The sequence below is a fragment of the Paenalkalicoccus suaedae genome (assembly GCF_006965545.2).
GTDB lineage: Bacteria > Bacillota > Bacilli > Bacillales > Salisediminibacteriaceae > Paenalkalicoccus > Paenalkalicoccus suaedae.
This window is the reverse complement of sequence record NZ_CP041372.2, coordinates 3,619,400-3,677,070: the sequence shown is the minus strand read 5'-3', so window position 1 is coordinate 3,677,070 and position 57,671 is coordinate 3,619,400. Positions and strand designations below refer to the sequence as shown.

The 57,671-nt window shown below is 45.0% G+C and carries 50 protein-coding genes and 2 pseudogenes (1 of these 52 cut by a window edge); 39 read left to right on the top strand and 13 right to left on the bottom strand.

Annotated elements, in window-relative coordinates; genetic code table 11:
• Positions 1-129: 129 nt before the first annotated feature.
• Together FLK61_RS18645 and FLK61_RS18640 are read right to left on the bottom strand one after the other, a co-directional pair.
• Positions 130-1,479 carry a YjiH family protein gene (locus FLK61_RS18645; protein ID WP_176010845.1) on the bottom strand — a complete coding sequence of 450 codons (1,350 nt, stop codon included), beginning with the start codon at positions 1,477-1,479 and terminating at the stop codon, positions 130-132.
• A gap of 317 nt (positions 1,480-1,796) precedes the next feature.
• Positions 1,797-3,140 (bottom strand): alanine/glycine:cation symporter family protein, encoded by a 1,344-nt coding sequence (locus tag FLK61_RS18640; RefSeq protein WP_176011307.1) that lies wholly within the window; start codon positions 3,138-3,140, stop codon positions 1,797-1,799.
• Between the two features lie 181 nt (positions 3,141-3,321).
• Between FLK61_RS18640 and map the strand changes: the two genes are divergently transcribed.
• Positions 3,322-4,065, top strand: coding sequence for a type I methionyl aminopeptidase (map, locus tag FLK61_RS18635; RefSeq protein ID WP_176010844.1), 744 nt, complete (start codon positions 3,322-3,324; stop codon positions 4,063-4,065).
• 466 nt (positions 4,066-4,531) lie between these two features.
• Here the strand turns inward: map and FLK61_RS18630 are convergent, their stop codons facing one another.
• Positions 4,532-5,755, bottom strand: a complete 1,224-nt coding sequence (locus tag FLK61_RS18630) for an aminopeptidase (protein ID WP_176010843.1) — start codon at positions 5,753-5,755, stop codon at positions 4,532-4,534.
• Between the two features lie 244 nt (positions 5,756-5,999).
• Between FLK61_RS18630 and FLK61_RS18625 the strand changes: the two genes are divergently transcribed.
• From FLK61_RS18625 to FLK61_RS18610, 4 genes are all read left to right on the top strand, one after another.
• Positions 6,000-7,862 (top strand): LTA synthase family protein, encoded by a 1,863-nt coding sequence (locus FLK61_RS18625; RefSeq protein ID WP_176010842.1) that lies wholly within the window; start codon positions 6,000-6,002, stop codon positions 7,860-7,862.
• Positions 7,863-8,104: 242 nt separating this feature from the next.
• On the top strand, positions 8,105-9,445 hold the full coding sequence (locus tag FLK61_RS18620; RefSeq protein WP_176010841.1) for a copper amine oxidase: 1,341 nt from the start codon (positions 8,105-8,107) through the stop codon (positions 9,443-9,445).
• A gap of 72 nt (positions 9,446-9,517) precedes the next feature.
• On the top strand, positions 9,518-10,531 hold the full coding sequence (locus FLK61_RS18615; protein WP_176010840.1) for a class F sortase: 1,014 nt from the start codon (positions 9,518-9,520) through the stop codon (positions 10,529-10,531).
• 223 nt (positions 10,532-10,754) lie between these two features.
• Positions 10,755-11,243, top strand: a complete 489-nt coding sequence (locus FLK61_RS18610) for a hypothetical protein (RefSeq protein ID WP_176010839.1) — start codon at positions 10,755-10,757, stop codon at positions 11,241-11,243.
• Between the two features lie 141 nt (positions 11,244-11,384).
• Here the strand turns inward: FLK61_RS18610 and bshB2 are convergent, their stop codons facing one another.
• The 3 genes from bshB2 to FLK61_RS18595 are packed head-to-tail and all read right to left on the bottom strand — an operon-like array spanning position 11,385 to position 13,375.
• Positions 11,385-12,056 (bottom strand): bacillithiol biosynthesis deacetylase BshB2, encoded by a 672-nt coding sequence (gene bshB2, locus FLK61_RS18605; protein WP_176010838.1) that lies wholly within the window; start codon positions 12,054-12,056, stop codon positions 11,385-11,387.
• A gap of 17 nt (positions 12,057-12,073) precedes the next feature.
• Positions 12,074-12,424: a YojF family protein gene (locus FLK61_RS18600; protein ID WP_176010837.1), complete on the bottom strand. Its 351-nt coding sequence runs from the start codon at positions 12,422-12,424 to the stop codon at positions 12,074-12,076.
• Positions 12,425-12,433: 9 nt separating this feature from the next.
• Positions 12,434-13,375 (bottom strand): ATP-grasp domain-containing protein, encoded by a 942-nt coding sequence (locus tag FLK61_RS18595; protein WP_176010836.1) that lies wholly within the window; start codon positions 13,373-13,375, stop codon positions 12,434-12,436.
• A gap of 183 nt (positions 13,376-13,558) precedes the next feature.
• On the opposite strand from FLK61_RS18595, the gene FLK61_RS18590 reads away from it, so the two are divergent.
• The 4 genes from FLK61_RS18590 (at position 13,559) to FLK61_RS20280 (ending at position 18,449) form a co-directional block, all read left to right on the top strand.
• Positions 13,559-15,544 carry a methyl-accepting chemotaxis protein gene (locus FLK61_RS18590; protein WP_176010835.1) on the top strand — a complete coding sequence of 662 codons (1,986 nt, stop codon included), beginning with the start codon at positions 13,559-13,561 and terminating at the stop codon, positions 15,542-15,544.
• A gap of 301 nt (positions 15,545-15,845) precedes the next feature.
• On the top strand, positions 15,846-16,814 hold the full coding sequence (locus tag FLK61_RS18585; RefSeq protein ID WP_176011306.1) for a carbohydrate kinase family protein: 969 nt from the start codon (positions 15,846-15,848) through the stop codon (positions 16,812-16,814).
• A 2-nt stretch (positions 16,815-16,816) separates the two neighbouring features.
• Positions 16,817-18,256 carry a glycoside hydrolase family 32 protein gene (locus FLK61_RS18580; RefSeq protein ID WP_176011305.1) on the top strand — a complete coding sequence of 480 codons (1,440 nt, stop codon included), beginning with the start codon at positions 16,817-16,819 and terminating at the stop codon, positions 18,254-18,256.
• A 67-nt stretch (positions 18,257-18,323) separates the two neighbouring features.
• Positions 18,324-18,449: a hypothetical protein gene (locus tag FLK61_RS20280; RefSeq protein WP_283811867.1), complete on the top strand. Its 126-nt coding sequence runs from the start codon at positions 18,324-18,326 to the stop codon at positions 18,447-18,449.
• Between the two features lie 20 nt (positions 18,450-18,469).
• Here the strand turns inward: FLK61_RS20280 and FLK61_RS18575 are convergent, their stop codons facing one another.
• Positions 18,470-18,832: a response regulator gene (locus tag FLK61_RS18575; RefSeq protein WP_176010834.1), complete on the bottom strand. Its 363-nt coding sequence runs from the start codon at positions 18,830-18,832 to the stop codon at positions 18,470-18,472.
• Between the two features lie 413 nt (positions 18,833-19,245).
• Here FLK61_RS18575 and FLK61_RS18570 point away from each other — a divergent pair, with 413 nt between their 5' ends.
• The 9 genes and pseudogenes from FLK61_RS18570 (at position 19,246) to FLK61_RS18535 (ending at position 28,540) form a co-directional block, all read left to right on the top strand.
• Positions 19,246-19,947, top strand: coding sequence for a uracil-DNA glycosylase (locus tag FLK61_RS18570; protein ID WP_176010833.1), 702 nt, complete (start codon positions 19,246-19,248; stop codon positions 19,945-19,947).
• A complete protein-coding gene (locus tag FLK61_RS18565; RefSeq protein ID WP_176010832.1) occupies positions 19,944-20,759 on the top strand; it encodes an aldo/keto reductase in 816 nt (271 codons plus the stop codon). The genes FLK61_RS18570 and FLK61_RS18565 overlap by 4 nt, the downstream gene beginning before the upstream one ends.
• Positions 20,760-20,771: 12 nt before the next feature.
• Positions 20,772-21,638: an NAD(P)-dependent oxidoreductase gene (locus FLK61_RS18560; protein WP_176010831.1), complete on the top strand. Its 867-nt coding sequence runs from the start codon at positions 20,772-20,774 to the stop codon at positions 21,636-21,638.
• 142 nt (positions 21,639-21,780) lie between these two features.
• Positions 21,781-23,901, top strand: coding sequence for an ATP-binding protein (locus FLK61_RS18555; RefSeq protein ID WP_176010830.1), 2,121 nt, complete (start codon positions 21,781-21,783; stop codon positions 23,899-23,901).
• Between the two features lie 234 nt (positions 23,902-24,135).
• A pseudogene (locus FLK61_RS20130) lies at positions 24,136-24,570 on the top strand (NAD(P)H-binding protein); the annotation flags it as partial.
• A gap of 294 nt (positions 24,571-24,864) precedes the next feature.
• Entirely contained in the window at positions 24,865-26,637 is a 1,773-nt protein-coding gene (locus tag FLK61_RS18550) for a M3 family oligoendopeptidase (RefSeq protein ID WP_249777751.1), read from the top strand.
• Between the two features lie 164 nt (positions 26,638-26,801).
• Positions 26,802-27,035 (top strand): hypothetical protein, encoded by a 234-nt coding sequence (locus tag FLK61_RS18545; protein ID WP_176010828.1) that lies wholly within the window; start codon positions 26,802-26,804, stop codon positions 27,033-27,035.
• A gap of 281 nt (positions 27,036-27,316) precedes the next feature.
• Positions 27,317-27,634: a YwdI family protein gene (locus FLK61_RS18540; RefSeq protein WP_176010827.1), complete on the top strand. Its 318-nt coding sequence runs from the start codon at positions 27,317-27,319 to the stop codon at positions 27,632-27,634.
• Between the two features lie 579 nt (positions 27,635-28,213).
• A complete protein-coding gene (locus FLK61_RS18535; RefSeq protein WP_176010826.1) occupies positions 28,214-28,540 on the top strand; it encodes a peptide ABC transporter permease in 327 nt (108 codons plus the stop codon).
• Positions 28,541-28,601: 61 nt separating this feature from the next.
• Here the strand turns inward: FLK61_RS18535 and FLK61_RS18530 are convergent, their stop codons facing one another.
• Complete coding sequence (locus tag FLK61_RS18530; protein ID WP_176010825.1) at positions 28,602-29,225, bottom strand: GNAT family N-acetyltransferase; 624 nt, start codon at positions 29,223-29,225, stop codon at positions 28,602-28,604.
• Between the two features lie 155 nt (positions 29,226-29,380).
• Here FLK61_RS18530 and FLK61_RS18525 point away from each other — a divergent pair, with 155 nt between their 5' ends.
• Positions 29,381-29,752, top strand: coding sequence for a DUF423 domain-containing protein (locus tag FLK61_RS18525; protein ID WP_176010824.1), 372 nt, complete (start codon positions 29,381-29,383; stop codon positions 29,750-29,752).
• A gap of 749 nt (positions 29,753-30,501) precedes the next feature.
• Here FLK61_RS18525 and gerQ read toward each other — a convergent pair.
• Both gerQ and FLK61_RS18515 read right to left on the bottom strand, forming a co-directional pair.
• Positions 30,502-31,113 (bottom strand): spore coat protein GerQ, encoded by a 612-nt coding sequence (gerQ, locus tag FLK61_RS18520; RefSeq protein WP_430708824.1) that lies wholly within the window; start codon positions 31,111-31,113, stop codon positions 30,502-30,504.
• A gap of 20 nt (positions 31,114-31,133) precedes the next feature.
• Positions 31,134-31,565, bottom strand: a complete 432-nt coding sequence (locus FLK61_RS18515; protein ID WP_176010822.1) for a cell wall hydrolase — start codon at positions 31,563-31,565, stop codon at positions 31,134-31,136.
• Positions 31,566-31,777: 212 nt separating this feature from the next.
• On the opposite strand from FLK61_RS18515, the gene FLK61_RS18510 reads away from it, so the two are divergent.
• The 12 genes from FLK61_RS18510 to FLK61_RS18455 all read left to right on the top strand — a co-directional run bounded on the left by FLK61_RS18510 (position 31,778) and on the right by FLK61_RS18455 (position 45,737).
• Positions 31,778-33,442, top strand: coding sequence for an alpha amylase family protein (locus FLK61_RS18510; RefSeq protein WP_176010821.1), 1,665 nt, complete (start codon positions 31,778-31,780; stop codon positions 33,440-33,442).
• Between the two features lie 926 nt (positions 33,443-34,368).
• A complete protein-coding gene (locus FLK61_RS18505) occupies positions 34,369-35,061 on the top strand; it encodes an alpha/beta hydrolase-fold protein (RefSeq protein ID WP_176010820.1) in 693 nt (230 codons plus the stop codon).
• Positions 35,058-35,942, top strand: a complete 885-nt coding sequence (locus tag FLK61_RS18500; RefSeq protein ID WP_176010819.1) for an ROK family protein — start codon at positions 35,058-35,060, stop codon at positions 35,940-35,942. Before FLK61_RS18505 ends, FLK61_RS18500 begins: the two co-directional genes overlap by 4 nt.
• On the top strand, positions 35,939-37,102 hold the full coding sequence (locus FLK61_RS18495) for an alpha amylase family protein (protein ID WP_176010818.1): 1,164 nt from the start codon (positions 35,939-35,941) through the stop codon (positions 37,100-37,102). Before FLK61_RS18500 ends, FLK61_RS18495 begins: the two co-directional genes overlap by 4 nt.
• A complete protein-coding gene (locus FLK61_RS18490; RefSeq protein WP_176010817.1) occupies positions 37,099-38,622 on the top strand; it encodes a DUF4127 family protein in 1,524 nt (507 codons plus the stop codon). The genes FLK61_RS18495 and FLK61_RS18490 overlap by 4 nt, the downstream gene beginning before the upstream one ends.
• Positions 38,612-40,156 (top strand): FAD-dependent oxidoreductase, encoded by a 1,545-nt coding sequence (locus FLK61_RS18485; protein ID WP_176010816.1) that lies wholly within the window; start codon positions 38,612-38,614, stop codon positions 40,154-40,156. The genes FLK61_RS18490 and FLK61_RS18485 overlap by 11 nt, the downstream gene beginning before the upstream one ends.
• Before the next feature lie 126 nt (positions 40,157-40,282).
• Positions 40,283-41,641, top strand: a complete 1,359-nt coding sequence (locus tag FLK61_RS18480; protein WP_176010815.1) for an ABC transporter substrate-binding protein — start codon at positions 40,283-40,285, stop codon at positions 41,639-41,641.
• An 83-nt stretch (positions 41,642-41,724) separates the two neighbouring features.
• Complete coding sequence (locus FLK61_RS18475; RefSeq protein ID WP_176010814.1) at positions 41,725-42,582, top strand: carbohydrate ABC transporter permease; 858 nt, start codon at positions 41,725-41,727, stop codon at positions 42,580-42,582.
• A 12-nt stretch (positions 42,583-42,594) separates the two neighbouring features.
• Positions 42,595-43,515 (top strand): carbohydrate ABC transporter permease, encoded by a 921-nt coding sequence (locus tag FLK61_RS18470; RefSeq protein ID WP_176010813.1) that lies wholly within the window; start codon positions 42,595-42,597, stop codon positions 43,513-43,515.
• A 15-nt stretch (positions 43,516-43,530) separates the two neighbouring features.
• Positions 43,531-44,163: a YesL family protein gene (locus tag FLK61_RS18465; protein WP_176010812.1), complete on the top strand. Its 633-nt coding sequence runs from the start codon at positions 43,531-43,533 to the stop codon at positions 44,161-44,163.
• Positions 44,164-44,205: 42 nt separating this feature from the next.
• The gene (locus FLK61_RS18460; RefSeq protein ID WP_249777637.1) at positions 44,206-44,931 is read left to right on the top strand and encodes an N-acetylmannosamine-6-phosphate 2-epimerase; all 726 of its coding nucleotides are present in this window, start codon (positions 44,206-44,208) and stop codon (positions 44,929-44,931) included.
• Entirely contained in the window at positions 44,901-45,737 is an 837-nt protein-coding gene (locus FLK61_RS18455; RefSeq protein WP_249777636.1) for a MurR/RpiR family transcriptional regulator, read from the top strand. The genes FLK61_RS18460 and FLK61_RS18455 overlap by 31 nt, the downstream gene beginning before the upstream one ends.
• An 865-nt stretch (positions 45,738-46,602) precedes the next feature.
• Here the strand turns inward: FLK61_RS18455 and hemQ are convergent.
• The 3 genes from hemQ to FLK61_RS18440 all read right to left on the bottom strand — a co-directional run bounded on the left by hemQ (position 46,603) and on the right by FLK61_RS18440 (position 50,087).
• Positions 46,603-47,349, bottom strand: coding sequence for a hydrogen peroxide-dependent heme synthase (hemQ, locus tag FLK61_RS18450; RefSeq protein WP_176010811.1), 747 nt, complete (start codon positions 47,347-47,349; stop codon positions 46,603-46,605).
• A 68-nt stretch (positions 47,350-47,417) separates the two neighbouring features.
• Entirely contained in the window at positions 47,418-48,152 is a 735-nt protein-coding gene (locus FLK61_RS18445) for an enoyl-CoA hydratase/isomerase family protein (protein ID WP_176010810.1), read from the bottom strand.
• Between the two features lie 15 nt (positions 48,153-48,167).
• Positions 48,168-50,087, bottom strand: coding sequence for an oxidoreductase (locus FLK61_RS18440; protein WP_176010809.1), 1,920 nt, complete (start codon positions 50,085-50,087; stop codon positions 48,168-48,170).
• 198 nt (positions 50,088-50,285) lie between these two features.
• Between FLK61_RS18440 and pta the strand changes: the two genes are divergently transcribed.
• The 8 genes and pseudogenes from pta to FLK61_RS18395 all read left to right on the top strand — a co-directional run.
• A complete protein-coding gene (gene pta / locus FLK61_RS18435; protein ID WP_430708823.1) occupies positions 50,286-51,254 on the top strand; it encodes a phosphate acetyltransferase in 969 nt (322 codons plus the stop codon).
• Between the two features lie 369 nt (positions 51,255-51,623).
• A complete protein-coding gene (locus FLK61_RS18430) occupies positions 51,624-52,271 on the top strand; it encodes a hypothetical protein (RefSeq protein WP_176010807.1) in 648 nt (215 codons plus the stop codon).
• A 148-nt stretch (positions 52,272-52,419) separates the two neighbouring features.
• Positions 52,420-52,971, top strand: a complete 552-nt coding sequence (locus FLK61_RS18425) for a hypothetical protein (RefSeq protein WP_176010806.1) — start codon at positions 52,420-52,422, stop codon at positions 52,969-52,971.
• A 132-nt stretch (positions 52,972-53,103) separates the two neighbouring features.
• A pseudogene (locus tag FLK61_RS20125) lies at positions 53,104-53,790 on the top strand (PIN-like domain-containing protein).
• Between the two features lie 54 nt (positions 53,791-53,844).
• Positions 53,845-53,943, top strand: coding sequence for a tail fiber protein (locus FLK61_RS20275; RefSeq protein WP_217706324.1), 99 nt, complete (start codon positions 53,845-53,847; stop codon positions 53,941-53,943).
• 90 nt (positions 53,944-54,033) lie between these two features.
• On the top strand, positions 54,034-54,537 hold the full coding sequence (locus FLK61_RS20115; RefSeq protein ID WP_249777635.1) for a hypothetical protein: 504 nt from the start codon (positions 54,034-54,036) through the stop codon (positions 54,535-54,537).
• Positions 54,538-54,559: 22 nt separating this feature from the next.
• Positions 54,560-56,485 (top strand): S-layer homology domain-containing protein, encoded by a 1,926-nt coding sequence (locus FLK61_RS18400; protein ID WP_176010803.1) that lies wholly within the window; start codon positions 54,560-54,562, stop codon positions 56,483-56,485.
• A gap of 885 nt (positions 56,486-57,370) precedes the next feature.
• Positions 57,371-57,671 carry the start of an ABC transporter substrate-binding protein gene (locus FLK61_RS18395; protein ID WP_176010802.1) on the top strand. The gene runs 1,061 nt beyond the window's last position, so only the first 301 of its 1,362 coding nucleotides appear in the window; the start codon lies at positions 57,371-57,373; its stop codon lies off the right edge, out of view.

The window sequence follows — 57,671 nt, the reverse complement described above, 5'->3', positions numbered from 1 at the left end:
GGTAGCAAGAAGTGCAAACGCAGTCCGAGGACGTGCAAAGGGAAGGAGGAAGTGCAAACAGCAACCCAAAAGCCGCAAATAAAATACCCTCTAACTGACCGAGTAGTCAATTAGAGGGTATCCATTTACTTAAAAAATCAAATGTGCAATTAATACGATGATTGGTAACGAAATAATCGTACGTTCTAAGAAGATAATCACTAAGTCAATAAAACGAACAGGAATTTTAGAGCCGAGTAGTACCCCACCGACCTCTGATAGGAAGATAAGCTGAGAAACAGAGAGACAGGCGATAATGAACCTTGTCATCTCACTTTCAATCCCTGACCCTAAAATAGCCGGTAAGAACATATCGGTAAATCCGATTAAAATAGTCGGTGCGGCCTCCGCCGCTTCCGGTACTTGCATGAACTCCAGGATAGGAACGAATGGTGCCCCGATCCAGTTAAAGACTGGCGTAAATTCAGCGACGATAACCCCAATTGTACCGAATGCCATAACAACTGGTGCAACCGCGAGCCACATATCGAGAACGTTTTTACCTCCGTCTTTAAAGAAGCTTGAGACACTTGTATTTTTATCTGCGCGAATTTTTGCTTGGTCAAATCCGTAGCGAACAGTTGCGAATGATTGCCCCTTATATTCTTCAGGAACAGATTCATCTAATTGACCAGTTTGTCCATTCATGTATTCATCCGACTTTAATGATAAAGGTGGAATACGTGGCATGATAAGCGCACAGACAACACCTGCTAAAATGACTGTTCCATAGAACGGAAGAAAATATTCGTTAAGACCCAATTCACTAATAATAACTAAAGAAAATGTAATAGAGACAACAGAGAAAGTTGTACCAATTACAGCAGCTTCACGCTTTGTGTAATAGCCTTGCTCATACTGCTGATTTGTTAAAATAACCCCGACTGTTCCGTCACCTAACCACGAAGTCAATGTATCAACAGAAGATCGACCTGGTAAAGTGAAAAGAGGACGCATGACCTTTGTTAATAGTCCACCGAAAAATTCGAGTAATCCAAAGTTTAATAGTAACGGTAGGAAGAGCGCTGCAAAGAAGAATATAACAAACAGAGTTGGTAATAAACCTTCTAATAGTAGTCCGCCTGTATCCCCGGACCATACAGCTTCTGGACCGATTTGAAATAGTGTCATGACTGCTAATATAACGGCTACTAAACGAACGATAAACCAGAATACATTAACGTCAAATAGTCGTGTGTAGAGCTCGTTATTCATCCAATCGGGACGGAATCCCTTATAGATAAGCGTACCTAGAAAACTAATAATAATGACGATAACTAAAATAGTTGGAAGTGCTCCTGCGATTGCATCCTGAACAAGACCGGCGATAAATGCGATCGGAATCGTGATATCGTCACCAGCCGTAATTGGCATCATGAATAGCCCGATACCTAGTAAGGAGAATAAAAGGAACTTCCAAGCACTGCCTTGATTTTTCATGCTTGTCACCTCTTTGAATTGTATAGTAGTACAATGATTATAATTATTCACGTTTGTTTATCTTAATGTATTTCTATGCATAAATCAACTATTAATATGGATTTTTATTATATTTATATAGAAAGGTATGTAAGGTCATATGCAGTAAAAGTGTTAGCGATTACATTATTCGATGTACAGCTCATAATTACCTTCTTAATTGAAGGATTCGGTCAAATTAATTTGCATAATAGGTGTGCATACTTGCATAAAATGATTTTTGAATACACAGAAGAAAGTAGCCCCTACTCCAAAAGGACAGGGGCTACTAATCATGATTAAGTAAGCTTACGTGCTTTTTCTTCCCGTGCTACTTTTAAGAATCGATTTGTCTCAGACACAACGACACCGGTTAATCCGATGAGTCCAATTAAGTTAGGAATTGCCATCAGACCGTTAAAGACATCGGCAATAGCCCATACAAGGTTTAGCTCGGCAACTGTTCCGAAGAAGACAGCGATAATAAAGGCTGCACGATAAAAAGGAATGGTTGCATCGCTAAATAAGTAGCTAAAACACTTTTCTCCATAATAAGACCAACCTAAGATTGTAGAGAAAGCGAAGAAGGTAATACCAATTGCGACGATGATGCTACCCCAGCCGCCTAAGAAGAACTCAAACGTTTGTGAGGTCAGCGCCGACCCGGTTTCACCACCGATGTAAAGATCACCCATGACGATAACGATACCTGTGATCGAACAGACGATAATCGTGTCGATAAACACCTGCGTCATAGAGATGAGAGCCTGGCGTCCAGGATAATCGGTTTTTGCGGCAGCCGCAGCAATAGGGGCCGACCCGAGACCTGCTTCGTTGGAGAAGACTCCTCGCGCAACACCCCAGCGAATAACAGCACCAATGGCACCACCGGCAACAGCTTGACCAGTGAATGCGTCAGAAAAAATAAGTCCAACAGCTGCTGGTACAAGGTCAAAGTTTAAGAATATAATAATAAGTCCTGCTAATACATAGAATAAAGCCATGAACGGAACGAAGAAGGCTGTTACGCGACCGATCGATTTAATTCCGCCAAAGATAACGAGTCCCGCTAAGACGGTTAATACAAGTCCGGTTACGAAGCCAGGCACGTTAAACGTTTCATCCAAAGCGAGCGCAACGGAGTTGGACTGCACCATGTTACCAATACCGAATGCGGCAAAAGCTCCGAAAAAGGCAAAGAGAACAGCGAGCCACTTCAATTTAAGTCCTCGTTCAATGTAGTACATCGGACCACCAGAGTATTCGCCCTTACTATTTTGAATACGGTATTTAACCGCTAAAATAGCCTCGGCATATTTCGTCGCCATCCCAAGAAGTGCGGTAATCCACATCCAAAAGACAGCACCAGGTCCCCCGAGTACAACGGCAGTTGCAACACCGGCTATGTTACCGGTACCTATCGTGGCCGCTAGTGCGGTGGTCAAAGCTTGGTAGTGAGAGATGTCACCTTTGGATTTCCCATCATCTGGTGTGGGAGTGAAAACAAGCTTTAGCGAGTAAAAGAGTGTTCGGAATTGTAAAAATCCGAGCCGAACCGTTAAGTAAAGTCCCGTTCCTACAATTAAGATAAGCGTTGGTATGCCCCAAACAACGTCGGAGACAGCGCCAACAAAGTCAATCATACGCTCCTGCATGAAATTCCCCCCTAGTGTGATTTTTTGCGTACCACTTATTATATTCATACTTATTGACAGAAATAAATAAATATTTTCAACATTTTGTTATTTATAGGGAGAAACCTTGTTAGATTATCTCCCTGGAAGCTATGGTAGAATGAATGTGGAATGGAAGGGAGCGAATAGCATGATTGTACGCACAGAAGAAGAGCTTGAGGGATTAAAAAAAGCTGGTAAAGCGATTGGTCTCATTCGAGATGAACTTATTGCATTTACAAAGCCAGGAGTTACTACAAAAGAAATTGATGTGCTTGCAGGTAAATTGTTTAAGGAGCACGGAGCTGTATCTGCGCCTAAAGCACACTTCGATTTCCCGGGAAATACATGTATATGTGTGAATACAGAGGTAGCGCACGGAATTCCTGGTAAACAGGTTATTAAAGAAGGAGACTTAGTGAATATTGATGTCTCTGGATCAGTTGGACCATACTTTGCCGACACGGGACGCTCGTTTGTCGTTGGCACGGGGGATAAAAAATTGCATGATCTAGTTGAGGCTACTGATCGTATTTTTGAGGAAAGCCTTGAGTCAATTAAGGTTGGGTCTTCCATTCGTCAAATCGGTCGCAGTGTAGGGCGCCTCGCTCGTAAAGAGGGCTATAAAGTCATTAAAAACCTGACTGGTCACGGTGTCGGTCACTCGCTGCGTGACGAGCCAGAGCATATCTTTAACTATGATGAAAAGCAGAGTAGAGGAATCATGGAAGAAGGCATTGTTTTAGCATTTGAACCGTTTATTTCGACTGGTGCTGAACAAGTTTATGAGCAAAAGGATGGCTGGACGCTATCGACGAAGGATGGGTCATATGTTGCTCAAATTGAGCATACGATTGTCGTTACAAAGGATGGTTTGATTATTACGACTGCTTAAAACGGTAACCCTGCTACTTTAGAGAGCGACACTCTCTGAGGTGGTAGGGTTTTTGTTTTTGGTAAAAGAGTCATTACATATGGGAGGAAGAGTTTCGCGAGGTTTTACCTTATGCCTGAATAAGTAAGGTCAGTAGCAATTCATGCAGTTCGGAGACGATTTTCACGTGATCGATTACATTTCTGGATAATCGGAGCGTGTTTTCGGATAATGGAGGAAGAAAAGCGGATAATTGAAGCGTGATTCCGGATAATTCAAGGAGAAAAGCGGATAATCGGAGCGTGATTCCGGATAATTCAAGGAGAAAAGCGGATAATTGAAAAGTGATTCCGGATAATGTAGGAAGAAAAGCGGATAACCGAGGCCCACTCCCGGTTAAACGCACAACATGTATGATAAAAAAGCTGGGACAAAATAATCGCTTTTGTCCCAGCTCCTTTCTAGTGTCGTTACATGAGCAACTTTATTAAAACGCCCATTCTCCATTACGGAAGATGGCTTCTGTTGTGCCGTCTGCTTTTACACCGTCGATATTCATGTCTGCTGCGCCCATCATGAAGTCTACGTGTGTAATGCTTGTGTTGATACCAGCCGCTTGCAGCTCTGCTTCGGACATAGATGCGCCGTTCTCAATGTTTGTTGGGTATGCGCTACCTAATGCTAAGTGATTCGACGCATTTTCGTCATAAAGTGTGTTGTAGAAAAGGATATTGCTCTGCGAAATTGGAGAGCTGTGCGGTACAAGCGCTACTTCTCCAATACGACGAGCACCTTCGTCTGTATCAAGTAAGTGCTTAAGCGTTTCTTCGCCCTTTTCAGCAGTGAAATCGACAACCTTCCCGTCTTTAAACGTAAGAGTGAAGCCGTCAATTGTGTTACCACCATAGTTAAGTGGCTTTGTGTTTGAGACAGTACCGTTTACACCGTCTGCTTTAGCGGCAGTGAAAACTTCTTCTGTTGGCATGTTCGCAATAAACTGAACGCCATCTTTATTAGGACCGCCACCACCGACCCAAATGTGTGTCTTAGGTAGTTCGATCGTTAAATCTGTTCCTTTTGCTGTATAGTGAAGCTTTTGATATTTTTTCTCCGTAAGCTCGCGCGCTTTTGAACGAAGCACCTCATCATGCTCCTGCCAAGCAGCGATAGGATCCTCTAAATTAATACGAGTCGCTTCAAACATCGCATCCCACAGCTTTTCTATCGCATTATCAGAGTCAGGGAATACTTTATTTGCCCACGCCTCAGAAGGAGTGGAGATGACAAGCCAGCTGACTTTATCTGATTGGATATAGCGGCGGAAGCCGTTCATTGCTTTACCAGAAACCTTGTTAGCAGTAGCAATACGCTTACCGTCAACGCCTGACAGTAGATCAGGATCGGTCGATTTAATCGTCATGAAGGCTGCGCCGTTTTCCGCCATTTCTTCCATTCCAGAAGCCTTCCACATTGGAAATTCTTCGAAAGACTCCATTGGAGCTTCATCATAGCGGATGCGAGTAAGTTTATCGTCGTTCCATTCCACGTGAACCGTTTTAGCACCAACCGCATACGCATGCTTTGCAACGTGACGCACAAAGTCAGCGCTCTCGATAGGGGCATTCACAACAAGTGTTTGACCCTTTTGTACATTGACGCCTACCTTTACAGCTAGCTCTGCATACTTATCTAACTTTTGTTCAAAAGACATATACATTCTCCTCTCAATTTAACAATCCACCTTTTAGTTTAGCAGGAATAAAGAGGCTTGAACACTTAGACGCACGAAATATAACAGGTTTTTCTGACAATAAAAAAGGGTAATGTATAAAGCGCCATTCTCTAAAATAGTGTAATTATGCACAAAGTAGTTGTTAACAACCATTCGCCTCATTACAATAGACATATAGAGCATTTCCAAAATTATGGGTAATTTAACGAAAGGATTGTCCAGCATGAGAGCATTTATAAAGCAACACCGATTCATGTTTCTGTGCCTTGGGATCCTTTGGATAAAAACATTTATCGTGTCGATGGTAACGTTTGAGCTCGCCGTGAATCAGGCGCTTGAAGCGTTTATTTTTATTGTAAATCCATTGGCATTTCTCCTCATCGTATTTAGTCTCGGACTTTTAATGAAGCCGAGCTGGCAGCGGCCATATTACGTTATACTCACCATTGCACTCTCCGCCTTACTTTATGCTAACGCCGTTTATTATAGAGAGTTTTCCGATATTATTACGCTACCAATGCTTGTTATGAGTGGGAACATGGGGGATCTTAGCACAAGTATTTTTGAACTCATTCGCCTTTATGACATTATCTTTTTTATTGATTGTTTTATACTCTTATATTTAATGGTGAAGCGTCCTAAACAGCTTACCGTTGAGCGCGCTCCGCTTAAACGCTCCAAAGCAAAGTATGGGATTATCGTGTCGATCGTGGCAGTTATCTTAGTCGCAGGTCAGACGTACTCCCCGGAGCAACCTGTTCATTCCTTTGACCGTGACTACCTAATAAGGTCACTCGGAATCTACAACTTTTATTTCTACGACGCCTATCTACAACTAGCTACAAATTCACAAACCGCATTTGCCGAGCGTGATGATCTCACAGCGATAAAAGAGCACCTGGAGAGGTTCCAAGTGGAGCCTAATCAGGATTTGACTGGCGTTGCGGAGGGCAAAAATATCGTTTATATCTCCTTAGAGTCTGTCGAAGAATTTGTGATAGATAAAGAAATAAACGGTCAGGAAGTGACTCCATTCCTCAATGAGTTAAAACGTTCTAGCTTTTATTTTAGTAATATTTACGACCAGGCAGGTCAAGGTAAAACGTCCGATACAGAGTTTATGATGGCTAACTCGCTTTATCCATTAGGTCGAGGCGCTGTCTTTCACACAAATGCAGCTACCAATCAGCTCATGCCATTTCAGAGTGAACTCCAGGAGCTTGGCTATTTTACAACGTCGTTCCATGCTAATACAGATACCTTCTATAATCGTAACGAGGTCTATCCTAATTTAGGATATGATTCATGGCATGATACGGAGTCCTTTACTATTTCAGACGAGAATTCGGTTGGATGGGGAATGAAGGATATTCCATTCTTTGAGCAGTCGATGGACTATATAAAAGAGCTACCTCAACCATTTTACGCATCCTTTTTAACATTAACGAACCACTTCCCGTATGAGCTTGATCCAGAGGACTATTTTATGGATCCTCCTGAGACAGATAGTGATATCGTCAATCGGTATTTCCCAGCAGTGAGATATACAGATGAGGCTGTTAAAGTCTTATTTGATGAAATGAAGGAAGCTGGGCTATATGAAGATACTGTTTTTGTCTTATACGGAGACCACTATGGTATTGCGGCTAGTCACTATGATCAGCTAGAGCAAGTGTTAGGCTATGAGATTGATGATTATGAAGCTTTAAAGCTCGATACAGTTCCATTATTTATTCACATTCCAGGTATGGAAGAGGAAGCGGAAATATCCGATACGGTTGGTGGACTAGTTGATGTCATGCCAACGATGCTGAATCTTTTAGGAATGTCCCGCGATGAGCATGTTATGTTTGGGCACGATCTTCTTGCCGAAGAGCGAGATGACTTTGTCGTTTTACGTAACGGCAATATTGTGACAAATGAACTCGTGTATACAAGAGAGTTTTGCTATAGGGACTCTGATAAACAAGAGCTCCCACTTGACCGTTGCTTTGATATTGCAGAGCGAGGCACAGCAGAGCTTAACTATTCAGACGAGATTATATATGGAGATTTACTTCGCTTCTTTCGTGGAGATGAAGGATAAGGCCACTGGCAAACTGTCAGTGGTTTTTCTTATTTAAAGACAGATTAGATGTGTGATGGCGTAGACAGTATAAACTTTTTCAAAAAAAGAAATATCTTTAATATTAACGAAAAACGCTGCCGTATCAACGTTTTAAACAGTAGACAAATACTCTTTAAATTAATAAAAATAAAAAAAGTGATCCGTTTTGATCTACTCCTCGTTTACTTATGTGAAGAACAAAAACAAAGGAGTGTTAAAATATGAAAAAAGTAACGAAACGAATTATTGCACCAGTATTAGCGACATCACTACTATTACCTACAGTTGCAGGAGCAGCGCATGAAGCACCATCAGCTTCAACTCCGGCAGGAGATTTACGAGCAACATTAGATGAACTTTTATCTGAACACTTCGTATTAGCAGTAACATCCATGATGAAGCAATATGATGAAGCGCCAGACGCCATGCAGGTAACGGACGCTCTTGACCAAAACGCAGCAGATATGACTCCAGCAATCGCTTCTATCTACGGCGATGAAGGTGCAGCTGAATTTGAGCGAATTTTCAGAGGACATAATGATTATACAGACGACTTCGTCACAGCGGCACTAAATGATGACGATGCATTAAGAGAAGAAGCGTTAATGGAAGTAGATGAATTCGTCGATGAGTTTTCTACATTCTTAGATGCAGCAACTGAAGGTAACCTACCTAAGGAGACTGCAGCATCTGTACTAGCATTACACGAAGAGCAAGTACTTGGCACATTTGACGCATATGTTGCTGGTGACTACGAGCAAAGCTGGACAACATTCCGTGAAGGCTTCGACCTCATGTATGATATCTCTGGAGCGCTATCTGTCGCAATCACAACTCAAATGCCTGACGCATTCGAAAATACAGCAGCAGATACACCAGCTGTAGGTCTACGCTCTACATTAAACCAACTTGCTTCTGAGCACTTTGCATTAGCTTCACTTGGTTTACAAAAAGGCTTTGAAGAAGCTCCGGATTACGATTTCGTAACATGGGCTGAAGATATGAACACAGCGGACTTTACAGCTGCTATCGCATCTATCTATGGTGACGAAGGTGCTGCTCAGTTCGAAACTCTATGGACACAAAACCACATCGTGGCGGAAGCTGACCTTGTTTCTGCATTAGTAGCTGGTGACGATGCAGCGAGAGAAGAAGCACAAGATCGCCTATTAAACGAATTTGCTCCTGAGTTTGGTGCATTCCTTGGAGCTGCTACAGAAGAGAATCTTCCAACAGAAGCAGCAATTGAATCTGTACAAATTCACGAACAACAAAAGCAAGATACTATTAACGCATATGTAGCTGGTGACTTTGACGCAGCGTGGGATAACTTCCGCGAAGGATACTCGTTCATGTTTGGTGTAGGTGAAGCTCTAGGTGGAGCGATTGTTGCTCAATTCCCAGACAACTTTGCTGAAGGTGACATGCCTGAAGAAATGCCTCGTACTGGTCTAGGTGGATCACAGTCTAACGACCTAACAATGCTATATGTTGGACTTGGTACAATCCTAGCAGCTGGTGGCGTATTCTTCCTACGTCGCAAGACTTCTAACGAAGCATAATTTCTGATAACTAAAGAGGTTGTCCACATGTGGACAGCCTTTATACATAATAAAAAGGGTAGGTGAGAACGTATGAGAGCAGTGGGGATAACGTTGTTGATAAGTGGACTTGCATTGTTTTTAGTAGCGGGGTATCAATCAACTGGTGCATCCTTCTTCAATGTTTCTGAGCTAGAGCTTGTGCAGGAAGATGAGGTAAATGAGGCTGCTGAGGAAGTGGGCGGAGACTCTGACCCTGGTTTGACGCCGGAGGTAGAAGAGGAGGTCGTCACTGCTCCAAGCGATCTCCCGTTAGATGAAGAATTTGTTATTGCAGATCGACATAGAGAAGTAGTGGAAGAGACTGTTGATGGCACCGATTATGTCATCGAAGAGCCAACTCGTATTCAAATTCCGAGCATTGGCGTTGATGCACCAATCTCAAACGTTGGTATTTTAGAAAATGGAGAAATGGGCGTTCCAGAAGCAATGGATGAAGTTGGTTGGTTTGAGCCTGGATTTAGTCCAGGAGAACAAGGTAATTCTGTCCTTGCAGGACACGTCGACAGCCGCACAGGTCCCGCAGTATTCTTTGATTTAGAGCAGCTTGTAGAAGGTGACGAAATCACGGTAATTGGTGATGAGGGACAAGAGCTCGTGTTTGAAGTAGTTGGCAAGCAAACGTATCCTTATGATAATGCACCGATTCAAACAATCTTTGGTCCATCTGATGGCCGAAACTTAAATTTAATTACGTGTACAGGAACATTTAATAGAGATGCACGCACACACGAGGATCGTCTAGTAGTCTTTACACAGCTGAAGGATGGTCCGGATGATACACAAGAGCCATCAGATCGAATTGCGCAACCATCTAACGTAACCGTTCAAGGTGGTATGATCTCCTGGCACGCAGTAAGAGACGATTCTGTCATTGGGTACCGCGTTTATCGTAAGGACGGGAACGGATGGATCCATATTGAGAGTCGTTCCGCACATGAACGTAAAAGCATTTATGATGAAGAGTCAGCAAGTAATGTGTACGCTGTGACGGCTGTCGACGTTAACGGTATTGAGTCAAGACGTTCAGCGCCGAGCCTCGGTTAGGTAACCGTGTAAGTTTAGGGGAGAGAGCCTGAAAGGCTTATGATATAAATAGGTAATAAGCAAGGATCACCATTATAGGTGGTTCTTGTTTTTTTGTTGACTGATTATAGACAGGCTGTCCTGTTAAAAATGAGAAAAATACTTGTTCTACCAAAAACAGGTTTAGCATATACATAAATTAGGGTATACGTATATATTCCATTATGAGAAAGAGGTGTAGGTGATGATTACAACAAATCCGTTTTTTGGTCGCTATTTTAGGTATGTTTTAGCTATTTTATCTCTCGGAGTGTTAATCCCTAGTTATCTGTGGCCAGTAAACGCTGCGCTTGGTGTCGCAAGTATTGTCACTGCTCTTGCAGTAACAGTAGGACTAGATGCGCTCATCTACTTCTACGTTCGTAGCAAAGCAGAGTCATTAACTAGCGAAAAAATTGAGGCGATGATTCCAGTTATGAAGGTACAAGGAGAAACTTCCGGCTACCTTGTAACAACGGAGAACTACATTACATTTGTCTCCGTGTTTAAACGTTGTACATTCCAGTTTAAGTGGGAAGAGCTACACAACTACGAGCTGTCAGGACAGCAATTAGAATTATCGATCGTGCAAACGCATCAAAAACGACACGATACTTTTTATGTTGCTTCCCCTGAAAAAACGCGTGAACTATTGGTAGAAAGACAGGTTGCATCTGTAGTTTCGATGCCGTGAAGCCATTCGCACAAGTAAAACCGCGCAAGTTGAAACCAATCACATAACCGAAGTGGCTAACCGTCCAGTTCATCCATCTAGTAGCGCCATTCACCCAAAAAAAGAGGCTGCGGAGAATCATTACTCCGCAGCCTCTTTTTTCTATTTATCCTCAATCGTATACGTCCAAAAACGCTCGTTACTGAGCTGTTCTGCCAATGTATCGTCAAGTTTCTCGACACGATTTTTAATTTGCTCCATTAAGCCAGCTGTTTGTGATGCGTGAGCAGCGATGACTTCCATTTTACGATCGCTGTAATCGCGAACATCGCGAACAACGTCTGCTTCTCCGATCGCTTCTTCGCTACCGTTAGCAAATGCGATAGCGTGAATAGTTGGTCGATCCTCAGGATTCATGCGGCGGACTGCTTCAATCACGCACGCGCCAGTTGCGTCATGATCGGGGTGTACCGCGTAGCCAGGGTAAAACGTGATGACAAGAGATGGCTTTAGCTCGTTAATGACATCGCCTATTCGATCAGCAAGGGCATCTTGATCGGCAAACTCTACTGTTTTATCGCGCATGCCAAATCGGCGTAGATCTGTGATACCTAGTAATCGACAGGCTTCATCCAATTCTTCACGTCTAATTAAAGGGAGAGACTCACGAGTTGCCATGACAGGTCTACCCATGTTACGCCCCATTTCTCCAAGTGTTAAACATACGTACGTGACAGGTGTTCCGTTGTCTGTGTGCTTCATAATTGTTCCCGCTACACCGAATGCTTCATCATCCGGATGAGGGAACACGACTAATACGTGACTTTCTTCCATCGTGATACCTCCTCCAGTTATTTTGTGAACGGCTCGCGGCTTAGTTCTAACGCAATGGCAAGTCTGCCGTCTGCGTCATGACCTGCAAATAAATAGCGGCCTTCCTTGTCTACTTCAAAGTCTGTTAAGCCTTCTCCGTATAACCAGCCTAGCTCTGTCTCGAATCCGATGCGATACGGTCCGGCGCCAGCGATTTTACCGTGTAGGAACGTAAGCTTTACGTTACGGATGAATGCGCCGGCTGAGAAAAAGGACTCGTTTACGTGACTTGCATATGCGCCATTCGTTGTTTCTAAATGGATGTAAAGGGGCGTGCCAGCAAGCTCGTCTAATAGCTCCTGAACGCGCGTTTTATCAATTGCCTCCATGGGACCTCCTTAACGCAGGCTTTGTGGCTGAAGGAGCTCCTGCTTTAGCTCGGCAGCAAGCTGCTTCATACCAAATAGTTGTGCCTGCTCCTCTGCTTGAGGATTATAATTCGTGTTTGTATTCACATCATACGTGAATGAGACGCCATTTGCATCTGTTATGTGCTCAATTCCTGCAAATGCGATATTATTCGCTTGTAAAAAGTTCTCGTACTTTTTAATCATAGGACTAGTGAAGTCTGAGATAATTTCAAATTTTGCTTTTGGTGTCGATCCGTCCGTTGGGCAAAATTGATCGCTGATTTGGCAGGCATCTGCTGGGCAGAGCTCAAAGCCCTCGGATGTATCGACGCGTACCGCGTACATAAACTTTCCACCAATAAATTCGCAGCGAGTGATCGTCTGGTCTGGAGCTGCGATGTATTCCTGTAAGAGCATAATTCCATCCACAGACGGTTCGATTTCTTTTTGATCTAGTGCGCGCTTTAACGCATCTACAGAATCAAAGCGATGAACGCCTAACCCTTTTCCAGCTCGATTGTGCTTCGTAATGAACGGAGTCGGCATTTTTTCGGCAGCTGCGAGCAACTCCTCTTCGCCGACTGCTGCGATCGTTCTAGGGACTTTAATATCAAACTGCTTGAGCGCCTGATACTGTGCTACTTTACTCACTTCTAATTGGAGTGCTCGCGTACCATTTAATACGCGACGGTTGTTGCTTTCGAGCCATTCGATTGTCGCTGCAGTAAGCTCAGGTGCATAGCGATGTCCCCGAGAGTGAGAGGATGCGCTCATGCGATTATAAAAAACGCCCTCTGGTGGTGCTTCGTCGAGTGGTACTACACCTCGGTCCAAATGCCAATCCTCGTGCGGAACGCCCTGTTCCTCTAATGCCGCTTTAAGCGGTGCTGTCCATTCGTCGTTCTCGTGAATAATATATAATTTGCTCATTAAAATTCATCCCTTCGCGTGCTTTTATATGAAACTATTGTAAAGCAACCGGTTCCAATAATTCAACTATTCCGACCTAATTAGTCAAATATAAATATAGTCCAAATATAGGGTTGTTTACATAGTAAAAATGTCGCATAATAGTATACATAATATGGGGTTTAAAAATGAAGGAGGATGGGTATGAATCAGTCGATAAGAGGGAAATTAGTCACGTTTGCAGGGGTACTTATCATCACTACGATGATCATCACATCTGCCATCATTTACTTTCAGCTAAGTGAAGGCATTGAGAGCTCTGTAAGTGAAAACGCGACAGCAACAGTCAACGACGTGGAGCGCTTTATTCAAGAGTACTTAGATAAATATTCGCTATCAGCCGAGCTTTTGGCAGAGGACGAGCGCACGCTTACATACTTAACGGGCACACCAGCCGAAGCCGATGAGGCTTGGGCAGAACTAGTTGCCACACATGATACGTTTATGGCGAGAGAGGAAGGCACGCAGCTCATGTATGTCGCCTCCGCGCAAGGAGTTCTAGAGAGCACACCGATCATCGATCTCCCAGCGGACTTTGATCCGCGCACGAGACCGTGGTACGAAGAAGCAGCGGCATCACCAGACGGGGTCATTTGGACGGATCCATATATCGATGTGGATACAAACGAGCTCATTATCACAGTCGCCAAAGCTATCACAGACGGCGGCACGCTTTTAGGCGTTCAAGCCATCGATCTCTCTTTAGAAAATATGGTAAGACCGCTCCAAGAATCAAACGTTGGCTACAACGGTGACTTAGCATTAATTGATCAAAACGGTGTGTTCATCGCGCACACAGATGAATCATTAGTTGGTGGAGAAATTAACGAAAGCTCGTTTCTATCAGAAATTGTAGGGGCAGAGGGAGCCAGTAACGTACAATCAGCACAGCGAACTGCTTACTATAACGAGGTTTCTGGATTTGGGTGGAAGGTTGCTTCTATTTATGACAATAGTGATCTATACAGTGAACTATCTACTACTCGAAATACGTTCCTAATAGTCGGAATAGTTGCGATATTAGCTGCGATTGTTGCCTCTTATTTTGCAGCAGGTAAATTAGCACGTCCAATTTCATTAGTGAATAATCACGTAAAACGTATGGCGGATGGAGACTTCTCTCAGACACTTAATGTAAAAGGGAAAGACGAAATTAGCCAACTAGGGACATCGGTTAATGAGATGACGGTTGCTTTGCGCGGCTTACTGGAATCGATCACACTTTCTGTAAATGATTCTCGCGCAATGGCTGAAGAGCTAAGTGCAATCTCGGAAGAAACGGTTGCGACAAGCGAAGACATGGCGACGGCCGTTAATGATGTAGCAGAGGGTGCCGCAACGCAGGCAGAAGACATTGACGATGTTAACCGTGAAGTGTTGCTACTTGCGGAGCAGGTGGATCAGGCTCACGAGCAGACGTCTCATATGAATGAACTCTCTAATCAAATGAAGCTTGCTAACGTCGAGGGGCAGGATCGAATTACGGTGCTCGAACAACGTACGCAACAAACTTCTGATATTTTCGTACAGGTGGATAAGGCCATTACGGGCTTAACGTCGAAAGTAGCGGAGATCGGAACAGTCGTAAAAACGATCTCTGAATTTGCGGATCAGACGAATTTACTAGCGTTGAACGCAAGCATTGAAGCTGCTCGCGCCGGAGAGCATGGGAAAGGCTTTGCGGTAGTAGCGGATGAGGTAAGAAAGCTTGCTGAGCAGTCTATGCGCGCGACGGACCGCATCCATGAAACGTTGACGGAAGTGACAAAAGAAACGAAGCACGTAGCAACGACGATGACTGCAGCGAATACGATGCGTGAAGAACAGCGCAAAGCTGTAGTCGATACGCATGAAACATTTGGAACGATCGTCACGTCAATCGACGCACTCACGACTGCATTAGACGCGCTGACAAGGCAGCTTGCGAGTGTCACAGAGAAAAAAGAAGCGATTGCGACAACGATCACGCGCGTTGCCGAAGTATCCGAAAACGCAGCAGCAACCGCAGAAGAAGTGTCCGCATCAGCGTCTGAACAAACACGTGCAGTAGAAGCCGTGGGCAAAACATCCGAACAACTAAATGATCTAAGTGCCGCGCTACAAGAGAAAACAGAGCGGTTTAAGCTTTAAATAGTGAGTGAGCCCCTGCCCCTTTAGTTGAGGCGGGGGTTTTGTTCGTGTGAAAACGGGGGTGAATCGCGCAAGTTGAGGAGCGAATCGCGCAACATGAAAAAAACCGCGCAAATTGAAGGCGGAACTGCGCAAGTTGGAGGGTTGATCGCGCGAAACCAGGGTGGTATCGCGCAATCACTCCATTCATAGCGTACTTGTTAAAATTACGTGACAAGGTGCACATGCTTGCTTCATGCCGGCGCGCCAATGTGTTAAAGTAGAGGATAAGAAAAATGTGAGTAGGAAGGTAGGAATCATGATGACAAAAGGTATTATTAGCTTAGGAGAAGCATTAATAGATTTTATTCCACTAGATGATAACAACGAGACATTCCAAAAGAGTCCAGGTGGCGCACCAGCTAATGTAGCTGTAGGCCTCGCACGACTAGGTGCAAAAAGTACCTTCTTAGGGAAAGTTGGAGACGACGTTTTAGGTCGCTTCTTAAAAGAGACGCTTGATTCGTATGACGTCGATACAAGCTCCATGCTGTTCACAAAAGAAACGCGCACGGGCGTCGTTTTTGTGACACTTGGCGATGGTGGCGAACGAAGTTTCGAATTTTACATTGATCCAAGTGCGGACCGGTTCTTAGAGGAAGCGGAGATTGACGAGAAGCTTTTTGATGATCATAACCTGCTTCACTTTGGCTCCATTAGCTTGATTAGCGAGCCATCTAAATCTGCGACTAAAAAAGCGGTCAAGCTAGCGCAGGATAAAGGGCTACTTGTATCATATGATCCAAACCTTCGTCTTGGTCTTTGGGAAAACGAGGAGACAGCGCGCGAAGAAATTATTAGCATGCTCTCTGAAGCAGACGTGCTCAAAATTTCAGAAGAAGAGCTAGAATTTATTACGGATGAAACGGATATTGAAGCTGGGGTAAAAGCACTTGATTCTTACAACATCCCTGTTATATTTATTACGCTCGGGGCAGAGGGAAGCTATATTTTCCTCCAAAATAAGGAGACGGTAAGGGCTTCGGCAATGAAGGTGAATGCGGTTGATACAACAGGCGCTGGTGATGCGTTTGTGTCGGGTATCCTCTATAAGCTCCACCTATTAGAAAAGCCATTAACGGAGCTTACTCCTGAGGAAGTGAAGGAAATGGCGCGATTTGCATCGGTATCGGGAGGACTTGCAGCCTCGACGAAGGGTGCGATGACGGCTTTACCAACACTTACAGAGGTAGAGCGACGGTTGAATGAGCAGGGAGGCGAAAGTGTATGAGTATGACGGATAAAGAGCGAGAGCTCCACGAATTAGCCTACGCAGAAGTGAAGAAGCATAAAGAAACAGTCGATGCAGATCCGTATAGGCAAGCCTTTCATATTATGCCTCCTGTAGGTCTAGTAAATGATCCGAACGGATTTGTGCAGTGGAATGGCACGTATCATATGTTTTATCAATGGAATCCGTTCGCGCCTAACCACAGCCATAAGTTTTGGGGTCACGTGACGTCGGATGACCTTGTGAATTGGAAAGAGCAGCCGATTGCGATTGCTCCAAGTGACTGGTTTGATAAAAACGGATGCTACTCAGGTAGCGGAATTGACGTTGATGGCAAGCTCACGCTGATGTATACAGGGAACGTGAAGGACGAGGACGGCAATCGCGAATCTTATCAGTGTCTCGCTGTCTCTGAGGACGGCGTTCACTTCGAAAAGCTCGGTCCAGTTGTTGATCAACTGCCTGAAGGCTACACGGCGCATTTCCGTGACCCAAAGGTTTGGAAGGAGAACGGGCGCTACTATTTCGTTATTGGCGCGCAAACAGAGGATTTAACAGGTCGAGTACTTTTATACTCCTCTGATGATATGAAAAACTGGGAGCTGCACGGTCCAATTGCAGGCTCAAACGTTGGAACGTTGCGTGAGTTTGGCTACATGTGGGAATGTCCTGACGTGTTTCGTTTAGATGGGACGGACGTTCTCGTTGTTTCTCCTCAAGGTTTAGAAGCTGAAGGTTTGCGCTTCCATAACGTGTATCAGGCGGGATATTTCCTGGGAAATCTTGATTTAGATAAAGCGTCGTTTGAGCACGGAGAATTTGATGAGCTCGATCGCGGCTTTGAATTTTACGCGCCACAAACCACTGTTGATGAGAGTGGTCGACGCATTTTAGTAGGCTGGATGGGTGTGCCGGACCAAGAGGAAGAGTATCAGCCGACAGTGGAGAAGGGCTGGATTCACTGTTTAACAGTACCTCGTGTGTTAACGGTTGAGGATGGTCTTTTGAAGCAACGCCCTGTTGCTGAGCTCTCTAAGCTCCGCGGAGAAGCAACGCATGCTGTCGTGTCACTGCAGGACGAGATGCAGGAGCTTGTGCCTTCTAAAGCACGCGCGCAGGAGCTTTTGCTTACTGACTTAGAGCAGGCGGAATGGGAGATCGATGTCTTTGGTGCTGCGACGATTTCATATGACAAGGCAACAAACTTATTATCCTTCGAGCGTCCTAATGGCAAAACTGGTGACGCAGAACGTCGTCAGGTGAAAGTAGACCGCTTGTCAGAGCTACGGGTATTTATAGACCGTTCTTCTTTAGAGCTGTTTGTAAATGACGGAGAGTATGTGTTGACAGGACGAATCTTCCCTGGCGAATCAGAAAGCGGACTTCGTGTGCGCGGGGAATCTGTTAACGAGTTCGCCGTAACGGCGTGGGATTTTGAATAAGTAGTGGAATTTGAGACAGGAGCTGACGTGTGGACGTTGGCTTCTGTTTTTTTGTGGGTGGCGGAGGTTGACTGATGCAGGTGAGTTCTTCGGTGAGGTGCTAACGAAAGGCGAAGTGATGCAAACGCACCTGCATGTGACGCAAATCCAAATTAATTTACTCCATAATAAAAAGCCCGTCACATATAGGTGAAGGACTTCAAAGAAGCGTGTTTAGCGACTTAATGCTTTTGAGATAGATTCTTTAATACGGGCTTCGTCGAATGGCTTGACGATAAAATCGATTGCGCCTTTTTGAATAGCATCTACTACCATGTTCTGTTGGCCCATAGCGGAGCACATAACTACTTTTGCTTGAGGGTCAATTTGCTTAATTTTTTCTAATGCTTCGATCCCGTTCATTTCTGGCATGGTGATGTCCATTGTTACGAGGTCTGGTCGGTGTTCTGCATAAAGGTCAACTGCTTCTTGTCCGTTCGCCGCTTCACCAACAACCTCAAAGCCAGCATCTGTAACCATTTTCTTCAGCGTCATGCGCATAAATGCCGCATCATCTGTAATCAGCAACTTTGCCATGTTCATCCTCCTAGTTAAATACCTTATTTATAGTTAAAATGATTCATATAAAAACTTTGCTACATACAACCTAAAGTCCTTCTTAGTATGCCATAAAACTGCGGAGTTAAAAAGAGGGAATTTCAAAATAGTGATACTCAATATACGAATATATAACATAAACCTATATTTATCAAGGTATAATCAAGTTATATTACGTATATGCCCTGTTTGCACATATATAAACATACAGAGTCTTAATACCTAAGACTAAGCGAGAAAAATGATTAGTGTCGTCAAAGGGTGTCTAACGATGTATAATAGGCTCGATTACGTCACTATAAACGAGGTGGCTGTAAATATCTAGTTTGTCTTCCTCCCTTTTTTGGGAATATATCTACGCAAATTAAACTGACAGGATGGGCGTGATCATCATGAAGCAGGCTTTTGATAATGATTGGCAGGAACAGCTTGGGCCAGAGCTCGATAAACCCTATTTTCATAAACTGAGAGAGTTTTTAAAGGAAGAATATAAGCATCATCGAATTTATCCGCCGAAGGATGAGGTAATGAGCGCGTTCCACACCACATCTTATTCAGATACAAAGGTCGTTATATTGGGGCAGGATCCGTATCATGGGTTTGGGCAGGCACATGGTCTAAGCTTTTCGGTCAGACCTGGCGTGACATTGCCTCCTTCCTTGCGCAACATATATAAAGAACTGCACAATGATTTGGGGCTACCTATTCCAGAGCACGGCTACTTACAGTCTTGGGCAAAGCAAGGGGTGCTTTTACTAAATACCGTCCTGACTGTACGAGAAGGGACTCCGCAGTCTCATCAAGGACAGGGCTGGGAGGAGTTTACGAATCAAGCAATCGACCAATTAAATAAGCGAGATCGTCCGGTCATCTTTTTACTTTGGGGAAAGCATGCGCAGGGCAAAAAAGAACGTATAGATACAGAAAAACATCGAATCTTAGAGTCTCCTCACCCTAGCCCGTTTTCGGCAACGAGAGGGTTCTTTGGGAGTCGTCCTTTTTCTAAGATCAATGATATATTAGTAGAATGGCAGGAAGAGCCAATAGACTGGGAATTGCCAGTGCAGGCTCCAAAACAGGAGGAAGCAGAATGAACCTACAGTCAACGATTACGTTAAATAATGGGGTAGAGATGCCACGATTTGGGCTCGGAGTATATAAGGTGGAGTCCGGTAATGAAGTAGAACATGCAGTAAAAGAAGCGCTTAACGTTGGTTATACGCACATTGATACGGCGGCGTTTTACGACAACGAAAAAGGCGTAGGTCGTATGATCAAAGAAGCCAATAAAGAGATTTTCGTGACGACGAAGGTGTGGAATGATGATCAAGGCTACGATGCCACTCTACGAGCGTTTGAAAAAAGTCAGAAGAATTTAGGGGTTGATGTGATTGACCTCTATCTCATCCACTGGCCAGTGAAGGGGAAGTTTGTGGATACGTGGAAAGCAATGGAGAAGCTTTATGAAGAGGGACAGGTGCGTGCAATCGGAGTTAGTAATTTTTTAGAGCGAGAATTAGACGAGCTTGCACAGCATTCTTCGACGATACCTGCTGTCAACCAAGTAGAGTACCATCCGTGGCTCCAGCAACATTCTCTTTATGATTACTGTAAGCATCAAGGGATCCAGTTAGAAGCATGGAGTCCACTAACTCGTGGTCGCAAATTAGATGATGAGACACTTCTTGAGATTGCGAAAAAACATAACAAATCAGCAGCACAAATTATATTGCGATGGAATGTCCAAAAGGATGTTATCACCATTCCAAAATCGGTCACTCCAGAACGAATTAAAGAGAATGCAAACATTTTTGATTTTGAGTTAGATGCAGATGATATGGTGACGTTAGCGACACTTGATGAAGGGTTACGATTTGGAAGTCACCCTAAGAAATTTTCGGAATAAGGAGGCGTAATAATGACGAAAACAATTGGATTTATCGGTACAGGAGTAATGGGCGCGAGTATGGCCAAGCACTTGTTACATGCAGGCTATGAGGTGAACGTGTATACGCGAACGAAATCTCGTGCAGATGCTGTGCTTGAAGCAGGGGGCAAATGGTATGAAGATGTGAAGGGCGTTGCTCAAAACTCAGACGTTATCATTACGATCGTTGGGTACCCTCAGGACGTTGAGGAGGTCTATCTTGGAGAGAGCGGAATCTTAGCGCACGCAAAGGAAGGTAGCTTTACGGTAGATATGACAACGTCCAAGCCATCTTTAGCGAAGGAGATTTTTGAAGCAGCAAGAGAGCGAAACATCCACGCGTTAGATGCGCCAGTTAGTGGCGGTGACGTGGGTGCGCGCGAGGCAAAGCTAGCCATTATGATTGGTGGCGAAGAAGAAGCGGTAGAGGAACTGCGTCCGATTTTTGAGGTGCTTGGTCAAAACGTTCAGCATTTAGGTGCTGCGGGTCTCGGTCAATATACAAAAATGGCCAATCAGATCGCGATTGCAAGCACGATGGTAGGTGTGAGTGAGTCACTTGCGTACGCCAAAAAAGCGGGACTTGACCCTGAGCAAGTGATTGCAACGATTTCGACAGGAGCGGCCGGTAGCTTCTCCTTATCTAACTTAGCACCACGTATGCTTAAAGGTGATTTTGCACCAGGGTTTTACATTAAGCATTTCATTAAGGACATGGGAATTGCGATTGAGTCTGCTGAAGAAATGGGACTTGATTTGCCAGGACTTAAGCAGGCAAAGGGGCTATATGATCAGCTGGCAACAAATGGTGAGGCCGACTCTGGCACACAGGCTTTGATTAAATACTATCTACAATAGGAGTTGACCAAAGGAAGGGATACATACTAGATAGCACCATAGCTGACAAATGCTTTCTGTAGAAAAATGTCGAAAATGCACTATTAATGTATGATTTCGTCTATAATAGTGGCATAGACTAAACAGAGGGGAATTTATGTGTATGTTTAATACATTGAGGTCTAAGCTATTTACCTTCACTATTTTAATTACATTCCTTCCGATGGTCATTATTGGCATTGTAAGCTATATGACGCAAAAGCAGGATCTAACGAATCAAGCTGAGCGATCTCTCCTTGCGCAAAGTGCGCAAATGAACACAGAGATCACCCGGTTTATTTCTGATCGGTTTAATGATGCTGCCTTTCTTGCGCAAAATCCTGTTGTGCAGGATTCAACAAGTACTACTCTAGAACTTCGCGAGCAACTAGCGCAGTTTTTAAGCGTCTACACGATTTATACAGAGGTTCTGTTGGTGGATCCGAATGGAACCGTTACATTAGATATTTTTAACGATTTAGAAGGAGAGAACTTAGCTGATCGCGAGTGGTTTTCAAGTGTATCAAATGGAAATATATATATGACAGACGTGTATCACTCCACATTAGTCGATGCGCCTGTACTTTTACTAGCAGCACCAGTTTACGACGAAAGCGGAGAGCTTGCTCGAATGGTCGTACCAGCATTTGACTTAACTTCATTAAATACGATTGTAGAAGAGTTTGGTGGTGCAGCAGATTCTACATGGGAAGGCTATACCTTTATCGTAAATGGAGAAGGAGACATCATCTCACATCCAGAAACGAGTCGTATTTTAACAGAAAACTATTTTGATGAAACAGGACGAAGTAATAATGAGTTAGAGTCTAATGCTCTGTATAACGAGGTGGCTCGAGTAAATGGAGAGGTTCAGGCAATTTCACAAGTAGAGCCATTCCCTGGCTTTGATCACGACTGGTTTGTTGCTGTGACTGTTGATGAGGAAGATCTTTATGCACCTCTTGATGGACTGCTGATTCGCTACTTAATCATTTACACAACCGTATTTCTTGTCATAACCTTTGCCGTATACAGGTTGGCAGATTATCTCGTGAAGCCTGTGAGTCAGCTAGTGGCAACCGCACAGGGCTTTGCGATAGGTGAGCAAGCTGAGCGGAAATACGTGGATTCGTATGATGAGATTAATCACTTAAACCATGCATTCGATGATATGGCAACAAAATTGCACGAGCGAGAGCAAATGCACAAAAAGTCCACGACCATTATTGAGACAACCGATAACGGCGTCTTTGCTGTTAATCAGACAACTGGCGCCATCACGCTTTGGAATCGCACGTGCCGAGAGTTGTTTGGATCAGACAAAGAGGCGATTACGTTGCACCAGACCAAGGAATCCTCTGATGCATTTAGGCATTTTATTGAGACAGATGATCTCGAGACAACGATTATGCAGGCCACAGAACGTACTAAGCTTGAGATCGACTGGCTTTACGGTGGCGAGACAAAAACATTCGTTGCCATGGTCAGACCGCTTCCGGGCGAAGAGGGCGACCGTGATTCCGATGAAGTACTTATTATCTTCTATGATCTGACAGAAAAGCGGAAGATGGAAGTGGAGCTACTTCGGTCAGAAAAGCTCAAAATTGTTGGCGAAATGTCAGCAGGCTTTGCGCATGAAATCCGTAACCCATTAACTACAATCCGAGGATTTATCCAGCTTGCGCATGAGAGTAAATCAAAGATTAATGAGGATTACTATGGTCTTGTGCTAGAAGAGATCAATAGAGTCAACAAAATCATTCATGAGCTTTTAAATATTTCAAATCCAAAGCCACTTGAAGAAAAAACGGACGTTAACATCAACTGTGTCTTAGAAGATGTTATTGCGCTTCAGGAATCGAATATGCGCTCCCACTATATTGCTTGGGAACTGCTTTTAGATCCATCGAAGCCTACGCTTACAGCAGACGTTAATAAGCTCAAGCAGGTGTTGGTCAACTTCGTACAAAATGCGATAGAAGCTATGACTGATGGCGGATCACTTACGATAAGATCTAGTACAGAAGAAGACCGACTCGCAATTGCAATCGAAGATACAGGAATTGGCATGTCAAAAGAGACAATCGAAAAACTTGCCACACCGTTCTTCACAACGAAAGCAACAGGAACAGGACTTGGACTTACGATGAGCTATCGTATTGTAGAGGAAATGGGCGGTACAATCCGTGTCGATTCCGTAGAGGGTGAAGGAACAACTTTCGTACTTGTTCTGCCAATGCACTAAAAACCTGTAGGAATAGAGAAGTAAAAAGAGGAAAAAAGCAGCCTATCACGAAGTATGTGAATGGGCTGCTTTTTTCGTGTAACGGAAGAAGCTAGTGAGGAACTCTTTTGTGCACGCGTTTAGCATCTGTGAAGAAGTGGAAGTAGCACGTATACGGAGCTATATCACTTTTATGGAACAATCGGTCCATGGTACATTAGTCAGTAGTGATTAAAAAAGTTGGGGTGAAGTATTGTGAAGCAAGCATTAGTTGCAGGAGCAACAGGATTAATTGGGAGACATGTCGTTGATCATTTAGTAAAGGAAGACGCGTATGAAAACGTTCATGTATTGACGCGTCGTCGTACACCTTTCCATGAGGAAGCAAAAGTAACGGAACATGTTGTAAACTTTGACGATTTAGATGACGTGAAGGCAGCATTTGACGGTATTACAGACCTCTATATCGCACTCGGTACAACAATTAAACAAGCGAAATCGAAGGATGCATTTATGCAGGTAGACTACGTATACCCACTTCGACTCGCAGAGCTCGCAAAAGAGCACGGTGTGGAGCGAGTTATTGTCGTCTCAGCAATGGGAGCGGACAGTAATAGCAAATTCTTCTATAGCCAAGTGAAGGGTAGCTTAGAGGAGAGCCTTATGGAGCTCAAACTACCAGCGTTACATATTATACGACCATCCTTATTAACTGGAGAGCGCTATGAGTTCCGTCTCGGCGAAAAGTCAGCAGAGTTACTGACGAAACCAGTGAAGAACTTAATGCGTGGTTCATTAAAGAAGTTTAAGCCAATTGATGCCGAGCATGTAGCAGCAGTAATGACTGCAATTGGCCAAACGTCAAGCAAAGGGCTACATCTATACGATAATGAGGACCTTCATACGATTCATGAAATCCTTAGTGGAGAAGCACGCAAAAAAGCGGCACCAAAGGCGTCGCCTGTCTCAAGTAAATACAGCCAAGTGTGGAATCTCGACACGATTTTCCCCGGCGGAAGTGAATCGAAGCAGTTTAATCAATTCCTTGTAAACACGGAGACGGATTTATCGGTGATGACGCTGAAGGTAGATAAAGCGAAGGGCTCTGACGCTCCAGATGTGGAGCAGTGGGCGGCTATTATTGACCGCATAAATAGCGTTAGTATGAAAGTGCGTGAGGTATCGGCGTTTGTAAGCTGTTTATCTGCACAGGATGTGACGGACCAGGAGGCGGGCTTACTACTTGGTAAGGTGAAGCGTCTTGGCGCACAGCACGGAAAGCTATTATCATCCGTCGATGAGCAACTACTTGCCTTTACAGATGCACAGTGGGATGCCTTGACGCAGGTTGAAGGTTTGCAAGAGATCGCATTTAACTTAGATGAGCGTCGTAACCGCGCGAAGGAAAAGCTCTCGACAGATAAAGAGCAGCTGATCCAAACGCTAGCAGTTGATGGCTATCACGCTTGGGGTGACCTGTATAACACGATCGTTGGTCGTATGCGCGTGGAGATCAAGGAGAAGGGTCGTAAGAAATCTTACTCAGTTGGTCAAGCTGCGAACAAGCTAGGTGATAAAAATCGCGCAGTAAGAAAGTACGCGTTCGAGCAGTTTGAAAAGGCGTGGGAGGATGAAGCAGACCTCTTCGCAACGACATTAAACAGTCTTGCTGGCTTCCGCCTTGCGACATACGAAGCGCGTGGCTGGGATAGCGTTTTAAAAGAGCCACTTGAAATCAATCGCATGAAGCAGGAAACACTAGACGTGATGTGGGAAACAATCACGAAAAACAAGGATGCGTTTATTGGCTACATGCACCGTAAAGCGGAGCTACTTGGGCTTGATAAGCTATCCATGTATGACATTAGTGCTCCAATATCTGATCACGTGGCGCACGTTAGCTATGACGATGCAGCAGACATGATCGTCGAGCAGTTTGGTCAATTTAGTCCACAAATGGCGGAGTTTGCGCAAAAAGCGTTTGACGAAGAGTGGATTGAAGCGGAGGATCGCGATAATAAGCGTCCTGGCGGATTCTGCACAAGCTTCCCAATTCGCGAGCAGTCTCGTATCTTCATGACGTATGATGGTACGGCATCAAACGTCGCGACACTTGCTCACGAGCTTGGTCACGCGTATCACCAGCACGTGATGAATGACTTACCTTACATGGCGCAGGGCTACGCGATGAACGTCGCGGAGACGGCATCAACGTTTGCGGAGATGATTGTTGCAGACGCGTCTGTGAAGCAGGCGTCTTCTGATGAGGAAAAGATTCAGCTACTTGACGATAAGCTCAACCGTAGCGTTGCATTCTTCATGAACATTCACTCCCGTTTCCTTTTCGAAACACGGTTTTATGAAGAGCGCAAGGAAGGGTTAGTAAGCAAAAAACGACTAAACGAGCTGATGCACGAAGCACAAAAAGAAGCGTACGGAGATGCCATCAATGACTACTCTCCAACCTTCTGGGCGTCGAAGCTACACTTCCATATTACAGGCGTTCCGTTTTATAACTTCCCTTACACGTTCGGCTACCTGTTTAGCATGGGCATCTATGCGAAGGCAATGGAGGAAGGCGCTGACTTCGAACAGAAGTACATTGACCTTCTTCGCGACACAGGTCGTCTAGACGTAGAGACGTTAGCGGACAAGCACTTAGGCGTTGACCTAACAAAGCCAGACTTCTGGCAACAGGCAATCGACTTTGTGAAGCAAGACGTGCGTACGTTCATGGAGCTTACGGAGAAGAAATAAGGGCTTTTTGAGAGGAATTTAGATGTGTGACGCAATTTGTCTAATTGTGTCGAATGAAAAGGAGAGCTTGCTAGGAATCGAATGATTCTTGGTGGTTCTTCTTTTCTTAATCAAATATCGTTCATTTGATTAAATACGGTTCTAAAAATATAAAGGAGGAATCTATGTTGAAAAAAGTAGCGGTTTCACTTTCGGTGTTAGCAATGTTAGTAGTAGGATGTGGCGGAGAAGAAGACATTAGTAATACAGACACGGTAAATGTAAACAACGTGGGTGAAAATAATATTGAAATTAACGAAGATATCGCAGAAACAGAAGATGAAGGTAACAATAGTGAGGAAACGGTAGAGGAAAACGAACCCGTCGAGAATAATGAAGGTAACGAGTCCGGGGAATAAGTGTCTAAAGAGCTTGGAATGGCTTTGATTCAATTAAGTGTTTTGAGTTCCGCTTGAGATTATCTCAACTACACAGCATTTTTTAGGCATGGCTCAATTAAGCAAGCTACTTATGGCGAAGATGGAGTAGGATATTAATAGAAAGCCAGCGTAATGATTATTGTTCATTGCGCTGGCTTTTCATTTAGTAGCTTAACTTAATAGATCTAATTCGAAACCCTGGCTTGCATCTATGAAAGCCGAGTCCTACAATAGATATAGCAAGAAGGGAGCGGATTACTATGAACATACCTGCGTCATTTATTATACAAAAAATGGAGGCGGAGCTTGCGCAACTGAAGGCGAGCGTCAATAATCCACAGCAGGCAAGCGAATATCGAGAGCATGCACAAGCGATTAAAACGTATGCTGAGCTACTGCTCGATTCGGGAAGTAAGCCAAGCTACGCATCAAGCCAGCCTGTTCAACATGCGCAAGTAGCCGATGTAAAGCCATCGGCACCGATGCAGCAGCCCCAGGCACAACCGACAAAACAAGCTTCGAAGGATATTTATGATAATGGCAATGAGCCAGAAAGTGATAGTCTGTTTGATTTTTAGGTTTTTCAAAGACATCGTTCTATTAGGGAGCGGTGTCTTTCTGCTATGTACATTAATGTTTGAAAGACGCGGGGGGAGGTTGACATACGTGATTGTTGGTTGAAGATGCACGTCGCCAAACTGAATGCACATGAACGAGGTGGAAATGCAGACAGAGCGACTAGTAATACACACGGACAGGGTGGAAATGCAGACAGTGGAGGCCGAAATGCACGCCGCCAAATTAAATGCACATGAACGAGGTAGAAATGCAGACAGAGCGTCTAGTAATGCACACGGACAAGGTGGAAATGCAGACAGCGGAGGCCGAAATGCACGTCGCCAAACTAAATGCACATGAACGAGGTAGAAATGCAGACAGAGCGACTAGTTATGCACACGGACAGGGTGGAAATGCAGACAGCGGAGGCCGAAATGCACGTCGCCAAACTAAATGCACATGAACGAGGTAGAAATGCAGACAGAGCGACTAGTTATGCACACGGACAGGGTGGAAATGCAGACAGCGGAGGTCAGAATGCACATCGCCCAAATAAATGCACCTCCACCACAAGTTCAACTAAATAAGGAGTGGTTACAATGAACGTTGGAGTAGGATTAGGAGAGATATTCGTCTTTTTGCTTATTTATGGTCTCTTGATGAGCTTCCTCCTACGATCAATGGCGGTATCACGCAAACGAGGCTATTATCTAAAACTCTCAATCCTCCTCGTTTTGTACATATCCATAACTATTTTTATCTGGACGCGCTATAAGGCGGAGGAAAATCACGTTAACTCTCATAGTGGTCTGGATCCAATTAGCTATACAAACGAAGCATTGTTAATGATTGGAGGCTTTACGGCTTTTAACTTGTTACTAATAGTAGTAGGTGTCTATTTAAATAAACGATCCAATCATACGTAAATCCATTCACACCAAAAAGGAGCTCGGGCAACCCGAAGCTCCTCTTAGCTTTTCTCAACAATTAAAGCGTATCATTGCGCCACTCGACTAAAACGGCGTAGTTGAGGGATTCGTCATCCTCGACGTAGTTAGGTAGGATGCGAACGGGATGAAGTCCTTGCTTGAGCATAAAGGACAACACAAGATCATGTATGTCGCCTGCCACAACGTGCTCGACGTATGTCGCGACGTCCATTTGCTCGGCGTACTCGTAGTAATTAGGAATGCGACAGCCTGCGACGTAGCGAGCTAAGCCTAAGTCTCGGACGAGCTGCTTGCGAGCGTCGTAAAGTGCAGCTGCAATTCCTTTACCGCGATAAGTGGGTCTCACGCACACGTCGATGCCGTAAAGGGTATCTCCGTTGGCCACGTGAGTGCGTGTTATGTAACCGTCGTCTGCGATCTCCTCCCAGCTATGCGCTTCGTCGGATAATGTCGTAATCAATGACGTCGCAGATCCAGCTGGATCACCGTCTACATACGCGATCATCGCCCCATCAGGGAAGGTGTTCACGTGCGCCGAGATGTGCTGCTTCGACCACCACAGCTCCTCTGGGAATGGCGGTGGGAACGCCTCTTTTTGAATGCTTAATAAGTCGTCAAAGTCGCTTTCTTTATACGTCCGAATCTCAATGTGCCTGACCATTACTCATCGCCTCCGACCGTCCATTTACTTACCTACTACTAGTATAAGAAAATATGGGGAAAGCGGCAAAACATTGGCATTGTGTGGCATACTAGAATTTTCCTCAAAGCACATGGTATGATGAACATGATCTTAACGGTGAAGGAGTCTTTTTCATGAAATTATTTCTTGTTTTAGGTGGTATATTAGGATTTTTATTCGTATCAATCGGGGCATTCGGCGCGCACGCGCTGGCCGCACGTTTAGAGTCAACAGGCTACGCAGCGCAGTTCCAAACAGGCGTGCAGTACCATATGATCCACGCGATCGCGATCGTCGGGGTTGCGATCTTGATGAATCACTTGCCGTCCACAGGATTACTAACAGGAGCAGGCTGGTCCTTCTTTATTGGCATCATTTTATTCTCCGGAAGTCTGTATGCGCTAAGCTTAACAGGCATCCGCGTCTTAGGTGCCATCACACCAATCGGTGGCTTAGCCTTTTTAGTAGGATGGGTCCTCATCGTAGCAGCTGCGATTATTGATTAATTTAATCTGAAAAGCTAAAAGAAGCTTTGCCATATTATGATGGCAGAGCTTTTTTAATTATGTAGATCAAGTACAGGATCTTCGGTCCTCCTTCGCTCCGGAGAATCGAAGAAGAACTGTTTTGATACCTCAGCTATTTTTTGTTTTTAGGTTACTAGCTGCTAGTATGTTGCCTAGTTTTTAAAGAGTTTTAGAGTCGAAAACAGATATTCAAGAAACAAATAAGGGAGCTTAAATGACTCACGGTACATAAATGTTGTATACGGTACATAAAAGCTTAGCAAGGTACATTTATTTCTCACACGGTACATTCTTTTTAGATACGGTTCATAAAACTTCTATACGGTACATAAACCCCGAATTGCTCAAAAGCCAGCCATCAAACTAACAAAACATATAAGCAAAGAGCCCTCTCGCAATGAAGAAGGCTCTTTGCACTACCGAACTCTTTCAATCAAACAGAGAGGTGGCAGACCCGAAGGACATTCGGAGGCAATCCATGGGAGTAGGAGGTTTTTGAGATCCCACAGGAGGCGTTTTTTGCCTCCGAGGAAGCTCAAAGGCCGACCCCATGCCGAGAGTGTCCGTAGGGCTGACAACTCGGAGAGCAGATTGAAACTAGTCAGCACTTCATTAATCTAGCTCGAAGAGCTAGGAGGAACTTGCACTAAACCAATTAGCACTTAAGCAATTCAGCTCGAAGAGCTGAGGCACTGGTACTTAAACTAGTTAGCACTTAAGCAATTTAACTACCTAGGCGCATACGTCGACGTCTGCTGAGAGCCATCACCGTTAAACGGATAGTCATACGCAATCTCCTCATCAAACGTTACATAATCTAAATTCACCATCAGCAGTAAATACCGCTTCTCTGTCTGCGGATCACTAATAATAATGTGATCGCGCCCTGCTGCTTCAATTACCCCTTTAAAGATCTTCGCGTTCCACTTGTCATTGTTTTCGTACGTCATATAAAACGTACCGACACGACCGCGGTTCAGTCTTAAAATATTTTCGATATAAGACTGTTCAATTGGTAGCTGTCCTGGGAATAAGGAGTCCTGAGCAAATGGGCCCTGCGATTGATTTTGCCCTTGCAAAAACTGTGGAGGTGGTGGCATTGGCGAGCCTGGCTGGAAGGCTTGAGACTGCCCTTGCACCTGACCTTCTTGACCTTGTCCGGCGCCTTGCCCACCTCCGAATCCTTGTCCCTGCCATGGAACACCTTGGCCTTGAGGCTGTCCCTGTGATTGACCGCCACCCTGTCCATATCCCTGCTGTCCGGCGTACGGTTGCATTCCCGCAGGCATTTGCGTTGGGTCCCCCTGCATTTGAGATGAATGATACGGTTGGTTATACATCATGCATTCACTCCTTTATGTTAATAAACGTTGTAAACGGATGGACAATCGCCCGGAAGTGGATTAAAAAAGCAGTGTAGCTTATAGCGACCAGAGTTATATTGGCCATACCACTGCTCTGGACATGGACCATCAGGACGAAAGAACCAGAGCGCAAACTCGCCCGGAGCAAAGCGTTCCCCTCGCACGAGTCTCCTTGCTAATTCTTTATCCCGTTCTCGGGCATGCTGATAAAAGTAGCCTTTTTGCACGGCTTCAAAGCCTCCAGGCGACTGAAAGGCCATTTGGTCTACCGTACGAATGTCTGTAAAATCAAGGCAGTCTGCACGCACGCGATTGACCATGACATTGCCTGCATTAAGCATGCCAACCTCACCTTCTCCTTCCGCTTCAGCGCGCATCAGGCGAGCTAACACATCTATGTCCTGATCCCTTGCACGAATAACAGCCATATTGCACCCCTCCCTCTCTCTACACGCTACCTTATGTGGAAACTCAGGACGATATGACACCATAAAATAGTAGAATTCTCCCCTTTTAAATAAATTTGTGGAGAAAATATTCACTTGTTGGCAAAAACTTGCTATGATGAACACGTTGTTTCAATTTTCTAACAAAAAGGGAGCGAGTAGGATGCTCTTAAAGAGACTGAGGAGGCGGAATTATGAAGAAAGCATGGATATTCGTCATGACACTGTTACTCGTTTTTGTTACATGGGTGCCAAGTACATACGCAAACAGCGGGCAATCGAACGCAGTAAACGGCATCGTCAACAACCCAAATATGAAGGCACGAATTCTTTGGTACGACCTCTCTGCAAACCTATTCGCACTAGATACACGCGAAAAAGTAGAGGAAATCGTCGAGAAAACAGCGAATGCTAATATTGAGACCATTATTTTGGATGTAAAAAATCCATCTGGCTTTGTTGCCTATGATAGTGACATCGCGCCACATGTTGGAACATCTGTAAACCCACGTTATCAAGGATATGATCCTGAATATGACCTGATGGCAACTGTTATTGATGTGGCAAAAGATTACGACTTAGAGGTTCACGCAAGCATTAACGTATTTTCTGAAGGAAGCACAGTATATCGCGAAGGACCGGCCTTTGATAACCCTGACTGGCAAACAACGCTTTATCAGCCAGTTAGATTCCTAGAGCTTGCAAGTGGTGAAACGCGCCAGCTAACGGCTATAAATGCGCAGCGTGGTGATAACCAGCTTGTGCTTTATAGTCCAGACGCCTACGAGGTTTCTCCCGCTAATCGTTGGGGAGTGGAGGTGCAGGTGACAGATGGCGTCGTGACGGAGATCTCGGATCGCGCGAATACAGGAGCGCCAGCACTCGCGGTACCAGAGAATGGCTATGTGCTATCTGGACACGGCATCGAGGCGCAGTGGCTACGCGATAACCTCTCCGTCGGCACAGAGCTCACTGCAGATAATATGGAAACGAGGCTGATCAAAGCGGAGGAAGGCACAAGCCCCTCCACGTTTGTTAACCCAATCAATCAAGACGTTCAGCAATATGAGTTATCGTTGTTAGAAGAAATTATTACGAACTATGATGTGGACGGCGTTGTTCTTGACCGCGCTCGCTACAACAACATCTTTGCTGATTTTAGTGAAGAGAGCCGTGTTGCATTTGAAGCATGGTTAGGCGAATCTGTTCCAAATTTCCCAGAGGACATTTACACGTTCGAATTTGATGGCAACGACGCACTGACAGTGCCAGGCACATATTACAAAGAGTGGATTGAGTGGAGAGCATCAAACATTCAGGACTTTTTTGCTCAGGCCGAAAATCTCGTGCACTCACTAGATAACGACGTGCTCTTCAGCACATATGTTGGAGCTTGGTATCAGGATTATTATAACGAAGGCGTTAACTGGGCAAGTAGACACTATGAGCCTGACTACGATTGGGCAAGTGATTCTTATCATACAACTGGTTACGCGGAGCTTCTAGATTTCATTATGGTAGGCACGTACTTTGAAGACGTAACAAAAGAAGATGGCATCTTAAACCGCGACAATCCTGATTATAGTGTGGAAGGATCGGCAGAGATTGCGATGGAGGTAGTCAACAACGCGACGTTCGTGTACGGCAGCCTTTACCTTCTTCAATATCAAAATGATCCAGAGCGTTTCCGCGAAGCGATTCGTATGGATTTAGAATTGACGCACGGTATTATGCTATTTGACCTCGTTTACTTAGAAATGTATGACTGGTGGCATATTGTCGAAGAGGAGCTTGCACAGCCAAAGCGTACGCCTCATCAAATTCCAGGATTACTAAAGCAATTACGTAAAGACCGATAAGAGAGTAGGGTGTTCCGCCATAATGGGGCACCCTCTTTTCCAATATTGTGGAGTACCTCCGGTCCTCCTGCGCTATCGGCTTGCGCTTTCCAGGAGGTAGTGCTTTTTGATTATGGAGTTCAAGTGAAAGAACCTCCGGTCCTCCTAGGTTCCCGGCTGGCGCTTTCCTGAGGTGCTGCCGAGGGCTTTTTGCCCGTCCAGGGGCCGTGCAAAAGGATTTTCGGTGCGCGGAAGTGCTCCTCTAGGAGACGCCAGCCTTCACTTCGGAGGACCGGAGAGTAACGGTTTTTAATTAAACGCCAGCCTATTTTTTAATTGCATTACTAGGCGTAAGTACGTTGCCTAGCTTTTTTTAAAATGAAACTGTGCTAATTAGTAGTTTACTGTTCATTCATTGTGAGTACGGTTCATAAATTTCGTATATGGTTCATTAATCTTTGATACGGTTCATTCTTTTTCCATACCGTTCATTTCTCCCGCACACGGTTCATAAAGTCCATATTGCCAAAGAGTCGCTGATCTTAAAGCCTACATTCACTCTAAATAGAGCATTTTTATACAAAGTAATGACCTTTCCTCATGCACTTTTTAAATCAAACGCAGAGGTGGCAGACCCGGAGGACATTCGGAGACAATCCATGGGAGTAGGAGGTTTTGGAGATCCCACAGGAGGCGGTCCTTGCCGACGAGGAAGCTCCAAGGCCGACCCCATGGATGTTGTAGAGTGTCCGTAGGGCTGACGGCTCGGAGAGCAGATTTAAACTAGTAGACTTTAGTAAATTCAGCTCCAAGAGCTGACGCAATTGAACGAAGCTAAGTGGTACTTTATCATCTTGCTCTTAAACTAGTTTGCTCTTAGGCAATTCAGCTCGAAGAGCTGTTTCACTAAAACTAGGCAAAACTTAACCACAAAAGGGGTGACAACCTTGACCACACAAACATGCGACATGCACATACGCGACAACGACCTACAAAAAGCACTAACCGTCCAAATCGTCTACTCAAAAAACGCCAAACAACAAGCAAAACTCCTACTCGTACAGGATGGAGCCGATTACGTCGAGCTTGGCGGCATCGCGTGTCACTACAAGCCTGATACGATCTACGTGCTCTTATCACCCGCCTCTTCAAAGGACCGATTTGAACTCTATCATCCAGAGGGAAAATTATTTGAGGCGTTTTGCACATGGTGTAATGAAACGCTCATTCCTGAAATCACGTATGTGTGTCAGCAAAAGGGGATCGAGCTAACTGAGCGAGGGCTCTTAGGAGATTCGTTAGGTGGTCTGGTGAATGTATACATAGCAAAAAAGCATCCTGCACAGTGGTCCCACCTCCTCTTGCAGTCTGCTGCATTTTCAGAAAGGGAGCTGGCGATCACTCCTGCCCCACACTGGCACGTCTATCAGCTGATTGGGAGGAAGGAAGATGCGTTTGTCAGTCCGCGAACCGGCGAGCAAAAATGGTTTTATCACTGGAACTGTCAGGTTGCCTCTAGCTGGCATGTCCATACTAATCTAACATTTATCGAAACAGATGATGAACACCTATGGACGTTTTGGGAGCAGACACTCCCTGATGTGCTCGAATTTTTCGAAGAACGGAGGGAGCGCGTATGAAGCAGGCAATCGGCATTGATATTGGTGGGACCAAGATTGCGATAGGTCTTGTTCAGGAGGACGGTACCCTCGTACATTCAACGGAGATTGAAACACCAACTAAGTCGAGAGATGCCGTCCTAAGCGCAGTTGTCGACCAAGTAAAGCAACACGCCCACACAGCTAGCGCGATCGGCATAGGCTCAGCTGGCCAAATTGATGTGAATCAAGGCATTATTCGTTCTGGAACGGACAACATTACGGATTGGAACAACGTCCCTATCTGCGAGTACATCCAACAGCAGACGAACCTCCCCACTTACGTGGATAACGACGTCCATACGTTTTTACTAGCGGAGAAGGGCGCCCATAAAAACGTGCTTGCACTGACACTCGGTACTGGAATTGGGGGTGCTGCCTACATCGGCGGCCAACTATTATCTGGCGAATGGGGTGGCGCATCGGAGTTTGGTCATATGAGCGTAAATTTTAACGGCGAGCCATGTAACTGTGGTGGTCGTGGATGCGTCGAGCAGTATGCATCCGGAATTGGTATACATAAGCGTTACCTGAAGGCAGGCGGCGAGGCCACGCATGCAGGAGAGATCTTTTCACGTGCGTTAGCTGGAGAAAAAAGAGCTACACGCATCATTGATGAGGCGGAACAGGCTCTTTCAACCGCGATCGTTAGTCTCATCCACTGCTACAATCCAAGTCACCTTATTTTAGGAGGGAGCGTAGCGACAAAGCAGCAGGGGTTTATTAGCAGCGTGATGGAGCAGGTGTCTCAAAGAGGCATGTCGTCATTAGTAAAACCAGTCACGTACCACGTTTCACAAAAAGAATATGCAGGGGTAATTGGAGCGGGACTACTAGCATTTGAGCGGGAGGGGAAAGCATGAAGAGGATTATTTTATGGGTCGATTTTTTAGCAAATGGACCACGTTTAGTGAAAAAGGAAGCGCAGCAAGAGCTGTTAGAAAAGGCCGAGCGCGCTGGCGTCACCGATATCGTCATTGACGGAAAGGTGCCTTATGGGCAAACGACGTTTTATCATGCCAGCACGCATCATATTAGTACGCTAGCTGGCTATGAAGCGTGGAAGGGTCGCGATTTTATTGCGGAGTGGGTGGATATGGCAACAAATTCGTGCATTCGCACACACGTCAATATGAACATTTTTGCAGAAGGGATGGCAGGTCCTAAACAAGGGATCGCCTTTGATCATCCGGACTGGCAGGCAACGTTAATTGGCGCTGCGTCATCTGCGCATGAATACGACGATTCGGCAACGGTATTTGTGGATCCAAATCACCTGGATGTCGTGCAGCATGAGCTCGATGTGCTCTCTCATGTCGCGACAACCTATGAGATAGAGGGGATTATTTTAGATCGCTGTCGGTATCCGAATGTGTATGGCGATGTGAGTGATCGAAGTCGCCTTGAGTTTGAGGATTTCTTAGGGCACAAGGTTACGCATTTCCCTGATGATATCGTGTTAAAAACGTCCGACGGACCCCTGTTACGCGAATTATTCCCGCTTTGGGCGGAGTGGCGCGCGCGGAATATTCAGCGCTTTGTGCGCGAGGCGACTGCGTTAGTGAGAAAACACGGTCTAGGCGTTGCTAACTATGTAGGCTCTTGGTATCCCGTGTATTTCGGGGAAGGGGTCAACTGGGCGAGTAAGGATTTTCGTCCCACCTATGAATGGACATCTGACACCTTCCATGAGGCGGCGATTGCCGACTTCTTTGATTTTATGATGACAGGATGCTACTACCATGAAGTCACAGAAGAAGAGGCAAAAGCAAAGGGTAAGCCAGAGTGGCAAAGTGTTACGGGTGCAGCCAAGCTCAGTAAGGAAGCTTTTTGTGGCAACGTCCCGTTTCTAGCAAGCGTGTTTGTGAAGGACTATAAGGATGATGCGGAGCAGTTCCGCCGTGCGTTAGAGGCGGCTTTAAAGGAATCGGATGGCGTCATGATATTTGATACGGTCTATTTAGATGGCTACCAGTACTGGTCCATTTTAGAGGAAGTAAACAAGGAGGAGGTCACACGATGAAAAAGATCGCCTTATTACCGATAGATGCCCGTCCTGTTTCCTATGACCTGCCACGATCGATCGCTAAAGAAGCAGGCTATGAGCTTGTCCTTCCTGATAAGTCGTTGCTTGGATTTTTAAAAGTGCCAGCGGAGCTTACGAGTATCCATGCCTGGATCAAACGAGTGGCAAAAGAGGTCGATGGCATCGTGCTTGCGATTGATATGCTCGTATACGGTGGGCTCGTGCCGTCTCGGATTCACACCGAATCCTACGATACACTATCGGCTAGGCTTGATGAGATGATTACCTGGCTATCGGTGGAAACATCGATTCCAGTTATGGCACTTTGCTCGACGATGCGTCTTTCCAATAACAACGTGAACGAAGAGGAGAAGGACTATTGGGCACAGTATGGCGAAAAAATTTGGCAGCTTTCGTATCATGAGGACCGCTTTTTTGTACACGGAGAAGAAGCCGATAAAGAAGCGGTGGAGGCTCGCAAAAAAGAGATTCCTGAAGCGATTTTAGAAGACTACCATCAGACGCGCCGCTGTAACGCACAGCTTTCTCGGAAGCTATTTGACTATGTAGAGGAGAAGAAGCTACGCTACGTCGTCTTCCCGCAGGACGATACAGCAGAGTATGGCTTTCAGATTGCCGAACAGAGACAGCTAAAACGCGAGCGCGAGAGACGGAAGCTATTTTCACAAGTAGCGATTTATCCAGGCGCTGATGAGGTGTCGTCTGTTCTAACAGCAAGGCTCATTAGCGAGCTCACTGGCATCACTCCGCCAACCTTTTATCCGATTTATAGTGGGCAAAAGGGGGCACTGTCTCCTGCAATGTACGAGGATCGACCGCTGATGGAGTCGGTGAAAGGACAGATTTTTGCTGTTGGATCGCATACGGTCGAGACGCCTCAAGAGGCGGACGTCGTGTTGGGCGTGAATGTGCCTGGTCACACACAAGGTGACTTAGCTTTGCGAATCCTATTAAACGGGGTTGATACGAGCGATCGCCACATCGACGAATGGCTACGTAAGCTCCGCTACTATTCTCAGACAAAGCCGGTCGCAATAGCGGACGTTGCGTATGCTAACGGGGCAGATGAAGCGCTCATCCATGCGATGCTAGACGTCTTTACGATCGATGACCTGATGTCGTATGCCGGCTGGAATACGGCAGGGAATACGATCGGTACCGTTATTGCACATGCCACAGCTGTTTTTATTGGGGAAAAAATAAGGCAACGAAAACGTGCAGAGAGAGGCACAGCTCCGTTTATTTTGCATCGTCTACTTGATGATTACGTGTATCAAACGCTTGCGAGAGAAGAGATCAGAAGTCAGGTGAAGGACGGGGATGCGCAGTTTGAGCAGGAGGCTTCTCTTATTTTCCTCCAAAAGGCGTCGGAATTTACTGAGCAGACGGGCTATTACGTGGATATAAGGGACGTGTACTTCCCGTGGAAGCGCTCCTTTGAGGTTGGATTTACGGTGACGATTTTTGAGAAGCGAGGTGTCGTGCATGAAGGTTGATATCGCGGTTATTGGTGGTGGCATAGGTGGTACGATGGCGGCGCTGTCTGCTGCTAAAAGCGGGAAGCGTGTGCTACTGACGGAGGAATCGGATTGGATTGGTGGACAATTGACGAGTCAGGGCGTGCCGCCAGATGAGCATGCCTTTATCGAGACGGAGGGCGCGACGCAGTCCTATTTAGCATTTAGACAGGCGGTGCGTGATCACTACCATCGTTTTTATCCGCTAAAGGAGGAGAATCCGTTATTAAACCCGGGCAATGGCTGGGTGAGTCGACTTGCGCATGAGCCAAAGGTGGCGCACACAATTTTAACGTCGATGCTTGCGCCTTACGTAACGCAGGGTCTCCTTACGATATGGACGAAAACGGTACCGCTATCTGCTCACATGGAGGGAAGGCGTATTGATGCTGTCACGGTGAGACGTCTCTCAGAGGAAGTCGTCGTGGAGGCGAAGCTATTCATTGATGCCACAGAGCTTGGTGACCTGCTACCTTTAACGAATACCGCGTATACAACTGGTGCGGAGGCACGTTCGGATACGTTAGAAAAGGATGCTTCTGAGGTTGCGAGACCAAATGACGTGCAACCAATTACGCACATTGTAGCCTTAGAATGGCGTGAGGGAGAGTCGCATAGGATAGAAAAGCCTGCTATGTACGAGTTTTTTGCCTCGTATCAACCAGACTTCTTTCCGCACCGTTTAATAAGTGAATACATACCGGATGCGGCAACGGGAGAACCAAAGCGTCTGCCCTTGTTTGGAGAGGACCATGAACTACCACTATGGAGCTACCGTAGGGTAATCGATGCGTCGTTGTACAACGGATTTACTCGTGATGTGAGTCTTCTTAACTGGCCACAGAATGATTACTTTATGGGCACCATTCTCGATGTTTCCGAAGAAGAGAAAGAAAGGCGGTTAGAGGAGGCAAGGCAGCTGTCGCTCTCGCTCGTCTATTGGTTACAAACAGAGGCGCCGAGGGGCAAGACGAAGGGATATCCGGAGCTTGCGCTGTCTGAGGCACTTGGCACAAAGGATGGACTCGCGATGTACCCGTATATTAGAGAGGCGAGGCGCATTCACGCCAAGTACCGCATCACGGCTAGGGATTTGGCTGTTAAGGAGCGCGAGGCGGAGGGAGCGGCTGTATCGTACTGGGATAGCGTTGGAGTAGGATCCTATCATATTGACCTGCATCCGACGACAGAGACGAACCGATTGTTTTATGCACGAAGCTATCCATTCGAGCTACCGCTTGGAGCGCTCATTCCGCAGGAGACGGAAAATTTACTGCCAGCATGTAAAAACATTGGGACGACGCAATTATCAAACGGATGCTACCGCGTGCACCCGGTGGAGTGGAATATTGGTGAGGTTGCAGGCGCATTTGCGGCGCGTGTAGTGGAGCGAGGCGGAACGGTGCAGGAGGCATACGCGGATCGCAAATTTGTGAGCGACTTTCAAGAACAGCTAGACAGCTCGGGTGTGCAGCGTAAATGGTCGGAATCATTAATTCCAAAATATTCTTAAAAATCAATTGACATACAGGACTGATCCGTTTATTATTTGATTTATGGAGGATATATCCGTTATTAAATATAAAGTTGGAGGGAATATCCTTAAACAGGCACGTATGAAAAAAGGGAGGGTTTTAGGATGATGAGAAAGTGGAGGACGATGGGACTTACGACAATGGGGTCGGCGTTATTACTGTTAGCTGCTTGTGGCGATAACGCAGAGGACAATGCAGAGGCTAGCGGAAGTAATGGTAATGCCGGTGAAGCAAATGAGGTAGCAGACAACCAATCAAACGGAGATACAAACGCAACTACCAACGCTTCAGACGCTGAACTGTCAGGCGAGATTGAATTTATGACACTATCGCTATTACCAGCATTTGAAGATTACTTAAACAACATGATCGCAGACTTTGAGGAGATGCATCCTGGTGTTGATGTCACGCTTCGAGATGTGCCGTTTGAACAGGCGGAACAGCTTGTGTTAACACAGGCCTCAAGTGGAGATCTACCTGACGTAATGAACTTAAACACAGACTTTGTTAAACAAATCGCGGCCTACGGGGCGCTTGTTAACATGGATGAAGCAGCGGCAGACGTAAAGGATGACTTCTTCGAAGGTCTATGGACCACGGGCTACGTGAACGGTGCTACTTATGCGCTTCCGTGGTACACAACGACGAGCGGTCTTATTTATAACCCGGATATTTTAGCAGAAGCAGGCTTTGATGCACCACCATCCACGTACGAGGAAGCGTGGGAAATGTCTCAGGTGATTTATGAGACAACTGGCGCATATGGAGAAGTCGTAGATGAGCAAATGCATATGCTGTTACCAAAGCACGACATTCCTACGGTTGATGAGGAGTCTCTAACCGCTACCTTCAATACGCCAGAGGCTGTCGAGCTATGGACGCATCTAAAGGAACAGTATGACGCTGGACTTTTCCCTGATGATGTCATGCTTGGTCAAGTAGCGATGCCAGAGCTTTATGCGCAGGAGCGTGTCGCATGGTGGGCAACTGGACCGCAACTATTCCGCCAGGTCAATGACTTAGATCCTGAAGTATACGAAAAGTCGTTAGCGGCCCCTGCACTATTAGGTCCTGCAGGACGACAGCACGCTAATCCAATGAATATTTCGGTCTCATCATCTAGTGATTCCTTAGATGCTGCAGTCGAATTTGCTAAGTTTGTAACAAACGCAGAGAATCAGCTGGAGTTTGGTAAGGAAGCATCAGTCTTACCTTCTGTAGCAGAGGCTGCGGAGGATCCGTTCTTCGCAGAAGGAGAAGACTCGGAGGATGCGATGGAGCGTGGACGTTTCTATGCTGCACAGCAGTTAGAGGATGCCGTCAACATGACGCCATCTGTTGAACAAGTGTCGCAAGTAAACGAAATCATTCGCGATAGTTTCCACCGCGTTATTTTAGAGGATATGGATCCGCAAGTTGCACTCGATCAGGCGGAGGCAGAGGTTAACGCCCTGCTTCAATAATAGAAATGTCGGATAGGGTTTGTGGGTTTGACTCGCAAGCCCTATCTTGCTTTTAACGGGATTTACATATGGAGGGATGGCTTATGTATAAAGCGCGGCACGCTTGGGGATTTTTGTCCTTACCGATGCTCCTGCTACTTATCTTTACGTTTATACCAAGCGTCATGGCATTCGGACTTAGCTTCACGTCGTATAATCCGTTTCGTCCGCTAGAATTCGTTGGACTGACAAACTACGTAGATGCGTTTCAAAGCTCGCTCTTTTACAGCTCGATGTGGAATACGATTTACTACTGGATTTTAGTTACGCCAGCGCTTGTTGTGTTACCGATTTTTGTTGCGATACTCGTCAACCAAAAGCTAAAAGGCGTCAAGCTATTTCGACTGGTCTTTTACTTCCCTGTACTCGTATCCGTCGTTGTAACCGCACTTTTGTGGAAATGGATGTTTGCTCGTGAGGGGATCATTAACTATTTCTTAAGCTTAGTTGGCTTTGAGCAGATTGGGTGGCTCACAGGTTCTACGACTGTTATTCCAGCGCTTGCTTTCGTTACGATTTGGCAAGGCTTTGGGTACTACATGCTCTTTTACTTAGCGTCGTTACAAGGTGTTCCAAAGGATCTGTATGAAGCAGCAGAGCTTGATGGAGCAGGCTTTTGGCAAAAGCATTTCCATATCACGATTCCAATGATTAAACCAATGATCTTCTTTGTTACCGTTATTTCCACCATGGGTGCATTTAAAGAATTTACGCTCATGCTGACGATGACAGGCGGAGGACCACTAAACTCCTCCACAACTGTTGTGTTACTCGTGTTTAAAGAGGCATTTGAACGACTGAATATGGGATATGCGAGCGCAATCTCCTTTATCCTGTTTGCCGTCATCATGCTTGTGACACTTGTGAACCAACGATTATTAGACAAAAATCCAAACGCATAGGGGGTGCTAAAAATGGCACAGTCAGCTCCAAAAGAGACGCAGACGCCAACTGGCGCAGTCGTCAAACATTTCCCGTCACCGGAACCGAAGCGACAGGGATCTTACCGATCTCGAAAGCTCTCACAAAAGCTTATCTCCTATTTCTTTTTACTCGTCATCGCAAGTATTACGGTCATCCCATTTCTATGGACGATCTCGACATCCCTTAAAAGTCAAAATGATGCGGTCTTCTCAATCCCGCCGTCCTTCATTCCAAGCCAAGTGACCTTCGAGAACTATATCACCGTTTGGAACACGCTACCGATCCCACTATATCTATGGAACAGTGTGATCCTTACGTTTTTCGGTGTTTTATTGCCTTTAATCCTTTGTGCATTTGCAGCATTCCCATTAGCGCGGATGCAGTTTAAAGGACGTAATCTTGTCTTCCTATCGATCGTTGCGACGATGATGATTCCAAACGAGGTCACGATGATTCCTGTGTATTTAATTATTAACCAGCTCGGTCTAATGGGCTCCTTCACTGGGGTTATTCTACCTGGTGCAGTGACGGCTCTCGGGATCTTCCTCATGCGACAGGCCTTCATGGGTATCCCAAAAGAGGTCGAGGAATCCGCGGTTATTGACGGGGCAAACATTTGGCAGCTCTTTTGGAAAATCATGTTTCCGATGGTAAAGCCAATGCTTGGAACGCTCGCGATTTTAAGCTTTATCGCCTCGTGGAATAACTTCCTCTGGCCGTTCTTAATTTTAAACGATCCGACAATGTATCCAATCACGCTAGGGCTTTATCAGCTTGAGGGGACGTTCGTTACGAATACGCGACTCATTGCAGCAGGCGCCATGATTGCCCTGATTCCAATTTTACTCGTATTTATTGCCTTACAACGCTACTTTATCGAAGCGGCTTACTCAAGCTCGGTGAAAGGTTAAAGGAGGGGAAGCACGATGACCAATATAACTGGTGTGATTTTTACTAGTCTCGGTGGATTTATGAAGCTCGTTAAATTGAATCTGCTGTTTATCGTAGCTGTTATTGCTGGCTTAGGCGTTTTCTCCTTCTTTCCGGCACTTGTGGCGATGACTGCTGTTACAAAATCATGGGCAAGAGGAGAAGATGTACCGATTTTTCGTAAGTTTATGGAGGTTTTTCGCTCAAGGTATAAACGTGCGCAATTGTTTGGTGTGATGACGACCGTTGTGGCGGTGATTCTTATCGTAGATATCGTCGCACTTCGCACTGTACAAACCGCCTGGTCAGACGCACTGATCGTGGCATTATTCGGCATTACGTTTTTGAGTATCGCATTCAGCGTGTTTACGATACAACTACTGGTCGATGTTCCATTTAAGCAAGCGATGAAGCGCGCTTTCTTTACGATGATGGCCTGCCTTCACTGGTGCGTCGTACTAATCCTTGGACTTACGGCCATTGCCGCAACCGTCCTATTTTATCCTGTGTCTCTACTGTTTTTACCGTGTGCCTGCATGGCGCTGTGGAGCACATGTATCACACAAATTGCCTTTATGTCGGTCGAAAAGCGGGCGGAAAGATTCAATCAAGAGACGGTTTCTTCATAAAGTAGATAGCAAACTGATTTTCTAAAAAAGTGGGTGATGGAGATGAAAGACACGGAAATGCTTAGCACAATTAAAGGGGGACTCATCGTCTCCTGTCAGGCGCTACCAGAGGAGCCATTGCACGGCGGAGATACGATGGCAAAGATGGCAAAAGCAGCAGTGGAGGGTGGCGCTGTTGCGATTCGGGCGAACGGAGCGGCGGATATTCGGGAGATGCGAAAGGTGACGAACGCTCCGATTATTGGGCTTGTGAAGCGGGACTATGCGGATAGCGCTGTGTATATCACGGCAACGAAGGCAGAAGTGGAGGAGCTTCTTGCGGTCGGAGTAGAGATGATTGCGATTGATGCAACGGATCGAGCGCGTCCTGGAGGCGAAATGCTGGCGGATCTTGTTTCATTTATTCACGATCATGATACACTGGTCTTAGCAGATGTTTCGACAGTGGCAGAAGGGGTTGCGGCAGCAAAGCTTGGCTGCGATGCGATCTCCACAACGCTTTCCGGATATACGTCCTACACGGATTCGTCTCAGGCTGGTCCTGATAGAGAGCTACTTCGCGCACTGTCGAATGAGATAGAGGTACCGATCATTGCCGAGGGTCGCGTGCGCACGCCTGAAGAGGCGGTAGATATGCTAAAGCTTGGCGCATACGCCGTCGTTGTGGGCTCTGCGATTACACGACCGCAGCAAATTACGAAGGGCTTCGTCAATTTGATTGCAAAGGAGCGAGAGACATGGGAACGACACAAATTAAAAAGCCGATGAAAGGCATTATTAACAGCTATTATCCTTCGCTCACGAAGTCAGAGCAAAAGGTAGCAAGCTATGTGCTGGATCATTTAGAGGATGCCCTCTATTATTCGGTCACAGACCTTGCGTATCACGTCGGGGTGGGTGAGACGACGGTGCTACGCTTTTGCCGTAAGATCGGGTTAAAGGGCTACCAAGAGTTTAAGCTTGCCTTAGCGCAAACTGTCTCAGAAGAAGAGGCTGAGGATCAAGAGGAAAACTTTATTCATAAAGTACAGGCGAACACGATTCAAACAATCCGTGAGACAGCGACGATGCTAAGCGATCAGGATTTAGAGTCTGCCATCACGTACTTAGAGCATGCGAAAACGATCTGCTTTTTTGGAGTTGGGACATCGGGTCTCACGGCACTAGACGCAAAAAGTCGCTTTTTGCGTATTGGCAGAATCACCGAGGCAATCGCAGACTCTCATTTACAGTCGATGACAGCAGCGACACTTGGCGCAGGCGATGTCGTGGTCGCACTAAGCGTGTCCGGTAGTACACGTGACACGATTCAGTCGCTTAAGGTCGCACGTGAAAACGGGGCAACCGTCATTGCGATCACCTACTATTCACGCTCTCCGATTACAGAGTTTGCGGATATTGTTTTGCCAGGAGGAGGCAAAGAGTCTCCGCTTGAAGGTGGCTCGCTTACAGCAAAAATATCGCAACTGTTTATGATCGACCTGTTATGCACAGGATTGTCTCTACGAACGAAGGAAGAGACGTTGCGCATGCGAAAAAAGACAGCAGAATCGGTTGTGGATAAGATTTATTAGGTTGATGGAGCTTTGGTTGATTGCGAAAGTACAACTAGGCTAGTGAATGAAGTGCCACTTTGTGGGTAGGTCAAAAGCTTAGGTGAATGAAGTGCTAGCAGTGGCAAAGAGGTAAACACGTATAAACATCGCTGAACGAGTCGGGGCTTGCGTTAAGTCTATCGTTTGGGGGTGTTTTTTGTTGTGGGGAGGGGGAGTGAGAATGGGGAACACAACGTTGTTAAAAAAAGAGAGAAAGTCCATAACTTTTGAATGGGGAACATAAAAAGCTAATAAGGCACATAAATCAGGAATGGGGAACATAACGCTGTTCAAACAAGAGTCAAAGTCCATAACTCCTCAATCAGGAACATAAAATCCAAATGCGGCACATAAACCTGCAACGAGGAACATAACTTTGAAATAAAGAACATAACTCCAAGCTAACACGCTAATTCTCTTAATTTTAAAGGGAGAGCCGGTTAATTCAACCTCAACTAGCGCGATAACATCAGTCATCTTTATCATACAGTGGCATTTCGCGCATAAAGCTACACCATGCGCGTATTCAATCAAAGAAGTCCATAACTTCTGAATGGGGAACATAAAAAGCTAATAAGGCACATAAAACAGGAATGGGGAACATAACGCTGTTCAAACAAGAGTCAAAGTCCATAACTGCCCAATCAGGAACATAAAATCCAAATGCGGCACATAAATCCACAACGAGGAACATAAACCCAAAACGAGGCACATAACTCCCCAAAACACATCCCAAACCCACTATAAAAAACATATTCCCTCATATGTCAGTTCCAATCCATACACAAAAACCCCCTCACCACAACAGGATGAGGGGGTTAACGCAACTCAATCTACTATTTCTTTACTTCACACTAAAGAACGGACGGACTTCGTCGTCGTCCATCGTTTTACCAACGTAGAAGCTACCGAACTCGCCGTAGCGTGCGCTTACTTCGTCAAAACGCATTTCGTATACGAGCTTTTTAAATTCAAGCACGTCGTGTGCAAATAACGTAACGCCCCACTCCCAGTCATCGAAGCCGACAGAACCAGAAATGATTTGACGAACGCGACCAGCATACGTGCGGCCGATCATACCGTGGCTACGCATGTACTTCGAGCGCTCTTCCATAGAAAGCATGTACCAGTTATCATCGCCATCGCGACGCTTATCCATTGGATAGAAGCACACATACTTCCACTTTGGAAGGATCGGCTTTAAGCGCGCCTGGATTTCAGGATCTTCGTTCGGATCCTTATCAGCAGGCAAGTAGTTACTTAACTCGACAACAGACACATAGCTGTACGTCGGAGTTGTAAACTCAGCTAAACGAGTTTTATTAAATGCTGCCTCAATGTCAATCAGCTCATCCATAGTAGGACGCAGGATCATTAACATTAAGTCTGCTTTTTGACCAAGAATTGAGTAAATGCCGTGACTACCTTCAAACTTTTGTTGCACAGAATCCCACGTGCCTACAAGCTCAAAGAATTCGTCTAAAATAGCGTTACGATCATCTTCTGTCAGTTGCTTCCAGTCTGCCCAGTTGATCGAACGGAAATCATGCAATACGTACCAACCGTCTAATGTTTTTGCCGGTTCTGCCATGCTCTTCACTCCATTTCTACTTTTTCTCACAAAGTCTATTATACAAGTGAAGCTGGCAAATTCCAAACCTATCGTTTTAAAAAGGCGAGTACGGCTTCTTTATGTGCACGAGATTGCCCGGCGACGCGCTGGCTATCGCGCTCAAGCGTCAGTGTCTCAGACAGCGTGCCCTCAAATCCGCGCTTCATATTCTCCTTCATCATCCCGTATGCCGGTTGCGGCACACGTGCAAGCTGTGCCAGTAGCTCGGCTGGATAGCCCGTGCCGTTAATCAGCCCGATGCGCTCCGCCTCCGAGACGTCGATCGTGCCGCCTAGTCCCAGCTCAACTGCTTTTTGCAATCCCACTAATCTCGGGAGAAAATACGACGCGCCCGCGTCTGGTACAAGTCCGATTTTAAGGAAGCTTAGTGCAAAAACAGCCCCCGGCTCCGCAAATCGATAGTCGCACGCAAGCGTCAGGCTCAACCCAGCACCAACTGCAAGTCCATTCATGTAGGCCACAATCGGCTTCTGAATAGCATCCATTAATCGAAGCAGTTTATTATACGTTTCCTCCAAATAATCGCCGTGATCAAAGTCCGCCAAATCTTGAATCGGAATACTCTTTAAGTCAGCACCCGCCGAAAATGAATCGCCGGAGCCAGTAAACACAATCACGCGCACCGCATCGTCCTCGTTCGCCTGCGAAAAAGCCTCGTAAAGCTCCTTGTGACAGTCTAAATCAATCGCATTCTTGACGTGCGGACGGTTAATCGCAATCGTCGCAATCGCCCCATCCACCGTATACATTACGTTATCCATGAACAAATTCCTCCTTTATAGTGCGCGCGCTAACACAGCGCCGTCGTAAATGGCCTTCTTCGCATCCAAGGCGTGCGCATCGCGGGCGCCACCAATGATGTGCACCTGCTTGCCGAGTGCCTCAATATCCTCCGCGAGTTCCGTGTTCACGAGCTGCCCAGCCGCTAAAATAACCGTATCAGCCGGCACGTGCACCTCGGCGTCATCCACCTGCACAGCCACACCGTCCGCGTCCATGCCGACATATTCCTCAACGCCACCGACCATCTTCACGCCAGCCTGCTTAAGCTCCATCAGCGTCGCCCAGCGCGTCGTCTTGCCAATTCCACGCGCAAAGCTCTTTCCACGCTGCAGTAGCGTAATCGACTCCACCTGCTCGCGGATAAATAGCGCCAAGTCACAGGCAATACCACCGCCGCCGATGATCACTACTCGCTTGCCAAGCGTGACCTTGCCGTCAAATACCTCTTTGTACGAAACCGCGCGAGACACTCCCGGAATAGGCGGTGTACGGGGTAATATCCCAGCAGCAAGCACGACGTGATCGTGATCGGATAGGAGCTCGTCATCCTTTGTCACGCGGTGACCGAGTACGACGCTTACCCCAAGTTCCTCTAACTGCACACGGTAGTAGCGAAGCGTTTCGTAAAACTCCTGTTTACCAGGAATGCGCTTCGAATAGTTAAGCTGTCCACCAAGCTCGTCGCGCTCATCCACGATGGTCACGTCATGACCACGCAGTGCTGCGACGCGCGCTGTTTCAAGTCCTGCAGGACCTGCACCAATGATTAAAATCCGTTGCTTTGTTTCTGCCATAATGACTGGCAAATCAATCTCGCGACCGGCCTCTGGGTTGACGAGGCACGACGCTGCCTTACCTTCAAACACATGGTCTAAGCACGCCTGATTGCAGGCAATACACGTGTTAATGTGATCAAACTGACCGTTTTTAGCCTTTGTTAAAATAGCAGGATCTGCAAGAAACGGACGTGCCATGGACACGAGCTGCACGTCTCCTGCAGATAAAATAATTTCTGCATCACGTGGATCATTAATGCGGTTACTTGCAACAACCGGGATCGACACATGTGCGGCTAGCTGTTTGGCGACGGGAACAAAATGCGTTCGCGGTACCTTCATCGAGATCGTCGGAACACGGGACTCGTGCCAACCAATACCGACATTGATCACGTCTGCGCCGGCTTTCTCTACGGCTTTAGCCCATGCTAACGTTTCCCCCTCGGTGGTGCTATCTGGAATCAAGTCGAGACCGGACATACGAAACAGGACAGGGAAGTCGTCGCCGACCGCTTCGCGCACCGCTTCAGTAATACGCACAGGGAGGCGTAGGCGATTTTCAAAAGAGCCGCCCCAGGCGTCGGTACGTTTATTAGTGACTGGGGAGACGAACTGGTTAAGCAAGTAGCCTTCTGAGCCCATAATCTCGACCGCATCGAAGCCGGCTGCCTTAGCACGTGCGGCCCCTTGGGCAAATTCGTCGATCGTGCGAAGAATATCGTCCTCTGTCATCTCGCGTGGTACATCAGGATTGATCGGCGACTGAAGCGCACTCGGCGCAACAGGATCAAGTCCCGTCATCGCCTTATAGGCGTAGCGCCCAGCGTGGAAGAGCTGAAGTGCGATCGCGCCGCCTTCCTCATGTATCGCGTCAGTTAGTGGCTTCCAGCGCGCAATATCCTCGTCCTTATCAATCGTCATAAAGTCGCGTCCACCACTACCCTCCTGATTTACGGCGGCTCCACCAGTTACGATGAGTCCAACGTGATTTTTCGCTCGTTCTCGGTAAAACGCAACAAGCCGCTCATCACCACGGTCCAGACCTTCAAGTCCGACGTGCATCGAGCCCATGATAACGCGGGAGCGAAGCGTTAAACTGCGAATCGTAAGCGGAGTAAATACATGCTCTAACGACATACGAATGCCTCCTTAAGAAAAATGAGTGAGTATTCATTCATTATAACGTAGATGGATCAATTTGTAAGTAGGTGGTAACGATTTAATCTGAAAATTAAAACTTTACCTATGAATACCCTTACACGTTTTATTTTTGTAGGTAGAACGGGTATGCTTGTATGTAGCATGTATTTTAAAGGAGGAATTCCTGTGAGCGAGATGTTTACAGCGATTGCGGAGCAAGTAAAAGAAGCAAATCCGTCTATCGTGTTTCCTGAAGGAACGGATGAGAGAATTTTAGAGGCAGCAGTGCGATTAAAGGCGGATGGCGTCTTAAATCCACTACTAGTTGGTAATACAAACGAAGTAAGACAAAAAGCTACGGATCTAGGCTTTGATGCATCTAGATTAACGATCTTAGACCCTGAAACGTACGAAGAGTTCGACGAGCTAGTTGAAGCATTTGTTGAGCGTCGTAAAGGGAAGAGCACGAAGGAGCAGGCAGAAGAAATCCTTAAGACGCCAAACTACTTCGGCACAATGCTCGTACACGTAGGGAAGGCAGCTGGACTAGTTAGTGGTGCAGCACACTCTACTGGAGATACGGTTCGCCCAGCGCTTCAAATCATTAAGACAAAAGAAGGCGTAAAGAAGACGTCTGGCGTATTCGTGATGGCAAAGAACGATGAGCGCTACATCTTCGGTGACTGCGCAATTAACATCGCTCCAGACAGCAACGACCTAGCAGAAATTGCAGTAGAAGCTGCAAAAACGGCGCGCGTATTCGGTATTGATCCGAAGGTAGCGATGTTAAGCTTCTCCACAAAAGGGTCTGCGGTGAGTGAAGAGACGGAGCGCGTATCTGAAGCGGTACAAATCGCAAAAGATAAAGCGCCTGAGCTAGTAATCGACGGCGAATTCCAGTTTGACGCAGCGTTCGTACCAAGTGTTGCTGCGAAGAAGGCTCCGGATTCTCCACTAAAAGGCGAAGCAAACACGTTTGTTTTCCCAAGCCTTGAAGCAGGAAACATTGGCTACAAGATTGCACAGCGTCTAGGTGGCTACGAAGCAATCGGACCGATTTTACAAGGCCTAAACAAGCCAGTAAACGACCTATCACGCGGCTGTAACGTAGAAGACGTGTACAAGCTAGCGCTGATTACGGCGATGCAGAGCTTGCAAGACTAGTTAGATAAGGTTTACTTGATTTAAAAGGTTAAGAGCCGTCAGCTCTGCAGATACCCTACGACATCTGTGGGTTCGGAGCTGGTGCCTCCTCGACCAGCAGGGTGCGGCTACCGCCTTCCCTGAACGCTGGTCTGTGGGGTCTCCACCACCTCATACTCCCACGGATTGTCTTCGGATATCTTCCGAGTCTGCCGGCTCTTGTTTTTCTTTAAGGTAAAAAGGCTTTAAGAGCTAACTTAAGCGTCATGCAATAATGGAAGTCTCGACCTTTTATGGTTGGGGCTTTTTTTGCTCGTTAACGTAGTAACCCTATAAAAAGCCTTTAAAGTCAGGAACATAGAAGACACTTCTACAGTAGCTATTGAATCCGTGGAGGAAATTGTCGTAAGAGGGTCGCGTAATATTGGATTTAGTGTCCTGCACAATGCAGACGTTTTGGAAGTGGAGCTGCTTGATAGTAATGAAGAGATTGTCATGGCCGATCAATTTACCGGCAACTTAATCACGTTTAGAGATGTACCAGACGGAACATTCACATTAAAGATCAACGGACAGCTCATCGATGCGATCGTCATTAGTATTGGAGAGCAAGCATCGGGCGAAAGTGAAGAGAATACCCGTACAGCAGAAGATCTCGCGATCACGAATTTACGTCTTTCTCACCAGCGTTCGTTCAAACTGGAGGGCGAAGATGGGGATATTCGAGTGCACGCCTATTATAATGAGGAAACTCGTTCTTTAGAGGACATTTATGATGAAACGAAAAGGACTGTTCGTAATGTCGCGATCTTTAGTTCTCTTCAACTGAACGAGATCTATATGGTAGAGATAGATGAGGCGTTCGTTGGAATTTTTACACGAAACAATCATGTATTACTTGATGGAGTCGAGTACAAATATGATGTAGAACGATTAACGTTAGTAAGAGATTTAGAGGATGAAACAGAGGAAGTCATAAATTTAGTGGAGCTTGAGCCGGAGGAGCTTGAGGAATTACTAGCATCTATCACATTTTAAGCCATGCCCCCGTAGCGATCAGAGGATTGCTACGGGATTTTCTATTTACCAAAGTATTGGTATACTATAAATAATTAATTAAAATTTAACAATAAAGCATGAATTATAGAGGTTATGAAATCCTGATTAAAATAAGTGGGGTATTGAGATGAACATATGGACAGATAAAGATGATAAGCAAATTGGAGATGTGATAATTCAAGAATTGGCTGCTGGTAAGTCATTGCGCGGCACAGTTCGAAAGCTTGGACGGGAAATGAATAAAGAGCCTAAACACATTTATAACAGGTGGTATCATGTTATTCGTTCTCAGCGTATGGAAGAAGTAAAAGAAGCGGAAGAAACGCGGCAGCAAAATTACATTCACTTGAGAGACTATAAATGGCTAACTGAACATGAAGAATTAATTGCACAAGTAATAGTAGAATATATGTCATCTGGGAGGACTCAAACAGAAGCAATAGATCACTTAACTACTTTACTTCCATATTCAGCGGAACGAATGCGAAATAGATGGCAAAGTAAGTTACGAAAGCAAAGTGCTCAAGAAGTTGAGAGAGCAACTGAAATAGGGAAGAGAAAAGCATATAAAAATCGTCTTGAGAAAAAAATCGAAGAACTGAAGTCTGAAATAACTAGGTTGCAAAGTATACTAGAAGAATGCGATGAAGAAATAAAGCTATGCAATAAAAAAGAGTAATTTAAATAGTCTGATTACTATAGGGTGCTGTTTCATATTTAAAGTTATACAAATCCGATTTTCTAGATGTGTTTAGGTTAAGTAAATTTGTTACATTATTCTATTAAGATATTGATTTTGAAGGAGAATCTAATGAAAAATTTAGATAAGTATTTTTTTAAACCAAGAAAAGCTGAGGAAATAGTAGATAAGGCGCTAATAGTCATTGATACCAATATTCTTTTGGCAGCGTATCAATGGAAGAAAGCATCATTTAAAGAAATTACAAATATAATGGACAATTTAATGAAAGAGGAGAGACTTAAAATACCTTCGCATGTCTTTGAAGAGTTCATGGATCAGCGCCCTAATAGAATAAAAGAAATAGTCTAGAACATTGAGACAAAAATAAATTCTAAACTGCAAACGCCAGAAAAGCTAACTTCAATAATTCCAGCATGGGAATTAATAGATAATAATGATGAGTTGAAAGTTGAAGATGATTATTTAAAGAGTTTAACTAAATATAAGAAAACATTAAAAGCTTTAAAATCAGAGGTAAAACAATTTATTATTGATGATCCAATATTAGATAGTTTGGAAAAATATTTAAGATTTGGATACTTCGAAATATCTGAGGTTGATGAGAGTGACTTTGAAAAGGACGCTATATCTAGGGCCCCAAAAAAAATACCGCCTCTTACCGGTGGTGATAATGGAAAGAAACTTAACAAGTATGGTGATTATAAAATTTGGAAGCATATTTTAACTTTAAAAAAGAATGTCATATTTGTAACCACTGATATGAAACCGTCAGTTTGCAGTGTAGGTATTATATAGATGTTAGATAGGAGTAAACACTATGAATAGCTTTAATGCCCATATGCAAAAGAGATCACAATCAGTGGAAGCTTTGCTCCTTATGGATGGGCAATGTGCAATGGTCAGGTATTGCCAATCTCACAAAATACAGCTCTGTACGCCATTTTATAATTCTATGTGATTTTTAGCAGACTTAATCTCTTGATGTGAGGCTCGATAGTCATAGTCATACTGTGTATTATCATCCCGAGGATAAAATGTATGATGGTACCACGAAAAGTCGTTACGATCACAGGCAATTTTAGTGTACTTGATAAAGAGTACGATGCAGAAGACATATATTATTTTCAGCAAGTTATATTAAAATCTGAATGGAAAAGAATTAAGGTTGAAACTGAAAATGCGCCTGCTCCCTATAGTGAACTGTTTGTAAGTTCTACGTTTTTATTTACTCCAACACTATTGCTTCCAAATGACGGTACAGGATTAAGTTCAACGTCCTCGGATCCAATGATGCCTGAAAGCGATAAACTATTCTCGTCAATTGTTGCTTCCGTAGTCGCAATGCCGCCCAGTGTAAGTGATGGCGTGACGCTAATGTTCGTTCCAACATTGGGACTTGCAAACTCTCCGACCATACTAGTAAGAGTCACGTTATCCGAACCAACTACTCCACTTAAACTCGCTCCAGTCGGCGACAGCGAATATTTTTACAGGTCCTCCAGCTGGAGCTATTTTAAATGTTTCACAAGAAGTTATATCTAAATCGTCTTATAATGAACAAGATATGGAAGTTACTGTAGAGGTACTGGTTTTTGATGAATTGGACCAGGCGATCACAAATGGTGACGAAGCAGGGACTTTTTCGGTAACGACTCCAGAAGCAGCAATAGAAGGGAATGACTATTCGTTCTCATCTACAACTGGAACGTTAACACTTAAAGAAGGGGCGGATCAAGCATTAGGCGAATATACGATAAGTTATATGAACAATCTCGAGAACACAGTTACCGCGAATCAGAAGGTTCGAGTTGTAAATGATAATGCCTTATTAGCTAATCTGCAACTAAGGGTTAATGGAACGAATGAACTTGTGAAATTGACACCTGATTTTGTTGCTGAAACAAGTAATTACCATGCAACTGTAGCTACTGGTGTATCTGAAGTGAACGTTCGACCATTGCTAGCGGATAATGAAGCAACGGTGAGTGTAAATGGAATAACTGCTACATCTGATGAATGGTCAGATTCTATCTCACTCAACGTAGGAAACAACATTATCGAAGTAAAGATAAGGGCTGCGGATGGATTGGAAGAAAACACGTATACGCTAACTATCAACCGACCAAGACCACCATCTAGTGGTGGAGGCGGTGGGGAAACTCCAACAACGCCACCAACTAATTCTCGACCTGCCCCTGTTCAAATTGGTCCAGGGTTGGAAAATGTAGTTGAAATATACCGAACAATAAGAGGCGATGGCGTCTCTATTGATGAAGTGAGTATAAGCCGAGAAGTTATCGATGAGTTAATTACTCAAAATCCTGAGACTAAAGAGGAATGGGTGACTGTAATCATCAGTGATCTTCTTGAAGATCCAGCAGATCAGTTTGAAATCACTTTACCACATGACTCTATACTTTCTTTATCAAGTGCTAACAAAGGGATATTGATTATCAATGACTTTGGGGAAATTTCACTTCGGAATGATCAAATCCGAGAAGCACAGAATGAAAATAAGGATTTATTTTTCCGATTGATACCGATGCGTAATCACGGTGATCGGGTAACGCAAGAACAGCGTATGGAACAAGAGGCATTGGTGCAACAATCATTTAATAATCAGCCTATTCAAGTTCTCGGTACACCAATTGATATTGAGACTAACTATACCTCTTACAAGACAGAAATTAAAATTCCTATTCCACTAGACACGAATGCAACTAGCTTTGCGGTATTTATTGAGCATAGTGATGGGGAACTAGTTCTTGATCGCGGAGAAGTACAAGTTGACGAGGATGGCATTCCGAATGCGATAGTAATTGAGGTAGAGAAATTTAGTCGCTTTACGGTTATCGCAAATGATGGAGAATACAATATCTATCCTCGGTACATCGAAGGGTTTGAAGACAATACGTTTCGACCAAACGAGTCGTTGACCCGAGCACAACTTGCTACGATGCTTGGGCGCATTCTAATAGAGGAGAGGGGTATTGAAGCACCGACCGAAAGCGTGTTCTCCGACGTAGATTCGAATTTTTGGGCGTTTGAGATGATTAACCTTGTTCAAAAAGAGGGTATCATGACTGGTCATGAGTTTAATCAATTCCGTCCAAATGAGTTTGTGACACGTGCTCAATTCGCAACAGTTGCGGACCGATGGAGTGACCACATGGTTAAAAGTATTACCACACCATATACGGACATAAGTAGCCATTGGGCAATGTCCTCAATTCAAGCCATGTACGATTTGGGCTGGATGATTGGTTTCAATGATAATACGTTCCGTCCGAATGAGAACATGACCCGAGCTCAAGCGGTTAAAGTATTAAATCAAATGTTTGATCGTCCACTACTATCTAATGTTCTAGAGAGTAAGTGGAACGATGTATCAAATAGGCATTGGGCCTTAATTGACATTGAGACTGCTTCAAATTCTTACTGCACAATGCTTGAAGATGGTGAACAACAATTTGATCGTTTTATCGATTAATCATAAAAGAAGAGTGCCATGATTTCACTTAGGCACTCTTCTTTTCTATTTCTATATAAGCCTATAAGTAGATAAAAACAAAAACTTACAGATTATCTATTTCATAAATAATTCAAGTATTAATCATTTATTTTATATCAATTTTTAAAGCAAAGGGAATCCGTTAACTTAATTTACAGCTTTTGATGTGAACCCAAGTGTTTAAACAAGTCTATCCAGACTCCTTAGCTAACTTTCTTACTTCATAAGCAATCTGGATAGCGGAAAAGTTCATTCGAAATTGAGGCATCTTTTCGTTAGATAGGTGCATATTCGTGCTAATTCTCACTTTTGACGACTTCAGGGAAATTCAGGAATAGGTTATGGCTAAGCTTACCGCTCCAAATCCGGCTATTCCAAAAAACTTCTCTCCTTTTATGATGAGAATGTCGTGGTCCATTAAGAGAAAACATTGAGCCCTGTTCCTTCTCCTTCTTGTTTATAAATGATTGATACTATTTGACATATTAATCAATAATATACGGAATTCATATCTAAAATATTCTAATTAATTGATCTTCTCAGAAGTAAGAAGAATAAATAAGATATAGTGAGTAGGTTTTTGATGGAAAATTACCTGAATGACGAGTAAAATCAAAAAAATGTCTGAAAAATAAAAATAGTCTTGCGTATATATAAGGGTTCATATATAATTTTTAGTAAGCTTATACGTACAAGTTAATCAATTTTGTAAGCGTTTTAATAATAGTTGTTATTAATTACCTTGTGCGTAAATGCGCAAATAGAGGGGGTATTACTACGCATTCATTCTAAATGAGGGGATTTTACAGGTCATTTCCGGTTAGTTGTACGTACATTTGTTTCGTGAATATAAGGAGGGTTACGATGAAAAAGCTATTGCTATTATCGGGTATTTCTGTTTTGACGCTTACAGCTTGTGGTGGAGGGAACGATGGGGATTCGAATGGTGATACTAACGCGTCTGCTAGTGAAAATGGCGCAGAAGAAGTCGTTGTCATTGGAGAAGACATTGAAGGCGCAACAGAATTAACATTTTGGAACTTCCAAGAATTGCATACAGGTTTTTTTGAGGATGCTGTCAACCGATGGAATGAAGAGTATCCAGATCGTCCGATTCAATTAACAGCTGAAACATATCCATATGATCAGATGCACAACAATCTAT

What these genes read in the sequence shown, in the direction of transcription:
- FLK61_RS18630 (WP_176010843.1), bottom strand. Translation starts at nt 5,755, where the DNA reads ATGTCTTTTGAACAAAAGTTAGATAAGTATGCAGAGCTAGCTGTAAAG.
- FLK61_RS18545 (WP_176010828.1), top strand. Translation starts at nt 26,802, where the DNA reads ATGTTGAAAAAAGTAGCGGTTTCACTTTCGGTGTTAGCAATGTTAGTA.
- FLK61_RS18575 (WP_176010834.1), bottom strand. Translation starts at nt 18,832, where the DNA reads ATGGCAAAGTTGCTGATTACAGATGATGCGGCATTTATGCGCATGACG.
- FLK61_RS18480 (WP_176010815.1), top strand. Translation starts at nt 40,283, where the DNA reads ATGATGAGAAAGTGGAGGACGATGGGACTTACGACAATGGGGTCGGCG.
- FLK61_RS18620 (WP_176010841.1), top strand. Translation starts at nt 8,105, where the DNA reads ATGAAAAAAGTAACGAAACGAATTATTGCACCAGTATTAGCGACATCA.
- FLK61_RS18570 (WP_176010833.1), top strand. Translation starts at nt 19,246, where the DNA reads ATGAAGCAGGCTTTTGATAATGATTGGCAGGAACAGCTTGGGCCAGAG.
- FLK61_RS18475 (WP_176010814.1), top strand. Translation starts at nt 41,725, where the DNA reads ATGTATAAAGCGCGGCACGCTTGGGGATTTTTGTCCTTACCGATGCTC.
- FLK61_RS18560 (WP_176010831.1), top strand. Translation starts at nt 20,772, where the DNA reads ATGACGAAAACAATTGGATTTATCGGTACAGGAGTAATGGGCGCGAGT.
- FLK61_RS18580 (WP_176011305.1), top strand. Translation starts at nt 16,817, where the DNA reads ATGACGGATAAAGAGCGAGAGCTCCACGAATTAGCCTACGCAGAAGTG.
- FLK61_RS18555 (WP_176010830.1), top strand. Translation starts at nt 21,781, where the DNA reads ATGTTTAATACATTGAGGTCTAAGCTATTTACCTTCACTATTTTAATT.
- FLK61_RS18425 (WP_176010806.1), top strand. Translation starts at nt 52,420, where the DNA reads ATGAACATATGGACAGATAAAGATGATAAGCAAATTGGAGATGTGATA.
- FLK61_RS18610 (WP_176010839.1), top strand. Translation starts at nt 10,755, where the DNA reads ATGATTACAACAAATCCGTTTTTTGGTCGCTATTTTAGGTATGTTTTA.
- hemQ (WP_176010811.1), bottom strand. Translation starts at nt 47,349, where the DNA reads ATGGCAGAACCGGCAAAAACATTAGACGGTTGGTACGTATTGCATGAT.
- FLK61_RS18465 (WP_176010812.1), top strand. Translation starts at nt 43,531, where the DNA reads ATGACCAATATAACTGGTGTGATTTTTACTAGTCTCGGTGGATTTATG.
- FLK61_RS18470 (WP_176010813.1), top strand. Translation starts at nt 42,595, where the DNA reads ATGGCACAGTCAGCTCCAAAAGAGACGCAGACGCCAACTGGCGCAGTC.
- map (WP_176010844.1), top strand. Translation starts at nt 3,322, where the DNA reads ATGATTGTACGCACAGAAGAAGAGCTTGAGGGATTAAAAAAAGCTGGT.
- FLK61_RS18510 (WP_176010821.1), top strand. Translation starts at nt 31,778, where the DNA reads ATGAAGAAAGCATGGATATTCGTCATGACACTGTTACTCGTTTTTGTT.
- FLK61_RS18490 (WP_176010817.1), top strand. Translation starts at nt 37,099, where the DNA reads ATGAAAAAGATCGCCTTATTACCGATAGATGCCCGTCCTGTTTCCTAT.
- FLK61_RS18525 (WP_176010824.1), top strand. Translation starts at nt 29,381, where the DNA reads ATGAAATTATTTCTTGTTTTAGGTGGTATATTAGGATTTTTATTCGTA.
- pta (WP_430708823.1), top strand. Translation starts at nt 50,286, where the DNA reads ATGTTTACAGCGATTGCGGAGCAAGTAAAAGAAGCAAATCCGTCTATC.
- FLK61_RS18645 (WP_176010845.1), bottom strand. Translation starts at nt 1,479, where the DNA reads ATGAAAAATCAAGGCAGTGCTTGGAAGTTCCTTTTATTCTCCTTACTA.
- FLK61_RS18515 (WP_176010822.1), bottom strand. Translation starts at nt 31,565, where the DNA reads ATGGCTGTTATTCGTGCAAGGGATCAGGACATAGATGTGTTAGCTCGC.
- FLK61_RS18640 (WP_176011307.1), bottom strand. Translation starts at nt 3,140, where the DNA reads ATGATTGACTTTGTTGGCGCTGTCTCCGACGTTGTTTGGGGCATACCA.
- FLK61_RS18400 (WP_176010803.1), top strand. Translation starts at nt 54,560, where the DNA reads ATGGAAGTTACTGTAGAGGTACTGGTTTTTGATGAATTGGACCAGGCG.
- FLK61_RS18530 (WP_176010825.1), bottom strand. Translation starts at nt 29,225, where the DNA reads ATGGTCAGGCACATTGAGATTCGGACGTATAAAGAAAGCGACTTTGAC.
- FLK61_RS18485 (WP_176010816.1), top strand. Translation starts at nt 38,612, where the DNA reads ATGAAGGTTGATATCGCGGTTATTGGTGGTGGCATAGGTGGTACGATG.
- FLK61_RS18460 (WP_249777637.1), top strand. Translation starts at nt 44,206, where the DNA reads ATGAAAGACACGGAAATGCTTAGCACAATTAAAGGGGGACTCATCGTC.
- FLK61_RS18535 (WP_176010826.1), top strand. Translation starts at nt 28,214, where the DNA reads ATGAACGTTGGAGTAGGATTAGGAGAGATATTCGTCTTTTTGCTTATT.
- FLK61_RS18565 (WP_176010832.1), top strand. Translation starts at nt 19,944, where the DNA reads ATGAACCTACAGTCAACGATTACGTTAAATAATGGGGTAGAGATGCCA.
- FLK61_RS20115 (WP_249777635.1), top strand. Translation starts at nt 54,034, where the DNA reads ATGATGGTACCACGAAAAGTCGTTACGATCACAGGCAATTTTAGTGTA.
- gerQ (WP_430708824.1), bottom strand. Translation starts at nt 31,113, where the DNA reads ATGTATAACCAACCGTATCATTCATCTCAAATGCAGGGGGACCCAACG.
- FLK61_RS18600 (WP_176010837.1), bottom strand. Translation starts at nt 12,424, where the DNA reads ATGGAGGCAATTGATAAAACGCGCGTTCAGGAGCTATTAGACGAGCTT.
- FLK61_RS18585 (WP_176011306.1), top strand. Translation starts at nt 15,846, where the DNA reads ATGACAAAAGGTATTATTAGCTTAGGAGAAGCATTAATAGATTTTATT.
- FLK61_RS18615 (WP_176010840.1), top strand. Translation starts at nt 9,518, where the DNA reads ATGAGAGCAGTGGGGATAACGTTGTTGATAAGTGGACTTGCATTGTTT.
- FLK61_RS18455 (WP_249777636.1), top strand. Translation starts at nt 44,901, where the DNA reads ATGGGAACGACACAAATTAAAAAGCCGATGAAAGGCATTATTAACAGC.
- FLK61_RS18440 (WP_176010809.1), bottom strand. Translation starts at nt 50,087, where the DNA reads ATGTCGTTAGAGCATGTATTTACTCCGCTTACGATTCGCAGTTTAACG.
- FLK61_RS18495 (WP_176010818.1), top strand. Translation starts at nt 35,939, where the DNA reads ATGAAGAGGATTATTTTATGGGTCGATTTTTTAGCAAATGGACCACGT.
- FLK61_RS18540 (WP_176010827.1), top strand. Translation starts at nt 27,317, where the DNA reads ATGAACATACCTGCGTCATTTATTATACAAAAAATGGAGGCGGAGCTT.
- FLK61_RS18445 (WP_176010810.1), bottom strand. Translation starts at nt 48,152, where the DNA reads ATGGATAACGTAATGTATACGGTGGATGGGGCGATTGCGACGATTGCG.
- FLK61_RS18595 (WP_176010836.1), bottom strand. Translation starts at nt 13,375, where the DNA reads ATGAGCAAATTATATATTATTCACGAGAACGACGAATGGACAGCACCG.
- FLK61_RS18500 (WP_176010819.1), top strand. Translation starts at nt 35,058, where the DNA reads ATGAAGCAGGCAATCGGCATTGATATTGGTGGGACCAAGATTGCGATA.
- FLK61_RS18625 (WP_176010842.1), top strand. Translation starts at nt 6,000, where the DNA reads ATGAGAGCATTTATAAAGCAACACCGATTCATGTTTCTGTGCCTTGGG.
- bshB2 (WP_176010838.1), bottom strand. Translation starts at nt 12,056, where the DNA reads ATGGAAGAAAGTCACGTATTAGTCGTGTTCCCTCATCCGGATGATGAA.
- FLK61_RS18590 (WP_176010835.1), top strand. Translation starts at nt 13,559, where the DNA reads ATGAATCAGTCGATAAGAGGGAAATTAGTCACGTTTGCAGGGGTACTT.